We start from the raw sequence: 57,184 nt of genomic DNA, 5'->3' as shown, positions 1-57,184 counted from the left end.
TTCGGCGCTGTAGGCGCTGGTATTGATGGCGAACGCCAGGCAGGCGCAGAAGGTGGCATTGGACAGGTACGGCCACAGCACGCTCTCACGCACCGCCTCGAACTGGGCCAGGCCGTAGTAGATCAGGAACAGTTGCACCAGCATCGGCGTGCCGCGAATCACGTAGGTGTACAGCCAGGCCGGGCCGTTGACCCACGGCGAGCGCGAGGTGCGCATCAGCGCCAGAGGCACGGCGAGCAGCAGGCCGAAGAACAGCGCGATGGCCAGCAGCTTGAGGGTGACCAGTACGCCGCCGAAATACAGCGGCAGGCTGTCCCAGATGACGGTGTAATCGAAGATCATCGTTCGCCCCTCACAGTTCGGCGGCCTTGGTGCCGACCGAGTAGCGCTTTTCCAGATAACGCAGGGCCAGCAGGGAGACACTGGTGATCAGCAGATACAGGCCGGCCACCGCCAGGTAGAAGGTGAAGGGCTCACGCGTGGCATCGGCGGCGCTCTTGGCCTTGAACATCATGTCCTGCAGACCGACCACCGAGATCAGCGCCGTGGCCTTGGTCAGCACCAGCCAGTTGTTGGTGAACCCGGGAATGGCGAAACGGATCATCTGCGGCACCAGAATGCGCAGGAACACCTGCAGGCTGCTCATGCCATAGGCCGCCCCCGCCTCCGCCTGCCCCTTGGGAATGGCCATGAAGGCACCGCGGAAGGTTTCCGACAGGTAGGCGCCGAAAATGAAGCCCATGGTGAACACGCCGGCGACGAAAGGATTGATATCGATGTACTCGTCATAGCCGAGCATCGGCATCACCCGGTTCACCAGATCCTGTCCGCCATAGAAGATCAGCAGGATCAGCACCAGATCGGGAATGCCGCGGATCACTGTCGAATAGGTCTCACCGAGTACCGCCAGCCAGCGCACTGGCGACAGCCGAAACGCAGCGCCAACCAGGCCGAGCACGATGGCCACCGCCATCGACGTCAGCGCCAGGATCAGGGTGAGCCAGGCGCCATCGAGAATGGACGAGCCGTAGCCGTTGAGCATCCGCTTACCTCATGGGTGCGCCATCGGGCGCCGGAAATGCAACGCAAAAGTGGCACACGCCAAGAACAGTCGGCGTGTGCCACCCTTCGACAAGAAGCCACGATCTGCGAACTACGACCGTGCGCGCGTGTTTCAACGCCGCATGGCCCAAGCGCAGCAGATCGAGGCCTTACTTGCCGTAGACGTCGAAGCTGAAGTACTTGTCCTGGACGGCCTTGTACTTGCCGTTTTCGCGGATGGCCAGGATCGCGGCGCTGATCTTCTCGGCCAGCGCCTTGTCACCCTTGCGCACGGCGATGCCCTGGCCTTCGCCGAAGTATTTCTCTTCGGTGAAATCCGGGCCCACGAAGGCGAAGCCCTTGCCAGCGTCGGTCTTGAGGAAGCCGTCTTCGATGTTCACCGAGTCGGCGATGGTGCCATCCAGGCGGCCAGCGCTGAGGTCCAGGAACACTTCGTTCTGCGAGCTGTAACGCACGATCTCGGCACCGGCCGGGCCGAAAACGTCGGTGGCGTAACGGTCATACACGGAGGAACGCTGTACGCCGATCTTCTTGCCCTTGAGGTCGGTGGCCACGTCGTTCATCACCGCCCCGCTCTTCATCGCCAGCTTGGCCGGCGTGGCGTAGTACTTGCCGGTGAAGTCCACGGCGCGCTTGCGCTCTTCGGTGATGGACATCGACGACAGCACCGCGTCGAACTTGCGGACCTTGAGTGCCGGGATCAGGCCGTCGAACTCCTGCTCGATCCACTTGCACTCGACTTTCATCTCTTCGCACAGGGCGACACCGATGTCGTAGTCGAAGCCGGTGATGTTGCCGTCGGGAGTCTTGTAGGCGAACGGCGGGTAAGCCGCTTCGATACCGATACGCAGCGCCTTGGCCTCCTGGGCCATGGTCAGCGGCGACAGCAGGGATAGTGCCAGCGCGCCGAGCAGTGCGATCTTTTTCATGAAGGAAACTCCTGACAGGGATAGGGTTTCGCTGGCCCTGGGCGGGTTACCCGGGCCATGGAGTAGTGACGTCGCCAGCGTAGCGCAGGGCTGCGGGCGTCGCACGGAAGTGCGGCATTCTAGCGATAGCGCGGCAGGCGATATTTCCCAGATGCGACAACTAATTACAGATGAGAGAGAGCACCGACAAGAGCATCTTGACAGAATGAAAATAGGCGAGATCGGATTCCTGGCGACAGTGGCCCGAGAGCAGGCCTGCAATCCCGCTGTGGAAGCAACTCGCACGTCGCCATCGACAGTGAACGGCAGCCCCACGCAAAACGCCCCACGCGGCAGTGCCAGCGCGGGGCGTTTGCGTTCAGCGCGGGATCAGATCAGGCGCAGGCGGTCTGCATCGACTTGTGGGTGTCGATCAGGTGTTGCACCACGCCCGGATCGGCCAGCGTGGAGATGTCGCCGAGAGCGTCGTATTCGGCCGTGGCGATCTTGCGCAGGATGCGCCGCATGATCTTGCCCGAGCGAGTCTTCGGCAGCCCCGGCGCCCACTGGATCACGTCCGGGGTGGCGATCGGACCGATTTCCTTGCGCACCCAGGCCTTGAGCTCCTGGCGCAACTGCTCGGACGGCTCCTGCCCCTGATTCAGGGTCACGTAGACATAGATACCCTGTCCCTTGATGTCGTGCGGCACGCCAACCACGGCAGCCTCGGCGACTTTCGGGTGGGCGACCATGGCGCTTTCCACTTCCGCGGTGCCCATGCGGTGGCCGGACACGTTGAGCACATCGTCGACGCGACCGGTGATCCACCAGTAGCCGTCTTCGTCGCGGCGTGCGCCGTCACCGGTGAAGTACATGCCCTTGAAGGTCTTGAAGTAGGTATCGACGAAACGGTCGTGGTCACCGTACAGGCTGCGCGACTGGCCCGGCCAGGAATCGAGGATCACCAGGTTGCCTTCGGCAGCGCCCTCGATGATGTTGCCCAGATTGTCCACCAGTGCCGGTACCACGCCGAAGAACGGACGGGTTGCCGAGCCCGGCTTGAGTGCCGTCGCGCCCGGCAGCGGGGTGATCATGAAACCACCGGTTTCGGTCTGCCACCAGGTGTCGACGATCGGGCAGCGCGACTGGCCGACCTTCTCGTAGTACCAGTTCCAGGCTTCCGGGTTGATCGGCTCGCCCACCGAACCGAGCAGACGCAGGCTGGAGCCATCGGCACCTTCGACGGCGGCGGTGCCCTGGGCCATCATGGCGCGGATCGCGGTCGGCGCGGTGTAGAGGATGTTGACCTTGTGCTTGTCGATGATCTTCGACACGCGGGTCACGTCCGGGTAATTGGGGATGCCTTCGAACAGCAGCGTGGTCGCGCCGTTGGCCAGCGGGCCATAGACGATGTAGCTATGGCCGGTGACCCAGCCCACGTCGGCGGTGCACCAGTAGATCTCGCCCGGCTTGTAATCGAACACGCGCTCGTGGGTCAGCGCGGCATACAGCAGGTAACCGCCGGTGGTGTGCAACACGCCCTTGGGCTTGCCGGTGGAGCCGGAGGTGTAAAGGATGAACAGCGCTTCTTCGGCGCCCATTTCCTTCGGCGCGCAAACGCTGCCGGCCACCTTCATCAGGTCCTCGAACCAGATGTCGCGGTGCTGGTTCCACTTGATCTCGGAACCCGTGCGCTTGACCACGATGACCTTCTGGATGCTGCGCGTTTCAGGGTTGGTCAGGGCGTCGTCGACGTTGGCTTTCAGCGGAATCTTCTTGCCGCCGCGCAGGCCTTCGTCAGCGGTGATCACCACCTTGGAGGAGCAGTCGATGATGCGCCCGGCCAGGGCCTCCGGCGAGAAGCCACCGAACACCACGGAGTGGATGGCACCAATGCGGGCGCACGCCAGCATGGCGACCACGGCTTCCGGGATCATCGGCATGTAGATGGTCACCACGTCACCGCGGTGCACGTCCTGGCCGCGCAGGGCGTTGGCGAACTTGCACACCTGCTCGTGCAGTTGGCGGTAGGTGATTTCCTTGTGCTCGGACGGGTCGTCGCCTTCCCAGATGATCGCGATCTGATCGCCGCGCTCCGCCAGGTGGCGATCAAGGCAGTTGTAGGAAACGTTGAGCGTGCCGTCGGCGAACCATTTGATATCGACGTGGTGGTCGTCGAACGAGGTCTGCTTGACCTTGGTGAAAGGCTTGATCCAGTCGAGGCGCTGAGCCTGCTCGCGCCAGAAGCCATCCGGGTTGACCACGGACTGCTGGTACATGGCTTTGTAGGTGGCTTCGTCGGTCAACGAATTGGCCGCCACCTCGGGGCTCACGGGATACAGGGACGCAGCACTCATTGAATCACCTCGGTTATTGATGTTGTTCTTCTATGAGTACATTTGTAACCATCCCCCCTGCTTACAACCATTCGACCATGGTCTTACCGCCGCTAGACCTTGGTCGCAGCCGCTCCGCCCGGCCAGCGAAAGATCCTCGGCACGCCGTTCGGCCGCGCGCTGCAGACGATTCGAGACGCAGCGGACATTCTTGCCGTACAGCTTTCGCTAAGCTGATTACAGCCATCCGGACCAAGGACCCTCATGCCCTTCTCCACTCTTCGCTCCCGCGGACGCGCTCGGCGCCTGAGCACCTCATTGGGTGTCGCGGCACTGCCGCTGCTGCTGGGCATACCGCTGATGTACTGGCAGGCCGCGACGCTGCTGACCAATCGCGCGGAAAAGAGCGCGCTGGATGCCCAGGCCCAGCTGGAAGTGGTACTCGACAATGCCGCTCAGGCTGCCGATGCAGTGATCGAGCTATCGGGCCGCGCCTGTGCGGAAGTGGAGCCACAACTTCGTCGCCAGGCTACCGCCAGCCCCTTCGCGCGCTCGGTCAATCTGGTGCATGACGGCATCATCTATTGCACATCGCTGATGGGGCCGTACAGCATCGCCGAAGAACCTGCCGCCTACAGCGAGGGTCGCCTGCGCCTGATGGCCGGCAACCCGGTCACGCCGGAACGTGCACTGCTGGTGTACCGCCAGAGCGACACCAATGGAAGCGTGCTCATCGGCATCGACGGCCAGCACCTCAACAACCTGCTGCAGGTCAATGGCCAGGAGGTTCCCCTGCAACTGACGGTGGGAGAGAACTGGATGACCGCCGACGGCATCGTCAGTCAGAGCGCGGCCACGCAATACACCGACTATCCCTACAGCACCGCATCGTCGCGCTATCCGTTCAGGGTCCTGGCCAGCTACCCGAGCGGCGTCTCGCTGCAGTACATGCGTGAACACTATCTGCCGCAGCTCCTGCTGTTCCTGATGCTCGGTGCACTGGCTGGCACCGTGACCTATCGCTTCAGCCTGCGCTCGGCCTCGCCCAGCGGCGAGCTGCAGCGCGCCCTGGAGGCGGGTGAGTTCATCCCCTACTACCAACCTCTGGTGGACGCTCGCAATGGCACTTGGGATGGCGTGGAGGTGCTGATGCGCTGGCAGCACCCCCGAGAAGGCCTGGTGCCCCCCGATCAGTTCATCCCGCTGGCCGAACGTGGCGGCCTGATCGTGCCCATGACCAGCGCCCTGATGAACCAGGTACGCGAAGATTTCGCCAGCCGAGCGCACGATCTGCCGCCGGGTTTTCATATCGGCATCAACGTCACGGCAGCGCACTGTCAGAACCTGCACCTGCTGGAAGAGTGCCGCGACTTTCTGGCGGCCTTCCCTGCCCGGCGCATCAACCTCGTGCTGGAGCTCACCGAGCGCCAGATGATCACGCCCACCGCGGTGACTGACCGGCTGTTCACCGAACTGCGCGAGCTGGGTGTGCGCATCGCCATCGACGACTTCGGCACCGGCCACTCGAGCCTCGCCTACCTGCGTGAATTTCGCGTCGACTACCTGAAGATCGATCGCAGCTTCGTCTCCATGATCGGCTCCGACGCCCTGTCCCGGCATATCCTCGACAACATCCTCGACCTGGCGGTGCGCCTGGAGCTCGGTCTGGTCGCAGAAGGCGTGGAAACCGCTGAGCAGAGTGAATACCTGAGCCAGCGCGGCGTGCAGTTCCTGCAGGGCTACCTGTTCGCCAGGCCGATGCCTGCACCCGCGTTGTTCAAGGCTCTGGAAACGCCACCGCAGGTTGTTTGAGCCATAAAAAACCCGGCGCAGAGGCCGGGACGAGGAAAGTGGCCAGGCGCCTCCTGCCGAGCAGGAAGCGCCTTGCTCAGTCGGTGATCAGTTCATGCCCAGCCAGTTCGGCAGCCCCAGCGAGATGAACGGCACGTAGGTCACCAGAATCAGGAACGCCAGCATCACCAGCAGCCATGGCGATACCGCGCGCACCACGCGAGTCAGCGGCATGCCGGTGACCGCCGAGGTGACGAACAGGTTCAGACCCGTGGGCGGCGTGATCAGGCCGATCTCCATGTTCACCACCATGATGATGCCCAGGTGGATCGGGTCGATGCCCAGCTGCATGGCGATCGGGAACAGGATCGGCGCCAGGATCAGGATGATCGCCGACGGCTCCATGAAGGTGCCGGCGATCAGCAGCACGATGTTCACCACGATCAGGAACTCGATCGGGCTGAAGCCCTGGTCGACGACCCAGGCGGTGATCGACTGCGGGATCTGCTCGGTGGTCAGCACGTGGGCGAACAGCATGGCGTTGGCGATGATGAACATCAGCACCACGCTCAGCTTGCCGGCCTCGACGAACACCTTCGGGCACTCGCGAACGGTCATGTCCTTGTAGATGAAGATCGCCACGAAGGCCGCGTACACCGCTGCCACCGCAGCGGCCTCGGTCGGCGTGAACATGCCCGAGTAGATGCCGCCGAGGATGATCACGATCAGCGCCAGCCCCCAGCCGGCCTTGCGCCCGGCAGTGAGGATCTCGCTCATCGACGCCCGCGGCAGCGACGGCATGTTCTTCACCCGGGCGATGATGTAGATGGTGATCATCAGGAACACGCCCAGCAGCAGCCCCGGCACCACGCCGGCCATGAACAGCTTGCCCACCGAGGTCTCGGTCGCGGTGGCGTAGACCACCATGACGATCGACGGCGGAATCAGGATGCCCAGGGTACCGGCGTTACAGACGATACCGGCGGCGAACTCCTTCTTGTAGCCCGAGCGCACCATGCCGGCGATGACGATCGAACCGACCGCCGCCACCGTGGCCGGCGACGAGCCGCTCAGCGCGGCGAACAGCATGCACGCCAGGATCGCGGCGATGGCCAGGCCACCCTTGATATGGCCGACGCAGGCGTTGGCGAAATCGATCAGCCGACGGGCCACGCCGCCGCTGGTCATGAACGCGCCCGACAGCAGGAAGAACGGAATCGCCAGCAGCGTGTAGTGCTCGCTGGTCTCGAACAGCTTGATCGCCAGCGAACGCACCGAGTCGTTGCTGAAGAACAGGATGGTCATGGCCCCGGACAAACCCAGGGAAATCGCCACCGGAATGCCGATGAACATCAGCGCGAACAGGGCGACGAACAGAAATGCGATGGTCATCGTTTAGCCTCCGTCTCTTCGGCGAGTTTGATGGCGTCTTCGACTTCGCCGTGACCACCAAAACCAATCTGCTTGTCCTGGATCACCCGCACCAATACCTGGGCGAAACGCAGGAACATGAGAGAGAAGCCAATCGGCACGATCATCACGATGTGCCACTGCTGGACGCCGAAGCGATCCAGATCCTCGGCACCGGTGCCGATGTTGAACAGCACCGCGACCCACTGCTCGCTGGAGTAGGCCATCAGCGCGCAATACGCCAGGCAGATGATCAGGGCGATGATCGCCACGGTTTTCTGCAGGGCAGGCTTGAACATGCGCACCAGCAGGTCGACGCCGATGTGCGCACCGATGCGCACGCCCCAGGCCAGACCGACGAAGATCAGCCAGCCGAACATGGCCTTGGTCAGGGCCACGCTCCAGGTCATTTCCTGGGCGACATAAAGGATGCCGTCGCCAATGCTGAACATCGCATCGTTGGCGAACGGCAGGGAATCACCCAGGGCGTAGAAAACGCCGTAGAGGTTGTTGAATACCACGTACGAGAAGGTGACCAGGGTCATCGCCGCGAGGAGAAACGCCACGGCGATTTCCTCCAGCTGATCCCACAGGCGCTGCAAAGCTGTCATCAGCGGTCTCCCAGAGAGAGTTGTTGTAATTGTTTTGGCAAGCCGACTCTAACCCCGCCGTCTGGCGGGCAGATATTCACGATTGGTAAACGCGGCCTTCGGCGTGGGCGAATAGCCTTTAGTGGCAAAGCACTGGAGGCATCCGTGCGGAAAAACCTAACGGCTAGAAAGTGGCGATAGCGGTCGGCCGCGGTTCTCGTGTAGGAGCCAGCTCGCTGGCGATCAGAGCCACCGCCGATACGGTGTTGTATCAACAATCGCATCGCCAGCAAGGGCTAGGCGCCCCCCAAGCCCCTACAGGTCATGCCATCGGCCGCTTCTACACGTTCCGCTGCCCGACCAACTCAGCTATCTCGATCAGGTTCAGGTCAGGGTCGCGCAGGTACACCGAACGGATCGGACCCGTGGCGCCGGTGCGCATCACCGGTCCTTCGATGATCGGCCAGCCGACTCGCTGCAGATGCGCGATCACCTCTTCCAGAGGCTGGCTGGCGATGAAGCACAGGTCCAGCGCACCCGGCACCGGCAGGTGAGCCTTGGGCTCGAACTCCTGGCCACGCACGTGCAGGTTGATCTTCTGATTACCGAAGCAGAACGCCTTGCGGCCATTGCCGAAGGTCTCCAGGCGCATGCCCAGCACCTCGACATAGAAGTGCGTGGTCGCATCGGCGTCGGTAGCGGTCAGTACCAGATGATCAAGATGGTCGAGCATGGCGGTCTCCGTTCTAGTTGGCGGCAGCATTGGCAGCCTGGGCCGCTTCGATCAGGTCGCTGCCGATCTTCCCTTCATAGTCTTTCCAGATCGGCCGCATGACTTCGCGCCATTGGGCCCGCTCCTCGTCGCTGAGGGTGATCAGCTCATGCTTGCCGCTGGCCAGGATCTGCTCCTTGTCCTTCTCGTTGAGCGCCAGCGCCTGGCGATTCACCTCGACGGTGACCTCGTCGATGATGGTTTTCAGCTCTCCGCGCACATCCTCTGGCAGGCCGTTCCAGAATGCCGCGTTAGTGATCAGCATGTAGTTGCCGACGGCATGGTTGGATTCGATCATGTACTGCTGCACTTCATAATGGCGCTGGCTGTAGATGTTCGACCAGGGGTTGTCGGAGGCGTTGATCACCCCGGTCTGCAGGCCCTGATAGATCTCCGCGAAGGCCATCTTGCGCGGCACCGCACGCAGCGCACTGATCTGCGCGGCCTGCAGGTCCGAAGGCTGCACGCGAAATTTCATGCCCCGGGCGTCGCTCGGCACATGTAGTGGCTTGTTGGCGGTGAACTGACGCATGCCGTTGAGCCAGTAGGCCAGGCCAAGAATGCCGTTGTTCTCCAGGCTGTGCAGCAACTCCTGGCCCTTGGCCGACTGCTCGAAACGCTGGGACGCAGCCGCGTTGTCGAACAGGAACATCAGATCGAAGATCTGCACCCGTGGCTGATACTTCTCCAGCTTCACCGGCGCAGGCGCCAGCAGTTGCACGTCACCGAGCAACAGCGCCTCCATCTCCTTGCCATCGCCGAACAACGAAGAGTTCGGGTACACCTCCACGCGCGCCTTGCCCGCCAGGCGTTCCTTGACCAGTTTCTGCAGCATGCGCGCGCCCTGCCCCTTGGGCGTCTGGTCGGAAGCGACGTGGGCGAACTTGATGACGATTTCTTCCGCCTGCGCGGCGCCGCCGAAGGCCATGGCGGTGGAAAGCAGCACGCAGGACAAGCTGCGCGAGAGTAGGCGGGACATGAGGCGATCTCCTGTTGTTGTTAGTGCGGCGGGTCAGTGCCCTGCCGGATGCCTTTGTTCGCGACGAACTCTACTGCAGCGCCGAGGGCGACTAAATTCTTGATTGGCCAAGCCTGCCTTCGCCATTGCCGAAGGCAGAGCCGCTAGCGAGATGATCGACCATCTGCCGAGCGATCAACGAGAGGTTGTCGTAGTGCCGTACGCAGATGTTCAACTCGCGGATCGCCCAGGCATCCTCGATCTCCACGGCACGTACCGCCATGCCCGGCAGATAGGTGCGCACCGCCTGCTCGGGGAGGATGCCGATCCCCATGCCGGTGTGGATCATTCGGCAGATCGCCTCGAAGCTGCGTACCTGGATGCGCACCCGCAAATGCGCGCCTACCTGCTGCGCGGCCTCGCTGATCAGGGCGTGCAGCGACGCCTCTTTCTGCAGGCCGATGAAGTCGTAGCCCACGGTCTCCAGCAGCGTCACTCGTTCACGCGTCGCCAGGGGATGCTCGCTCGGCACCACCAGCACCAGCCGATCGCGGCGGTAGGGAAAGACCTGCACGCCATCGGCCTGCACATGGCCGGCGAAGATGCCGATATCGGTCAGCCCCTCGCGCACGGCGTGGACGATCTCGCTGCTGACCCGCTCTTCCAGATCGATACGAATCTGCGGGTGCTGGGCGGTGAAGGCGCTGAGATCCTCGGGCAGAAAGGCGATCACCGCCGAGGTGTTGGCGTGGATGCGCACATGGCCGTTGATACCTTCGCTGAACTCGCTGAGGTCGGCCTGCATGTGCTGGATGTTGTCCAGCAGGTTGCGCGCGTGGTGCAGCAGCGCATCGCCCGCTGGCGTCAAGGCTACGCCCTTTGGCTGGCGATACAGCAACGGCGTGCGCAGGTGCGCTTCGAGGTCGCTGATGCGCTTGCTCACCGCGGCCAGCGCCAGGTGCTCGCGCTCGGCGGCCCGGGTCAGGCTGCGCTCATCGGCAATGGCCACGAACAGCTTGAGGGTCAGAAAATCCACGCGCATGGCAAGCTCCGCTTCGTGATTGGCGAAAGGCTCACCGCAGCGGCTGGCGCCGGGCAGGAGCGGCAACACCATAAGCCTTCGCGAGATACGAAGCCAGACTTGACGATTGACTGATTGCGGCCAGGCCCGCCGTGGGCGATGCTCGCCGCCATCGACCCAAGTCATCGGGAATTCGCACATGTCTGTCGACTCAACCGTTACACCCATGGCCCTGGCCGGGCTCAAGGTCATCGAAATGGGCCAGCTGATTGCCGGCCCGTTCGCCAGCAAGATGCTCGGCGAGTTCGGTGCCGAGGTGATCAAGATCGAACCGCCAGGTATCGGCGACCCGCTGCGCAAATGGCGCAAGATCAAGGACGGCACCTCGCTCTGGTGGCACGTGCAGTCACGCAACAAGCAGTCGCTGACCCTCAACCTCAAGGAAGCCGAAGGCCAGGACATCGTCCGCCGCCTGGTCGCCGAAGCCGACATCCTGGTGGAGAACTTCCGCCCCGGCACGTTGGAGGAATGGGGCCTGGGCTGGGACGAACTGTCACGCATCAACCCGCGGCTGATCATGCTGCGCATCTCCGGCTATGGGCAGACCGGCCCCTACCGCGACCTACCAGGCTTCGGCGTGATCGGCGAAGCCATGGGCGGCCTGCGCCACCTGTCCGGCTACCCCGGCCAGGCGCCGGTGCGGGTCGGGGTGAGCATCGGCGACTCGCTGTCATCGCTGTATGGGGTGATCGGCGTACTGCTCGCCCTGCAGGAGCGCAACCACAGCGGCCAGGGCCAGCAGATCGACGTCGCCCTGTACGAATCGGTGTTCGCGATGATGGAAAGCCTGGTGCCCGAATACGATGCCTTCGGTTACGTGCGGGAACCGGCCGGCAGCGCCTTGCCCGGTATCACGCCCTCCAACTCCTACCCGTGCAACGACGGCAGCTACGTGCTGATCGCCGGCAATGGCGACAGCATCTACAAGCGTCTGATGAACCTGATCGGCCGCACCGATCTGGCCGACGATCCGCGCCTGGCGCAGAACGACGGGCGCAGCCAGCACGCCGAGATGATCGATGCCGCCATTGGCGAATGGACTGCCCAGCGCGGCCGCGATGAGGTGATCGACGCGCTCAAGGGCGCGCGGGTGCCGGCGGGCTATCCCTACACCGCCGCCGATATCGTCAGCGACCCCCATTACCTGGCCCGGCAGATGATCGAGACGGTAAGCACCAGCGCCGGCCCGCTGAAAGTGCCGGGCGTGCTGCCGAAACTCAGCCGCACGCCAGGCCGCATCGGCGAAGGTGGCCCGCAGCTCGGCGAACACACCGATGACGTCTTGGCCGGCTTGGGCCTGAGCGACGAGCAGGTCAAGGGCCTGCGCGAGCGCGGGATTATCTGAGAAATCCCGACATGCCCTGTAACGGTGGATGGATAAAACGCCATCCACCCTACGCCACAACGGATTCGTAGGGTGGACAACGCGGAGCTTGTCCACCAAATGTGCCGCAGAGCGAAGGAAGCTTGGCCAGCCTCTTACATGCAATCGCTGTGGTGGACGGATGAAGCATCAGCTACGTGCCCCGATCCACCCTACGAGCCGCAGCCCGTAGCCTGGGTTGAGCGCGGCGATACCCATGCTACGCACCGACATAATCAGGATCTCACCATGACCAAACGCCTCTATATCCAGGACGTCGCCACCCGTGACGGCTTCCAGATCGAAGCGGCCTTCGTGCCGAGCGAAGCCAAGATCGCCCTCATCGACAAACTGTCGCAGACCGGCCTGGCGAAGATCGAAGTCACCTCGTTCACCTCGCCCAAGGCGATCCCCAACCTGCGCGACGCCGAAGAAGTGATGCGCGGCATCCAGCGTGTCGACGGGGTGGAATACACCGTGCTGGTACCCAACGTGCGCGGCTGCGAGCGGGCGCTTTCGTGCCAGGTGGACGAGATCAACCTGGTGATGTCGGCCAGCGACACCCACGGCCTGGCCAACCTGCGCATGACACCGGAACAGTCCCTGACGCAGTTTCGCGAGATCATCGAGGTCACTCGCGGCAGCGCGGTGTTCATCAACGCCTCGCTGTCGACCACCTTTGGCTGCCCCTTCGAGGGCGCGGTGCCCGAGGTGCGCGTCCATGAGCTGACCCAGCGCCTGCTCGATCTCGGCGTGCAGGGCGTGACCCTCTGCGACACCACCGGCATGGCCGATCCCGCCCAGGTCGAACGCATCTGTCGCGAGTCGCTGCAGCGCTGGCCCGAGGCGGTGTTCACCGCGCATTTTCACAATACCCGTGGCATGGGCCTGGCCAACGCCCTGGCAGCGCTGAACGCCGGTATCGACCGCTTCGACGCATCGCTCGGCGGGCTCGGCGGCTGCCCCTATGCGCCGGGCGCCAGCGGCAATATCTGCACGGAAGATCTGGTGCACATGTTCCAGCGCATGGGCCTGGATACCGGTGTGAATCTGGATGCCCTGCTGGCCGCCGCTGCCACCCTGCCCGACCTGATCGGCCACGACGTGCCGGGTGCGATCCTCAAGGCCGGCACATCAGAACGCCGTTATCCGAAACCGAAATGGATGAGCGAGGCGAGCGCCTGATCGCGGATGTGGCTGTTATTCCACCACCATTCACGGGTATCGCTGCGCTCAACGCCGGGCTACATGCCGGATGTAGGAGCCTGCTTGCGGGCGAAGCGATTGCGGCCATTTAGCCCAAGCCGCATCACGGCCACCAATCGCCGGCAAGCCGGCTCCTACCGGCTCATTCATTAGCGCGTGAACGCGGCTTTCAATGCCCCCCGCCCGACTCCGCTGCGCCCTTGGCGGAGAACGGCGGCTTGGCCAGGTAGATGATCAGGATAAGGCCAAAGAACAGCCAGCCCATCAGCGTGAAGTAATCCACGGTCGAGAGCATGTAGGCCTGACTCTCCACCACCCGGTCGATCTGCAGGTAGGCCGATTGCGAGGCGCCGCCTAGCTGCTCCAGATACTGGTGGGTGGCCGGATCGTAGGGCGTGACGTGCTCGGTCAGTTGCGCGTGGTGATAGATCTCCCGGCGATGCCAGATCCAGGTGGTCAGCGACGACGCGAAGCTACCGCCCAGTACGCGCAGGAAGGTGGCCAGGCCGGAGCCGTCGGCGATGTCCTTCGGCGGCAGGCTGGAGAGCAGGATGCTGGTGGTGGGCATGAAGAACAGCGCGATTCCCAGGCCCATGAACACCTGCACCTCGGCGATATGCCGATAGTCCACCTCGGTGTTGAACGAGGCCCGCATGAAGCACGACGCGCCAATCACCAGGAACGATCCGCCGGCCAGCAGGCGCAGGTCGAACTTGTGCGCGTACTTGCCCACCAGCGGCGACAGGAACAGCGGCAGGATGCCGATCGGCGCTGCCGCGAGCCCGGCCCAGATCGGCGTGTAACCCAACTGGGTCTGCAGCCACTGCGGCAGCAGCAGGTTGATGCCGAAGAACCCGGAGTAACCGAGCACCAGCGCCAGGGTACCGAAGGTGAAGTTGCGGTACATGAACAGGCGCAGGTTGATGATCGGATGCTGATCGGTCAGTTCCCAGATCACCAGCGCCACCAGCGAGACCACCGACACGGCCGTACCGATCTGGATGAAGGTCGACTCGAACCAGTCCAGGTCGTTGCCCTTGTCGAGCACCACCTGCAGCATGCCGACCCCCAGCACCAGCAACGCCAGGCCAATGTAGTCGATGGGCTGGTGGACGATGGTTTCCGGCCGTTTGCGCAACTGCGCCCAGACCACGAAGGTGGCCAGAATGCCGATCGGTATGTTGATGAAGAAGATCCACGGCCAGCTGTAACTGTCGGTGATCCAGCCGCCGGCAATCGGCCCGATGATCGGCGCGACCACCGTGACCATCGCCAGCAGCGCCAGGGCCATGCCCCGCTTGGCGCTGGGGAAGATCGCCAATAGCAGGGTTTGCGCCATGGGATACAGCGGGCCGGCGACCAGCCCCTGCAGGGCGCGGAACACCACCAGTTCGGGCATCGAACGGGCGATCCCGCAGAGAAACGAGGTGATCACGAACAGCACCACCGCGGCGAGGAACAGCTTCACCTCGCCAAAGCGCCGCGCCAGCCAGCCGGTCAGCGGCAAGGCGATGGCGTTGCACACGGCGAACGAGGTAATGACCCAGGTGCCCTGCTCCGAACTGACCCCCAGATTGCCGGAAATGGTTGGCAAGGCGACGTTGGCGATGGTGGTGTCGAGCACCTGCATGAAGGTCGCCAGGGAGATGCCGATGGTGGCCAGCAGCATGCTGGCCGGGCGAAAGTTGGCGTCGCTCATGTCAGCCCCGAGCCGTTGAGGCCTGGGCCGGGCCATTGGCGTGGATGATGCGTTCGATCAGCGCATCGGCCTCGACCAGCGGCGCGTCGTAGACGGCGGTACTGAAGCGCGGCTCACTCGGCATCTGGGTGGACAGCTGGGCACCGCTCTGGTCGTGCAGGTCCACGGTTACCGCGGTGGACAGGCCGATGCGCAGCGGATGGCTCTGCAGCGCTTCTTCGTCCAGGCGGATGCGCACGGGCAGACGCTGCACGATCTTGATCCAGTTGCCGCTGGCGTTCTGCGCCGGCAGCAGGGAGAAGGCGCTGCCGGTACCTACGCCGAGGCTCTCGACGTGGCCCTGATAGGTCACTTCATCGCCATAAAGATCGGCCTCGACGGTCACCGGCTGGCCGATGCGCATCTCGCGCAGCTGGGTTTCCTTGAAGTTGGCGTCGATCCAGATTTCATGCAGCGGCACCACGGCCATCAGCGCGGTACCGGGCTGAATGCGGCTGCCGACCTGCACCGAACGGCGTGCCACGTAACCGCTGACCGGTGCCACCAGGGTGCTGCGGGCGTTGTTGAGAAAGGCCTGGCGCAATTGTGCGGCGGCACTTTTCACGTCCGGGTGGGAAGCGATAACGGTGTCATCGACCAGCGCCTGGTTGGTGTCCAACTGCTGCTGGGCGGAGGTCAGCGCACTCTGCGCGCTGCTCAGGGTGTCCTGGGCGTGGGCCAGTTCCTCACGGGAAATCGCGCCTTTGCTGGCCAGGGTCACGCGTCGCTGATAGTCGGCCTTGGCGCGCTGCACGTCGATCTTGCGCGAGGCCACCTGGGCCTTGTAGCTGTCGACGTTGCTGTACAACCCGCGCACCTGGCGCACCGTACGCGCCAGGTTGGCCTCGGCGCTCTGCTGGGCCACCTGGGTATCGGCCGGGTCCAGCCACACCAGCGGCTGACCGGCTTCGACATAGTCACCGTCATCCACGGCGATGCGCGTGACGGTGCCGGTGATCTGCGGGGTGATCTGCACCAGATTGCCGCCGACGTAGGCGTCGTCGGTCTCTTCGTAGAAACGGCCGTACAGCTCGTGGTAGGCGAAGATCGCCACGCTGCACAGCACGACGATGACGCCGAGGCCCAGCAGCAGGCGTTTGCGCTTGCCCGAATTAGGGGCGGCGGGAGTGGCTTGAGATTCGGTCATGGCGAGTACTCAGCGTGCGGAAGTGGATGACGGAGCGGCAGCCTCGAAGCCACCACCCAGGGCCTGCATCAGCAGCACCGACGCGTCGATACGCTCGGCACGCAGATTGGCCAGTTGACGTTCGCTCTGCAGCAGTTGCTGCTCGACGCTCAGCGCATCGAGGTAATTGCCGATGCCATCGGCATAGCGCTGCATGGCGATGTCGTAGGAACTGCGGGCGATGTCACGGGCCCGTTGCTGCTGCTCGATCTGCTGTTCGAGGGAACGAATGCGGCTGATGCCATCGCCGATATCGCCCAGCGCGCCAACCAGGGTCTGGTTGTACTGCGCCACGGCCACGTCGTAATCGGCGTTGCGCCCAGCCAGCGCGGCGCGCCGAGCGCCACCGTCGAAGATCGGCAGGCTGAGAGCCGGGCCAACGCTGAAGAAGCGGCTGGCACCACCGAACATGGCATCGCCGAGCAGCGACTTGCTGCCAGCGGCAACACTCAGGTTGAGGTTGGGATAGAAATCGGCCTTGCTGGCATCGATGTCGCGGGTGGCGGCCTCGACACGCCAGCGCGCGGCGACCAGATCAGGGCGACGACCGAGCAGTTCGGCCGGCACGTTGGCCGGCAAGCTGACCGCCGTGGGGGCGATCAGCTGCGGACGGGGCAGCGTGGCGCCGCGATCCGGGCCCTGGCCGAGCATCACGGCCAGGCGAATGCGCGCACTGTCCACCTGCTGGGTGGCGGCGGTCAGGCTGGCTTCGGCGGCGGCTTCCAGGCTCTGGGTCTGTTGCAACTGGTATTCGCTGTCGAGGCCGGCATCGACCCGGCTGCGGGCCAGGTCGAGCATGTCGCGGCTGCGTTTGAGGTCCTGCTCGGCAAGATCCTGAGTGGCGTAGGCCAGGCCGAGGTCGTTGTAGGCACGGGTGACGTCGGCGGCCAGGGTCAGGCGCGCGCCCTGGCGATCCACTTCACTGGCACGGGCACGGCCCAGCGCTGCTTCCCAGGCGGCACGCTCGCCACCCCACAGATCGAAGCGGTAGCCACCCTCCAGCGACAGACTGCGCAAAGTGCCGTAACGGCCGCCCTGCCCGCTGGGGTCATCGACCCGGGCGGATCGAGATCGGGTGACGTTGGCGTTGGCGTCCAGGGTCGGCTGGCGCTGCGCATCGGCGGCCAGTACGGCAGCGTTGGCCTGGCGGGCACGGGCATCGGCTACCTGCAGGTCCGGGTTGCTGCGCAGGGCTTCTTCGATCAGCCCGCTCAACTGCGAATCACCCAGGCGATTCCACCAGTCGCTCGCCGGCCAGGCAGCCGGAGACAGGTTGGCGGTAAAGGTCTGCCCCTGCAGGCTGGCGGCATCCAGGGTATGACCTTCGGTGTGCAGGCCCTCCTGCGAGGCACAGGCGGCCAGCAGCAAAGCGCTGAAAATCAGGGTCAGTGGGGTACGCAACGGCATGGTGTTCATCATTCTCCTGGCACGTGCGGCAACGCATCGGCGGCCATCAGCATTTTTTTCAACAGGCGTTGGAATTCGTCGAGTTCGGTGCGGCTCAGGCAGCCGGTCAGCTCATTGGTGGCATCCGCGGCGATCTGCGGCACGCGCACGCCGAGGGCATTGCCCGCCTCGGTGAGCGTGAGGCGCACCTGGCGGCGATCCTCCGAGCTGCGCTCGCGAGTCAGCAGGCCCTTCTGCTCCAGGCGATCGAGCATGCGGGTCATCGCCCCGCTGTCGAGGCTGAGCAAACGGACCAGATCGGCGGGCGTGCTGGCGCGGCTCTGGCTGATCAGCAGCACCACCTTGAACTGCGCGGCAGTCACGCCGTGATCCACCAGATGGCGTTCCAGCATGCGGTCCTTGAGCTGATTGATCAGCGCAATGAGGTGGCCGGGTGAGTGCTGCAGCGAGAACCGTTCGCGGTCGAAATGTGGCATCGAAAATTACCTGCCCAGGCAGTGAATGCCATGCAGATTACTGCCCAGGCAGCGAATAGCCCAATTACATTTCGTAATACTTGTTATCAATTTCAGAAATACTTTGAAATATTTGGTGGTTTTGAAAGGACTGCCTGGGGGTTCGATGGGTTCAGGGGATTTGGCGGGGACGACTGTTACGGGGGTGATGGAGGGAACTGGAACGGAAGCGATTGCCCTGGGTGTCGCAGGCTCGACCCTGGCTGCGATCGGGTAGCCGGCGTCGAGCGTGGCGACACCCAGGGATTGGTTCAGACCCAGCCATTCCCTGGTCGCTCCGCCCTGCTCATTCCACGAAGGTGCAGAACGCCTCCAGGGGCAAGCGTTCGCTGACCAGTCGATTGACCGGCGCGTCGGGGTCGCCATAGCCCACGGCGATGGCGCAGTGCAGCATGTGCTCGGCGGGTATCTGCAGGAAACGCTCGACGCTCAGGTGGTATCGCGCCCAGCAAGCCTGCGGGCAGCTGTCCAGGCCGTGCTCCTCGAGCAACAACATCAGGCTCTGCTGATACATGCCCAGATCGGCCCACTGCCCCGGCCCCATGCAGCGGTCGACGGAAAAGAACAGCGCACAGGGCGCCTCGAAAAAGCGGAAGTTACGGGCGAACCAGGCCAGGCGCGCAGCCTTGTCTTCACGGCCAATGCCGAGCAGCGCGTACATCTGCTCGCCTACTTCGAACCGTGAGGTGCGATAGGGCTCCTGCAGCGGCTGCGGGTACACAGGGTAATCCGCAGGATCGGGCTGCGGATCGTCCTGCAGCCGCAAGGCGATGTGCTGGCGGAAACGCTCCAGCGCCTCGCCCTGCAGCACATGGATGCGCCAGGGCTGCAGGTTGCCGCTGGAAGGCGCGCGGGCTGCCTGCTCGAGCAATCCGCGCAGCAGTTCAGTCGCCACCGGGCGATCCAGAAAGGCCCGTGTGCTGCGCCGCTCACGTAGTGCCTGGCTGACGTTCATCCGCTCTCCTCGCTGGTGATGAATAGCCCATCAAAACAAAGGCCGCCTCCTGATGGAAGCGGCCTGCGGTGCTGCACGAACGGTAGTCGATCACTGCGCCTGGTTGGACGCCTCGGCAGCCTTGATCAGGTCGGCACCGATATCGCTTTCGAATTTCTTCCATACCGGGCGCATGGCTTCGCGCCACTGTTCGCGTTGCTCTGGGGTCAGTTGGATGATCTCGCTGGTGCCCGCCTTGACGATGGCGGCACGAGCTTCCTTGTTGAGCTCGTCGGCCTGCCGGTTAACCTCGGCAGTCACCTCGACCATGATCGTGTCCAGCTCGCTGCGTACATCCTCCGGCAGGCTGTTCCAGAACTTGGTATTGGTGATCACCATGTAATCGATCAGGCCATGGTTGGATTCGGTGAAGAACGGCTGCACCTCATGCACCTTCTGGCTGAAGTAGTTCGACCAGGTGTTCTCGGTACCGTTGACCACCCCGGTCTGCAGGCCCTGATAGACCTCGGCGAAGCTCATCTTGCGTGGCGCGGCACGCAGCACCTTGAACTGCTCGTCGAGCACCGCGGAAGCCTGTACGCGGAATTTCAGGCCACGAGCATCCTTGGGCTCGTGCATCGCCTTGTTGGACGACAATTGCTTCAAGCCGTTGTGCCAATAGGCCAGGCCGGTGATGCCCTTGCCTTCCATGCTGGTCAGCAGTGCCTTGCCCTGCTCGCTGGCCTGAAAGCGGTCGACCGCCTCCATGTTGTCGAACAGGAACGGCAGGTCATAGATCTGAATCGGCTTGGCGTAGTGCTCGAACTTGGCCAGCGAAGGCGCCAGCAGTTGCACGTCACCGAGCAGCAGCGCTTCCATTTCCTTGCCATCACCGAACAGCGAGGAGTTCGGATAGACCTCCACCTTGACCCGGCCGGGCAGGCGCTCCTCGGCCAGCTTCTTGAACAGCAGCGCGCCCTGGCCCTTGGGCGTGTGCTCGGCAACCACGTGGGCGAACTTGATGCTTATGGGATCAGCAGCGTGCAACGCGCCAACCACGGAAAGCGACACAGCGCAGACCAGCGCCTTGAGGGATAGCTTGAGCATGGGTGTACCTCATCTTGTTTTTGTAGTTGGGCAGTCGTTCGAGCCACTGATTACTGTTTACAACGTTGCGATCCCTGCACGGAATTCACCATTGTGCAAAGGCGCGTTCAGCATCTCCGAACGCCGCCTAGTCCGCTGCCCCGGCACGCTCGGCGATGCGTCTGGCGCGGCCGACCACCGGTGCATCGACCATCTGTCCGTCGACCACGAAAACACCGTCGCCCCCCTCGCCGGCCTGCAGCACCCGGCGCGCCCAGGCCAGTTCCTCGGCCGAAGGCGCCAACGCCCGGTGTACCACGGCGACCTGGCTAGGGTGGATGCACAGCAGCCCACCGAACCCCATGTCGCGAGCATCGCGGCTGGCGCGGTCGAGGCCGGCCTGATCCTGGATCGCCGGGAACACGCTATCCAGCGGAGCGGCCAGATTGGCCAGACGGCTGTGCAGCAGGATCGCGTAGCGCGCCTGATCGAGCATGCGCTCGGCCGCTGGCGTACCGCTGTTCAGGCCGAGGTCGAGGCCCAGATCCAGACCGCCGAACGACAATCGCTCCACACCTGCCGCACTGGCGATGGCTGGCAGGTCATGCAGACCACGGGCGCTTTCGATGATCGGCCAGACCGGCTTGCCAGTTGCGGCAGCGCGCTCGCTCTGCGCCGCGCTTTCCACCTTGGGCAGCAGCACGCCGATGACGCCCGCATGGGCGGCGCAGAAGTCAAGATCGGCCTCATGCTCGGCATGCTCGGGCGAGTTGACCCGCACTCTCAGGCGCGCTTCTGGGTTGGCTGCCAGGAACACCCCGAGGTTTTCACGGGCCTGGCGTTTGAGCGGTTCTTCGACAGCATCTTCGAAATCGACGATGACCGTGTCGGCACCGCTGGCCAGTGCCTTGGCGAAGCGATCAGGCCGGCTACCCGGTACGAACAAGGCGCTACGGATGGTTTGTCTGGTCATGGAATCTGCTTCCTGGCGTAAGACTTATTGTTTGGTGATACGGCCAATTGGTGGGCTGAAGCCCACCCTACCCGTATGCCTTTCGTAGGGCGGGCTTCAGCCCACAAAACCGAGCGTCCACGGCCGCCTCGAACTAGGCTTCAAATCGCGCCGCTGACCTTCAGGCCCGCTATCGCGGAATCGCTATATCCCAGCTCGGCCAACAAGGCTTCGGTGTGCTCGCCCAGCGCGGGCACCGCATCCATCCGCGGCGTGAAGGCGCTGTTGCTGCCAGGCGGCAGCAGCGCGGGCAGGCTGCCTGCCGGGCTGTTCACCTGGCGCCAGCGGTCACGGGCCTTGAGCTGCGGATGCGCCCAGACGCCAGCCATGTCATTGACATGGGCGTTGGCGATCTGTGCCTGTTCCAGCCGTTCGATCACCTGTTCGGCACTCAGCGCGGCGAAGGTCTCGACGATGATCGAGCGCAGCGCTTCCCGATTGGCCGAACGTTTGAAGTTGGCCGAAAAGCGCTCGTCTGCGGCCAGCTCCGGCTGCAACAGCACTCGCTCGCAGAAAGCCTGCCATTCGCGCTCGTTCTGCAGGCCGAGCATCACCGTGCCGCCGTCGCCAGCGGGAAACGGGCCGTAGGGATAGATGGTCGAGTGGGCGGCCCCGGCACGCGGCGGCGGCGTGGCGCCGTCGTACGCGTAATACAGGGGATACCCCATCCACTCGACCAGGCTCTCGAGCATGCTCACATCGATGCGGCTGCCCAGACCGGTCCTGCCGCGCAGCAGCAGGGCCGAAAGAATGTTGCTGTAGGCATACATGCCAGCGGCGATATCGGCGATGGAGCACCCGGCCTTGGCCAGTTGGTCGTCGCCTGCCCCGCCAGTGACCGACAGGAAGCCCCCCTCGCTCTGGATCAGCAGGTCGTAGGCCTTCTTCTTCTCGTAGCTGCCGCCTTCGCCGTAGCCGGAAATGTCGCAGACGATCAGCCTCGGGAAGCGCTCATGCAGCGCCTCGAACGACAGGCCCATGCGCGCCGCCGCGCCGGGTGCGAGGTTCTGCACCAGTACGTCGGCCTTTGCCAGCAGGCTGTCGAGCACCTCACCGGCATCGTCCTGCTTGAGGTCGAGGGTCAGGCTCTCCTTGGAACGGTTGGTCCACACGAAGTGCGACGCCAGGCCATTGACCCGCTCGTCGTAACCGCGGGCGAAATCACCACTGCCGGGGCGCTCGACCTTGATCACCCGGGCGCCCATGTCGGCGAGCTGACGGGTGCAGAACGGCGCCGCGATGGCGTGCTCCAGGCTGACCACGGTGATGCCGTCCAATGGCCGGGGCTGCGTATTGTTGTTATTCATGGCGGTTTTCCCGTTTCAATCGTCCAGATCCGTCGGCTGGATCGCGCGTCAGCGATCCAGCGCATTCTTCGGCGCAGTCAGGCCAGGTCGCTCAGGTCGGCGGTTCGCCGCAGGCGCCAGACCCTGGCGATCAGCTCGCCGGCCTGGTCACTGCTGCGCTTGCCGGCGAACGCCAGCAGGCGGCGGAACTTGTCTTCCAGCTCGGCGCGGCTGAGGGTATTGCCCGGGTCGCCCTTGGGCTCGTCGATGGCGCCGCGCAAGGTGCGGCCGTCGGTGGTGAGCACTTCGACCCGACCCAGCCAGCGCGCCGGATAGGCGCCATCCACCTCGGGGTCGAGGCGCATGCTGACCTTGTCCCTGAATTCGCTGACGTCAGCGTCAATGAGCGACAGGTTCTCGAACTCGGTGAGCTGCGCCTTGCCATGCACGGCGATCAGGCCCAGCACGGTGCCCATGGAAAACTTGGCCTGATGCACGGTCTGCGGCACCACCACACGCCCCAGCACATCGATAGCGCCCTGATGCACGTGGGTGACCACCTGGGCGATGTCGCCATGCCGCAGGCCCTCGCGCTGCATCAGGCCCAGCAGGGCATCGGCGGCCGGGTGGGTATGCCGGCAGGAAGCATGGAACTTGAACGAGGTCTCCGCCAGCGCCCAGCGGCTGCCGAGGCGATCCGACAGCTTGCTCGGGTTGGCATCGCTGGACATCCCGGCGGCCATCCCCTGCTCGCCCTCGAGAATGTTCTGTGCACCGGTCAGGCCCTGCTCGGTGAAGTACGCGGCCAGCAGCCCATCGGCGGCGGCCTTGGCGGTGTGCAGTTGCTTGGAGTCGGCGGCGTCGCGCAGGAACTCCCAGAGCCCGGCTGCCTGGGTGCCAGCATTGCCGAGCAGGTGAATGAACTGCTGTTTGTCGAAGTTCAGCAGCTTGCCCACCGCCACGGCAGCGGCCAGGGTGCCGACCGTGGCCGTGGTGTGGAAGATGCGGTAATGGGAGCGACCGAGGAATTCACCGATACGAATGCCCGCCTCGTAGCCGGCCACCGAGGCCAGCAACAGCTCGCGGCCTGTCTTGCCCAGGTCCTGCGCGGCTGCCAGAGCCGCCGGGAATACCACGGTGGCCGGGTGCAGCACCGAGCTGTTGTGCAGGTCATCCTGCTCGACCAGATGGGACGAAGCGCCGTTGACCAGGGCCGCGAAGTACGCCGAGGTGCCGCGACCGTTGACCAGAATGCGCGCCGGGCCATCGGTCGGGCCCATCTTCTGCGCATAGGCTTCGAACAGCGGAATCGGCCGCGCGCCTTCACTGGCCAGGGCCGAACCGAGCCAGTCGAGGAACAGGTCTTCGGTGCGATCGAGCACGTAGTCAGGCAGATCGTCGTAACGCAACTCGGCGAGGAACACGGCGAGCTGTTGAGTATTTGTACTCATAAGCCGCTCCCAGGAGTCTGCTTATGAACTCGCGAGCTAGAGCCAGGCAAGGCGTAAGCGGGCGAGGAAGCGGAGTTTACGAGTTGTAAATGAGCATTCCGAGCCCGATTACAACGCAGCATGGCCGACGCGCAGCAGTTCATAAGTAGGCTCCTCAGAAACTACGCGGCAGCTCGAGCAGATGCTCGGCCACGTAGGACATGATCAGGTTGGTGGAGATCGGCGCCACCTGGTACAGGCGGGTCTCGCGGAACTTGCGCTCGACGTCGTATTCATTGGCGAAGCCGAAGCCGCCATGGGTCTGCAGGCAGGCGTTGGCCGCCGCCCAGGAGGCCTCCGCCGCCAGGTACTTGGCCATGTTGGCGCTGGCCCCGGCGTTCTCGCCACGGTCGTACTGTTCGCAGGCGCGCCAGCGCATCAGGTCGGCGGCTTCGACCTCGATATGAGCCTTGGCGATAGGGAACTGCACGCCCTGGTTCTGACCAATCGGGCGGCCGAACACCACGCGATCACGGGCGTAGGCACTGGCCTTCTCGATGAACCAGCGACCATCGCCGATGCACTCGGCAGCGATCAGCGTGCGCTCGGCATTCAGGCCGTCGAGGATGTAGCGGAAGCCCTTGCCCTCCTCGCCGATCAAACTGCTGGCAGGGATTTCCAGGTTGTCGAAGAACAGCTCGTTGGTCTCGTGGTTGACCATGTTGGCGATCGGCTGCACGGTCAGGCCGTTGCCGATGGCCTCACGCAGGTCGACCAGGAAGATCGACATGCCTTCGGATTTCTTCTGCACCTCGGCGAGCGGCGTGGTGCGCGCCAGCAGAATCATCAGGTCGGAATGCTGGATGCGCGAGATCCACACCTTCTGGCCGTTGATCACGTACTTGTCGCCCTGGCGCACGGCGGTGGTCTTGATCTTGGTGGTGTCGGTGCCCGTGGTGGGCTCGGTCACGCCCATGGACTGCAGGCGCAGCTCGCCGCTGGCCAGCTTCGGCAGGTAATAGCTTTTCTGTTCGTCGCTGCCGTTACGCAGCAGGGTGAACATGTTGTACATCTGCCCGTGGATGGTGCCGGAGTTGCCGCCGCAGCGGTTCACCTCCTCGAGGATCACCGAGGCTTCGGCCAGGCCCAGGCCGGAGCCGCCGTATTGTTCCGGGATCATCGCCGACAGCCAGCCGGCTTCGGTCATGGCCGCCACGAAGGCCTCCGGGAAGCCCTTCTCTTCATCGATCTTGCGCCAGTATTCGGCAGGAAATTCGGCACACAGGCCGCGTACGCCTTCACGGATGAAATTCAGTTCTTCGTTCTGTTCCGGGGTCATCTCGATTCCTCGATTCTTCTTGTTGTGTTTCAGCCTAAGAGCCTCTCAACGATCGCAAGCTGCGTAGGGTGGACAACGCTCTTTTTGTCCACCATTGCGATTGCAGAACGGTGGACGGATCGCGCCACGCAGGTGAAGCGCCGTCCGCCCTACCCGGCATCCGTCAGTCGAATTCCACGTCGGCCTGCTGGGCCATGCCGGCTTCATTACCGGCCCACAGCTGCGCCTTGCCCGGCGCACTGATGCGCCCGGCCACTTCGAAGGGCTCCGGCGCAACCAGCGGGCGCAGGCCGCGATAGGCGAAACGACGCAAACGGGCCTGCGGGTTGGCGCGGCAGAACGCGCGCAGGTTCAGGGTGGCGATCAGCGGGCCGTGCACCACCAGCCCGGCATAGCCTTCGGTGTCGGTGACATAGGGCCAGTCGTAATGAATGCGATGGCCGTTGAAGGTCACCGCGCTGTAGCGGAACAGCAGTGTCGGGCTGGGTACCACGCCCTCGCGCCAGTCACCGCTCGGCAGCGCCTCGCCGGCACCGCTCTTGGGCGGGCTGGGCTCGCGGTAGACGATGTCCTGCTCCTCGCGGATCGCCAGCTCGCCATCCTGCAAGTAGTCATGCTGCACGGTGACGAACAGCAGCGCGCCCGTGCGGCCATGTTTCTCTTCGATGTGCTTGATGGTCGATACGCGGGTGGCTTCCCCGCCGACCCGCAGCGCGGCGATGAACTCGACGCGACCGCCGGCCCACATGCGGTTGCGGTTGTCGGCCGGGGGCAGGAAGCCACCGCGTGCCGGATGACCGTCGCCCCCCAGGCCGCTTTCGGCAATGGGGTCCTGAAAGAATGCCCAGTGCCAGAGTGGCGGCAGCGCCTCGCCATGAGCGGGCGTGTCTTCGCCCAGGGTCGCGGCGATGCGCTTGACCAGGTTGCGGCTCAGTTGATCGTGGGATTCTTCGGTGCGGCCGATCCAGGCGGAAAAAGCAGAGTCGCTCATGGTGGGTTCCAGCTGTCTTGTTATGTGCCGCCAGCATGCAATCCGCTTATCGTTCTGTGAATTTGCATTTGCATAAACCGGCGTTCGGTTATGCTGAACACCGCTACCGCTGCCTGAACAGGACTGCCATGCACTTCGATCTGCCGGATTTGCGCCTTTTCATCCATATCGCCGAATCGCCAAGCCTGACTCAGGGCGCACGCCGTGCGTCGCTGTCGCCCGCCGCAGCCAGCGCGCGCATCAAGGCGCTGGAAGGCCAGCTCGACACCCGCCTGCTGTACCGCGACAGCCGTGGCGTGGAGCTGACACCCTCCGGTCAGCGACTGCTGCAGCATGCGCGGTTGATCATGCGCCAGGTCGATTACCTGAAAAGCGAGTTCACCGAATACGGCAGCGATTCGGCCGGGCATATCCGCATTTTCGCCAACACCACGGCAGTGACCGAGTTCCTGCCCGAAGTACTGGCCGGCTTCCTCGCCGAGCGCCCCGGCGTGACGGTGGATCTGCAGGAGCGCCTGAGCCGCGATATCGTCCGCGGCGTGCTCGACGGCGGTGCCGACCTGGGCATCATCGCCGGGCCGGTGGAGGCCGCTGGCCTGCAAGTGCTGCATTTCAGCACCGACCGCCTGGTGCTGGTAGTGCCGGACAACCACCCCCTGGCGGGCCGTGATCAGGTCAGCCTGCGCGACACCCTGCAGTACCAGCATATCGGCCTGCACGACGGCAGCACGCTGCTGACCTTCTTGCGTGAACACGTGGAAACCCTCGGCGGCACGCTGTCGCTGCGCATCCAGATGTCCAGCTTCGAAGCTATCTGCCGCATGGTCGAAGCCAACGTCGGCATCGGCATCATCCCCGAGTCCGCCGCCAGCCGACACCGCCGTACCATGAAGCTGCACACCATCGAGTTGAACGAGGCCTGGGCCGTACGCGAACGCAGCATGCTGGTACGCGACCTCGAAGCCCTGCCGGGCAGCGTGCGGGCGTTGATCGCCACGTTGCTGCCGGAATCCTCCACGCCGTAGGCCAAGGCGGGATTGCCGGCACCATCGCACTTCAATAAGATGCGAACACTTCGCATATGTGATTGATTTCGATGTCTACCCTGGACGACTCCTACGCACGCCAGGTGGAGGGCTACTACAGCGCCCACCACGGCTGGATTCACGCCTGGCTGAGCAGGCGCCTGGGCAACGTCAGCGATGCGGCGGACCTGGCTCACGACGTGTTTCTGCGCCTGCTCAGCAAACCTCGCCAGTTCGACAGCGACAGCCACGCCCGCGCCTACCTGCACGCCATGTCGCGGCATGTGTGCGTCGACTTCTGGCGCCGTCGCGAGGTCGAGCAGGCCTGGCTCGATGTGCTGGCAAGCCGTCCCGAGGTCTGCGCGCCCTCAGAAGAACATCGAGCCATGGTGCTCGAAGCACTGCAGCAGGTTCACAGCATGCTTGCCCGCCTGCCGGAGCGGGTCGCCGAGGCCTTTCTGCTGGCTCAGTTGCAAGGCCTTACCTACCGCCAAATCGCCGCGCAGTTGGGCGTATCCGAACGCACCGTGACCAAGTACTTGGCCCAGGCCATGTACCAGTGCCTGCTGCTGGAGATGGAGCTGGATGAAGCGCTCGTCTGAGGCCCCGGATCACACCGTGCTCAAACAGGCTGCGTACTGGTACGCGCAACTGCAGGGCGACGCCGATGCAGTGCTGCGCGCCGAGTGGCAGAGCTGGTACGCCCAGCACGACAGTCATCGCCGCGCCTGGCAGTACGTAGAGCGTATCGGCACGCGCTTCTCGCCTTTGCAGGATGACCGCGATACCGCCCAGCACACCCTGAGCGCTGCCAGACAACTCAAACACTCCAGGCGCAAGGTGCTGCTGGGCCTGGCCATGTTTGGCAGCGGCGCCCTGCTCGCGCGTCTCGGTTGGGCGCCGGCGCAGCAGAGTCTGTTGGCCTGGCGTGCTGACCAGCGCACCGCCGTCGGTGAAATCCGCTCGCTTAGCCTGGAAGACGGTACACGCCTCTGGCTGAACAGCAGCAGCGCGCTGAACATTGCCTACACGGCGCAACGACGCGTGTTGCGCCTGATTCAGGGCGAAGTGCTGATCGAGACCGCCAGGGATAGTCGACCTTTTCTCGTCGAAACCGCTCAAGGCAGCCTGCAGCCGCTGGGTACCCGCTTCAGTATTGGTCAGCAGGCAGACCAGACGAGACTCGACGTGTTCGAGGGCCAGGTTGCCATTCGCTTGGGCGATCAGAGCGAGGTAGCCACGGTGGTACCCGCTGGCCGCCAGCGCCGTTTCGATGCCGCGCAGCTGAACACGGAGGAAGCGGCCAGTAACGGACGGCAGAGCTGGTCGCGAGGGATTCTGCAGGCCGATGAACGACCGCTGGGCGACGTGATCACCGAGCTGGCCCGCCATCACCATGGCCATATCGGTGTCGCACCGGAAATCGCCGATCTGCGGGTGATGGGTACCTTCCCGCTGAACGATCTGCAACAGAGCCTGAGCATGCTGCAAAGCGTGCTGCCGATCCGCATCGAACGGCCACTGCCGTGGTGGATCAGCCTCGAAGCCAGGCGGTAGCCGCTCGATCAAACGCTGTGGCGGACATTCGATCTGGTGGGCTGAAGCCCAGCTCCTCGGCAGATACCGTCTTGCCATCCAACCTACAGGGCTGCGCACATCCAGCTGTAGGGTGGGCTTTAGCCCACCAATTGGTGTCTCCGTAATGAATGACCACTATCGCCACCACAGCGCTTTTCAAAGAAAACAAGAAATCCATTTGAAAATTATTTTCATTTCCGCGTTCCGGTTTTCCCGTCTCATCCGAATTAGCTGATGACACTGCCATACCATCAGCCAAGGAACACCCATGTCCCCTCGCCCCTCGGTTTCTCTACGCCCCCTGAGCCTGGCCATCGCCCTGGCCCTGTTCGCACCACTGGCCAGCGCCGCCGAACACTACCAACTCGAATCCGGCCCGCTGGCCACGCAACTCAACCGCCTCGCCGCTCAAGCCGGCATTTTCCTGGCCGGCGATGCCAGCCTGACCAGCGGCCAGCACAGTCGCGCTCTGGACGGCAGCTACAGCATCGAACAGGCGCTGGCGATCCTGCTTGAGGGCAGCGGCCTGGAAGCGGTGAAAACCGGCGAGAATCGTTATGAGCTACAGCCGCTACCAATCAGCGGTGGCATGGAGCTTTCGGCCCTGAGCATTTCCGGCAAGGCGCCTGGCTCGACCACCGAAGGCACCGGCTCTTACACGACTTGGTCGACGAGCAGTTCCACGCGCCTCAATTTGTCGCCCAAGGAAACACCACAGTCGATTGCGGTGATAACCCGACAACGCATGGATGACCAACGCCTGACCAACTTGAGTGACGTGCTGGAGGCCACCCCCGGAGTTACCGTCAAACCGCTGGGCATGGGAGCTGACGCCCCGCAAATCTGGGCGCGCGGCTCTTCCATCAAAAGCTTCCAGATCGATGGCGTGCCGACCTCGTCATCACTGAGCAACTACCTGCAAAGCACGGCAATCTTCGACCGCATCGAGATCGTGCGTGGCGCTACCGGCATGATGAGCGGGCTGGGAACACCATCCGCAACGATCAACATGATCCGCAAACGCCCAACCTACGAGCCGCAAGTCATCCTGAATGCCGAAGCAGGCAACTGGCAACGATATGGAACAGGAGTGGACGTCTCAGGCCCCCTGACGGAGAACGGTAATATCCGTGCTCGGGCAGTGGTCGATTACAAGCAGCAGGGAGCCTGGACAGACAATTACCAGCAGGACTACTTCACGCTCTATGGCATTACCGAAGTGGACCTGAATGACAGCACCCTGCTCACGCTCGGCTTCAGCCATATCACCCGGGACACCGACTCCCCGGTGAGGCCCAGCCTGCTGTTCTACAGCAACGGGCAGCGCATCCGATTCGATGCAGAAGATAACGACACGCCCAAGTGGCAGTACTACGACCACGAACTGAGCAGCGTCTTTACATCGATCGAGCACAGCTTCGAGTCAGGCTGGAATGCCAAGGCAGAGCTCACCCACACCGAGTACAGCTACGACACCATCACTGGAAACCTGACAGGCAATATCGACCAGGCAACCGGAACAGGTGGCATCGTGCGCCCGGTTCATTGGGCAAGCGATGTCGGTCAGGACAGCCTGGACGCCTATGTGACAGGCCCCTTCTCGCTGTTCGGGCAGGAGCATGAATTGATCGGGGGCGTCACGCTGTCGCAACTGCAGTCGAGCAGTCCTGGCTATGCGCTGCGATCCGCCCTCACCGTTGCGGATGCATCAGATTGGGTCGATGCGACACCAAGGCCTGACTTCAACCGCAGCGGGAAATCGACTTCTCACGAGTATCAGTATGGTGTGTACCTCAGCACCCGCCTGCACCTGTCTGAGGATACAAGTCTGCTACTGGGTGGCCGGGTAACCGACTGGAAGCAGAACAAGGACTCCACGTCTTACACAACTGGCCTCAAGAGCAAAGAAAACAGCCGTGAAAGCGGGATATTCGTGCCCTACGCGGGCCTCGTTCACACGCTGAATGACACGTGGTCGGTGTACGCCAGTTACACGCAGATATTCCAGCCGCAAGACTCCTTCGTCCAGGACTACGTCGAGTCGCCAGCGCCGGAAGAAGGCACCAGTTATGAAGCCGGCATCAAGGGCAGCTTCAATGATGGTCACCTCAACTCCAACTTTTCCGTGTTCAGGACCGAGCAGGACAACCTGGCCGTCTGGAGCAGCGCCGAGCGCACTTACGACCTCTACAACGATACGACCACTGAGGGCGTGGAGCTCGAGCTCAATGGCGAACTCGCAGAGGGCTGGAACTTCACTAGCGGCTACGTTTACAGCGTTACCCGCAACAAGGACGACGAGCGCATCCTGACCCGGGCGCCTCGACACAGCGTCAAGACCTTCACCACCTATCGTCTCCCAGGTGCCCTGAATAAATTGACGATTGGTGGCGGGATCAACTGGGAAAGCAAGACCGGCGACAACCTGCATCTCTACACGCAAAGCAGCTATGCCCTCGCCAACCTGATGGCTCGCTATGACATCAGCGAAAACCTGACCGCCTCGCTCAACGTCAACAACCTGTTCGACAAGGAGTACTTCATGGGGTCGGCGGGTAATGGCATCTACGGCCCGCCGCGCAATTTCATGACCGCCCTGAAGTACACCTACTGACCGGAGTGTCGGGGCAATGCTCGCAGCACCGTTGCCAAGGTGCTGCGAGATGCCTGCCGAGCGGCTCTGCGCTCGGCAGCACCTTGCCTCGGAAGACTGCCACCGCCCTGCGGGCTTCTCAGGCAACGCTTTACCAACCCCATCACATCGATGACCGGCAACGCTGGCAATGCGTGGCGATGATCATTAAAATCGCCTGCGCAGGAAGCACGTACACCCGTACCTCGGATTTAACGTCATGGACAGACTTCGGCAGTCTCCCTCGCGCAGCACCCAGCGCGACAGTTACCCCCATGCATTAGCGCCTTGTGAACGTGTTCGGCAGCTTCCTGTCCGTTACAGGCTTTGCCCTGCCCACTTTTTCACGAGACTCGTATGAACAAGATCATCACCGCCATCCTTGCAGGCATGCTCGTGCTGCTGGCCGGTTGCGCCACCGAAAGCTCGCGCACCCTGGAAGTCGCCAAGGTCACTACCGCAGCGAGCCATTACAACGGTCCGCGCAGCCCGATCGCCGTCGGCAAGTTCGATAACCGTTCCAGCTATCTGCGCGGCATTTTCAGCGACAGCGTCGACCGCCTTGGCGGGCAGGCCAAAACCATCCTGATCACCCACCTGCAGCAGTCGAACCGCTTCAATGTGCTCGACCGCGACAACCTGGCAGAGCTGCAGCAGGAGTCGGGCTTCTCCAAACAGGCCCAGCAGGTGAAAGGCGCCAACTTCGTAGTCACCGGTGACGTCACCGAGTTCGGCCGCAAGGAAGTTGGCGATCACCAGCTGTTCGGCATTCTCGGCCGCGGCAAACAGCAGATCGCCTACGCCAAGGTGAATCTCAATATCGTCGACGTCAGCACGTCCGAAGTGGTCTATTCCACCCAGGGCGCCGGCGAGTACAGCCTGTCGAACCGCGAAGTGATCGGCTTCGGCGGCACCGCCAGTTACGACTCGACGCTCAATGGCAAGGTGCTCGACCTGGCGATTCGCGAAGCCGTGAACAACCTGGTCAGCGGTGTCGACAGCGGCGCCTGGCGCCCGGCCAAGTGAGCGCGGAGAACTCGACCATGACATTCGCCCGTACTCCCCTTCTGCTGGCAGCCCTGCTCGCTGCCGCAACGCTCGGCGGCTGCGCCCAGCAGCCCAAATCGCTGTACTACTGGGATGGTTATCAGCAGCAGGTCTACCAACGCTTCGAGAACACCACCGGCACCGAAGAGCAGATTGCCGCCCTTGAAGCCAGTGCACAGAAAGCCCGCGCCGCGGACCGTACCCTGCCGCCAGGTTTCCATGCCCACCTCGGCATGCTGTACGCGGAGATCGGCAAACCCGATCAGGTGCGCCAGCAATTCGAAACCGAGAAGGCCCTGTTCCCCGAGTCCGCTCAGTACATGGACTTCCTGATGCGCAATATGGCCAAGTGACCGACATGCCTCTACTGACCTCTCTCAAAACACTCGCGGCCCTGGCCGCCATCGCCCTGCTCGCCGGTTGCGCCACCCAGCAGCCCTACGACTACAGCGCCTTCAAGGAAAGCAGCCCGGCCTCCATTCTGGTGCTGCCACCGATCAACAAATCCCCGGACATCAAGGCCACCTTCAGCATGTATTCGCTGATCACCGCGCCCCTGAGCGAGGCCGGCTACTACGTGCTCCCGGTGGCGGTGGTCAACGAGACCTTCAAGCAGAACGGCATGCTCAACGCCGAGGAAATCCGCGAAGTCCCGCCGCAGAAGCTCTACGAGATCTTCGGTGCCGACACCGTGCTGTACATCGACGTGACCGAGTACGGCAGCAGCTACAAGGTGATCAGCAGCGAGGTAGCGGTGGCCGCCAGTGCCACGCTGGTCGACCTGCGCACCGGCAAGGAACTGTGGAAAGGCATCGCCCGGGCCAGCAGCGCCGAACAGCAGCAGAACAGCGGCGGCGGCCTGGCCGGCATCCTGATCACCGCGCTGGTCAATCAGGTGATGAACACGCTGAACGATCGCGGCCACGAGATCGCCGGCATCACCAGTGCCCGCCTGCTGAGCAGCAACCCGGTCAACGGCATTCTGCCCGGCCCGCGCGCGCGGCCCGTCAGCGCTCGCTGACACCCGCCAGACGAGCCCGGATCACCGGGCTCGTTTCCTTCTACTCCTTGCCAACCCCATGCTCGCGCAACTTGTTGGCGATGGTGGTGTGGGACACGCCCAGCCGCTTGCCGAGCAAGCGGCTACTGGGAAATTCCCCGTGCAGGCGCTCCAATACGGCCTTCTCGAAACGCCCGACGATGGCGTCCAGCCCGCCTTCCAGCGAGAAGTCGCCCAGCGGCTGCGCCGCACCGTAGCCCGGCAGGCGAATGTGCTCGGGCTTCACCACTGCGCCGTCGCACAGCGACACCGCCTGGAACAGCACGTTCTCCAGCTGCCGCACGTTGCCCGGCCAATGGTAACGGCCCAGCTTGTCCAGCGCGGCGGGCGCCAGACCCGGTAGCGGGCAGCCGATCTGTCGGCTGGCGCGGTCGAGAAAATGCTCGGCCAGCGGCTGCAGGCCATCCAGGCATTCACGCAGCGGCGGGATGTGCAGGCTCAGCACGTTGAGCCGGTGGTACAGGTCTTCGCGAAACTCGCCACGGGCGCACAGCTCGGAGAGGTCGAGCTGGGTGGCGCAGGTCACCCGCACATCCAGGTACACCTCCTCGTCACTGCCGACCCGACGGAAGCAACCGTCCTGCAGAAAGCGCAACAGCTTGGCCTGCAGGCGCGGGCTCATTTCACCGACACCATCGAGAAACAGAGTGCCGCCTGCGGTCAGCTCCAGCAGGCCCAGCTTGCCCTCGGCACGGGCCCCCTCGAAGGCACCGGGGCCGTAACCGAACAGTTCGGTCTCGGCCATCGACTCCGGCAGGCCGGCACAGTTGAGTGCCATGAACGGCGACTGGCCCCGCGGACTGGCCAGGTGGCAGGCGCGGGCCAGCAGTTCCTTGCCGGTGCCGGTTTCGCCCTCGATCAACAGCGGTGCATCCAGCGGCGCCATGCGCCGCGCCTCACGCACCACGGCCGCCATCACTCGGGAACTCTGGAAGATGCTGTCGAAACCACGCAGTTCCTGCTTGCGCACCTGGTAAATGCGCTCGCCGACACGGTCGGCACGGTGCAGGGTCAGCACCGCACCGGCCATGGCCTCGCTGTCGTCGTGCTCGCTTTGCAGCGGTGCGATATCGGCGAGAAACACGTCGCCACAGACCTTCACCCGCAGGCCATTGATGCGCGAGCGATTGGCGCGGACCAGCTCCGGCAGATCGAAATCCTCGACGTAGCGCGACAGCGCGATGCCCGGTACTTCGTCCACCCGTACCCCAAGCAGACCGGCAGCGGCCCGGTTGGCGGCGACGATACTGCCACCCATGTCGATGGACAGCACCGGGAATTCCAGCGCACCGAGCAAGGCGTTGAGCTCCAGATGGCGACGCTCACTGGGCATCAGGCCCACGCGCTTGACGCCGAACACGCCGGTGATGGCTTCGAACTTGGCGCGCAGCGCCTGGAACTGCAGATTGATCAGGTTGGGGCAATGCAGGTAAATGGCGTTGCCCTGCTCGCCGCCGACCTCGCCGCGTGCGACGTTGATGCCATAGTCGACCAGCAGTTCGAGGATATCGCGCAGGATGCCAACACGGTTCTGGCAGTGGATCTTGATACGCATGACGGCCGCTCTTGTTATTTTCGTCAAGGTTTCTTGCCAGTCTAGTGGATGCGACCTGGCTCAGGACAAGGTTTCGCACAAGACGTAATCCTTTCTTTACGAAAATCCCGTCCAAGGCGCTGGAACGGATCGCGCAGGCGCTCCCCGAGATCTCCAGCCTGGGCCATGCTGCAGGCCATGGAAAGGGTTGTCGACGCCAGCTGCAGCGGCCTTGATGCGTCGCGCACCCGCCCCTCGATAGCCCGTAAACCGAGCCGTGACAGACCAGGGAGATCGCCCGATGAAAGCCAGCCAGTACGTCGCCAGGCAGCCTGAGGCGAGCGGCTTTATCCACTATGACGAGGTCGAGCATCGCACCTGGCAGACGCTGATCGAGCGCCAGCTCGCGGTGATCGAGTCACGGGCCTGCCAACCCTATCTCGATGGCCTGGACGAGCTCGCCCTGCCCCATGACCGGATTCCCCAGTTGCCGGACATCAACCGCGTGCTGCGCGCCGCCACCGGCTGGCAAGTCGCGCAGGTACCGGCGCTGATTCCCTTTCAACGCTTCTTCGAACTGCTCGCCAATCGGCAGTTTCCGGTGGCCACCTTCATCCGCAGCGAAGCGGAGCTGGATTACCTGCAGGAGCCGGACATCTTCCACGAGATATTCGGTCACTGCCCGTTGCTTACCAACCCCTGGTTCGCCGGGTTCACCCACACCTACGGCCGCCTGGGTCTGGCCGCCACGCCTCAGGAGCGGGTGTTTCTCGCTCGCCTGTACTGGATGACCATCGAGTTCGGGCTGGTAGATACCCCGGCGGGCAAGCGCATCTACGGCGGCGGAATTCTCTCCTCACCCAAGGAGGCGCTGTACTGCCTGTCCGCAGAGCCCGAACACCTGCCGTTCGATCCTGTCGAAACCATGCGTACGCCCTACCGCATCGACATCCTGCAGCCGCTGTATTTCGTGCTGCCGGATCTGCAACGGCTGTACGCCCTGGCCCAGGAAGACATCATGGGCCACGTTCAGGAGGCGATGCGCCTGGGCCTGCACGAGCCGAAGTTTCCGCCCAGGGCGGCTTGATGGAACAGATAACAATCTGGATCGTAGGAGCCCGCTTGCGGGCGATGATTGGCGGTAGAGCGATCTTCCACAAGCGGGCTCCTACACGATGTTCAATTCGCATAGTCCTGACCACTTACCAGCGGAGCCATCTATGACTGATCTCACCAAAGCCACTTGCGAGGCCTGCAACGCCGACGCCCCCAAAGTCAGCGAAACCGAGCTGGCGGAGCTGCTGCGGCAGATTCCCGACTGGAACATCGAGGTTCGCGACGGCGTGATGCAGCTCGAAAGGACCTACGCTTTTCGCACCTTCAAACATGCGCTGGCCTTCACCAACGCGGTGGGCGAGATCGCCGAAACGGAGAACCATCACCCCGCTCTGCTCACCGAATGGGGCAAGGTCACGGTGACCTGGTGGAGCCACTCGATCAAGGGCCTGCATCGCAACGATTTCATCATGGCGGCACGCACCGACGAGTTGGCCAAGGGTGCCGATGGGCGCAAATGATCTGCCCCGTAAACGGGAAAAAGTCGCTCCTTCACGCACTGCGCTGGTGCCTTTCACTCCCCGAAAAAACGCAAAGACCGTTCGTCGGCAAAAATTAATCTTAATTATCAATAACCTAGACAACCATCGCAAAGATCACTGGCGCGCTTTCTGCTTGCCATCATCGGCATAGTCCCCTAGGGTTGTTCGCCATGTGGTCCTTGATTGCCCCTATCAGCTCGTTGCTGGGTGGGGTTGCGTTACTCCTCCTCGGCAACGGTCTGCTCAACACTCTACTGACCCTGCGTGGCGTCGCCGAAGGCTACTCCACCGGGATGCTCGGACTGATCATGTCCGGGTACTTCGTCGGTTTTCTTCTCGGCACCTGGCTGGCTATTCCGCTGGTTCGTCGCGTTGGGCATATTCGTGCGTTCTCCTTTTGCGCCGCCCTCGCCGCGATCACCGCGCTGCTCCATGTGCTGATCGTCGACCCCTGGGTCTGGCTGGGCTTGCGGGTGCTCTATGGCCTGGCGCTGGTCAGCCTGTATATGGTCATCGAGAGCTGGCTCAACGCTCAGGTCCCCAACGACAAGCGCGGACAGATGTTCGCGGTGTACATGGCGGTGAATCTGGGTGCTCTGGCTGCCGCGCAGCAATTGCTGAACCTGGCAGATCCTGGCGAATTCCTGCTCTTCGCCCTGGCGGCGATGCTGATCAGTGCGGCACTGATGCCCATCACCCTGACCCGCCAGCCGCAGCCGAGCGTGCCGGATACACTGCATACCAACCTGCGCGCCATCGCCGGCATCGCGCCACTGTCGATTGCTGCAGCGGGCCTGTCTGGCCTGGCACTCGGTGCGTTCTGGGGCATGGCGCCGGTGTATGCCAGCCTCAATGGCTTCGATGCCGCCGGAGTCGGCCTGATGATGAGCGCGACGATTCTCGGCGGCGCTCTGCTGCAGTGGCCGATCGGGCGCTTTTCCGACACCCATGATCGACGCTGGGTGCTGTTCTGGGTGGTCAGCGCTGCGGTGCTCGTCGCCCTGTTGATGAGCCTGCTGCCGGCCGGCCGGCCGCTACTGGCCCTGATGTTCCTGTTTGGCGGACTGTCGTTCGCCATCTATCCCGTCGCCGTGGCGCAGCTCATCGACCAGTTGCACAGCGACGAGATCCTTGCCGGCTCCAGCAGCCTGCTGATGGTCAATGGCATCGGCTCCGTCTGCGGGCCGCTGCTCGCCGGGCTACTGATGCAGTACACCGGCGCCGCCGCCCTGCCGCTGTACTTCGCGGCCACCCTGGGGTTGCTGGCGGCCTACACCTTCTATCGTCTGCGTCACGTCAGCGATCTGGTCTCGGGTGAACAGGCGCATTTCGTGCCGATGCTACGCACCAGTCACACCGTGCTGGAGCTGATGCCCGACGCGCCGCCCTCGGACGATGAAAACGACACGGACAACGATAACCAGGGTGACGAGCGGGAGCCCGTCACCGCTTCATCGTAGGCACGACGCCTACAGAACAGAGGTGCCTAAAGGCACCCGCTTTGCTCGTCGGCTGATGTCGGCGCGTCACTGCACCACTCATGGACAGGGAGACAGCGCATGCTACTTGCAACCGATCTTGATGGAACCTTTCTCGCTGGCGATCCCGAGGATCGTCTCAGCCTTTACCAGACCATCGCCGCCCACCCGGAAATTCAGCTGGCCTACGTCACCGGCCGCAGCCTCGAAGCGGTATTGCCGCTGCTGGCCGACCCGACCTTGCCACAACCGGACTTCATCATCGCCGACGTCGGCGCCACCTTCGTGCATGGCGACACCCTGCAACCGATCCAACTGCTGCAGAGCCAGGTCGATGCTCGCTGGCCGGGTGAAAGCCAGGTAGCCCAGGCCGTGGAAGGCTTCGGCCTGGAGCGCCAGGACGTCCCCCAGGCACGCCGTTGCTCCTATTTCTGCACGCCCGAACAGGCTGCCGACCCGGTCCTGGCCAAGGTCGCAGAAACGCTAGGTTGCGATCTGCTCTACTCCGCGGATCGCTACCTCGACTTTCTGCCCAAGGGCATCAACAAGGGCACCAGCCTCAAGGCGTTGGTCGACTGGCTGGGAATCGACGCCGGTCAGGTGCTGGCCTGTGGCGATACCCTCAATGACCTGAACATGCTCGACGGTACCTACAAGGGCGTCTGCGTTGGCGAGTCCGAGCCGAACCTGATCAAGGCGACCGAGCACCAGTCGTGGATCCTGCAGGCCGATCGCCCTGGCTGCGGCGGTATCTTGCAGGCCTTCGTGCATTTCGGCTTTCTCGGTGAACATGGCATAGCCGCGGAGAAGCGCACGGCGACCAAGCCGGGCCGTGCCGAGCTGGTGATGGTCTATCACCGCCTGCCCTACGAAGAACACCGCGTGGACGGCAAGGTGCAGCGCCGTCGCCCAACCTCGCCCAACGGCATCATTCCGACCCTGATGAGTTTCTTCGGTGATTCGCGCCCTGGCTCATGGGTCGCCTGGGCGGTCGACGAGAAAGGCGACGAGCCATTCGAAACCCATACCACCGTGGATGCCGAGCGCTACCCGAAACTCACCGCCGCGCGGGTGGCACTGAGCAAGGAAGAAGTCGACATCTTCTACAAGCGCTTCTCCAAGGAAGCCTTCTGGCCGACCCTGCACACCTTCTGGGAGCGCGCACGCTTCGACGAGGATGACTGGCAGGTGTTTCTCAAGGTCAACCGTGCCTTCGCCGAGCGCACCGCCAAGGAAGCCGCGGAAGGCGCCATCGTCTGGCTGCACGACTACAACCTGTGGATGGTGCCGGGCTACCTGCGCGAACTGCGCCCGGACCTGCGCATCGCTTTCTTTCACCACACCTACTTCCCATCGGCCGACGTATTCAACGTACTGCCGTGGCGCCGGCAGATCATCGGCAGCCTTCTGCAATGCGACTACATCGGTTTCCATATCCCGCGTCAGGTGGAGAACTTCGTCGACGTGGCCCGTGGCGTCACGCCGCTGCAAACCGTCAGTCGACAGAACTGCGCACCGCGTTTCGTCACCTATGGCTGCGCCGTGGGCCTGGAGCGCATGACCACCGCCGTGGACACCGGCAGCCGCGTGGTCAAGCTTGGTGCCCATCCGGTTGGCCTCGATATCGACCGCGTGCGCAACGCCCTTGCCCAGGACAAGACCCGCGAGCAGATGAGCCAACTGCGTGACGAGCTGCGCGGTATCAGGCTGATTCTCTCGGTGGAACGCCTTGACTACACCAAGGGCATCCTCGAAAAACTTCAGGCTTACGAGCGCCTGCTGGCCGACAACCCGGAGCTGCACAAGAAAATCACCCTGGTCAGCATCTGCGTGCCGGCGGCCCGCGAAATGACCATCTACGACGAGCTGCAATCGCAGATCGAACAAGCCGTGGGGCGCATCAACGGTCGCTTCGCCCGCATTGGCTGGACGCCCGTGCAGTTCTTCTTCCGCAGCTTTCCGTTCGACGAAGTGGTGGCCTGGTACGCCATGGCCGATGTCATGTGGATCACGCCGCTGCGCGACGGCCTCAACCTGGTGGCCAAGGAGTTCGTCGCCACCCAGGGCCTGCTCGAAGGCCAGGGCGTGCTGGCGCTTTCGGAATTCGCGGGTGCTGCAGCGGAGCTCAAGGGCGCGCTGCTGACCAACCCCCACGATACCGCTGACCTGGCGCACACCTGCTACCTGGCGTTGAACATGCCCAAGTCCGAAGCCCGTGCACGGATGCGCGAGCTGTTCGATATCGTCAACTACAACGATATTCGCCGCTGGGGTGACGAGTTCCTGGCCGGCGTCGCCGAGCCGGAGGAAGAGACGGTACTGAAGCTGGCGGCAGGCTGAGCCAAGTTAATAGATCTGTGGGAGCGGGCCATGCCCGCGACAGCTTCGTGGGCATGGACTGAGCGTCCCCGCCCGCTCCCACAAGTGGTGTTCTACCCTGCTCTGCGGTCTGCAACTGATATGCTGCGCGTCATTGCAAGTACGAGACGCGCAGCATGAAAGACATCCTGATCATCGGCATCGGCGCCGGTGACCCTGACTACCTCACCACGCAAGCGATCAAGGCGCTCAATCGTGCCGACGTGTTCTTCATCCTCGACAAGGGTGAAGCCAAGGACAAACTGATCGCCCTGCGCCGCTTGATCCTCGATCGCTATATCGAGCCTGGTCGCAATTATCGAATCCTCGAAGCGACCAATCCGGAACGCGAACGCGATGTAGCCAACTATGAAGCCAGCATCGACAGTCTCAATCGCGACAAGCAGGCCGTGTTCGAGCAATTGCTCGAGCAGTTGCAGGAGGGCGAAACCGGTGCCTTTCTAGTCTGGGGCGACCCGTCACTGTACGACAGCACCATACGCATTCTCGACGGCGTTATCGCCAGTGGCATGCCGCTCGACTATGAGGTGATCCCCGGTATCACCAGCGTCCAGGCGCTTACCGCGCGCCACCGCATTGCGCTGAACCAGATCGGCCGTGCCGTGCAGATCACCACCGGCCGCCGCCTGCGCGAAGGCTGGCCAGAGGGCGTGGACAGCGTGGTGGTGATGCTCGATGCGCAGGACAGCTATCGCCATGTGGTGGGCGAAGATCTGCATATCTACTGGGGCGCCTACGTCGGCACGCCGGACGAGATTCTTATCTCAGGAAAGCTGGCCGAAGTGGCCGAGCAAATCGTCACGACCCGCGCTGCCGCACGCCAGGCCAATGGCTGGATCATGGACAGCTACTTACTGCGCCGCGGTGGCCGCGAGGCCTGAGCCAGACTCACGGACTCCGACCGCGGCCCATTCATGACCTGCCGTGCATTACCTGAGCGTTCGACTGCAAGCGCCTGACGATTCATTGTGGGAACGGGCCATGCCCGTGATCTTTCGCGGGCATGGCCCGCTCTCACAGGCAGTGGCCTTACGATCGCTTACGTCACATAGCGGGCCCGTGACTCGAGCTAACGGATCGTAATGTCGCCTCAGCAGCGCTCGCGAAACAGCGCCTGATGTTCGCGACACTGCTCGGCCGACAACATGAACACGCCGTGGCCACCGCGGGCGAAATCCAGCCAGGCGAAATCCACTTCGGGATACAACGCCTCGACGTGCACCTGGCTGTTGCCCACCTCGACGATCAGCAGACCTTTGTCAGTCAGGTGATCGGCCGCTTCGGCCAGCATGCGGCGCACCAGATCCAGCCCATCATCGCCGCAGGCCAGGCCCATTTCCGGCTCGTGCTGATACTCGGCGGGCATGTCGGCGAAATCTTCGGCATCCACATAGGGCGGGTTGGAAACGATCAGATCGAAGCGCTGCCCTGGCAGACCAGCGAAACCGTCACCCTGCACGGTATACACCCGCTCATCGAGGCCATGGCGCTCGATATTGCGGTTGGCCACTTCCAATGCCTCGTAGGACAGGTCACCGAGCACCACTTCGGCGTCGAGGAATTCATAAGCGCAAGCAATGCCGATGCAGCCCGAACCGGTGCACAGGTCGAGAATCCGCGCCGGCTCTGCGGACAGCCAGGGGCTGAAACGCTGCTCGATCAGCTCGGCGATCGGCGAGCGCGGCACCAGCACACGCTCGTCGACGATGAAGGGCAAACCGCAGAACCACGCCTCGCCGAGCAGGTAGGCGGTGGGTACACGGTCAGCGATGCGGCGCTGCAGCAAGGCGTGCAGATGTTGCTGCTCGTCTTCTTCAAGGCGGCAATCGAGATAGCTGTCGGCGATTTCCCAGGGCAGATGCAGGGCGCCGAGCACCAGTTGCCGTGCCTCGTCCCAGGCGTTGTCGGTGCCATGGCCGAAGAACAGCTCCTCTGCCTGAAAGCGGCTCACGGCCCAGCGGATGTAATCGCGCAAGGTGCGCAGGCGGGTGTTCAGGGCTGGGCGGGCATCGGTCACAACTTGGCTCCGGGCAAAAGGCGTTAGTTTAGCAGGCCTACCCCGGCAATCCAGCGCTGCCAGCCACCTGTTGGGTGGGCCAGCGCCTAACGGAGCCCGCAAGCTGAAACGATTCACTTGGGCTACCGAGACCGCTACGCTGCAATACAACCAACAGAGAGGTTCACAGCAGCGCCATAGAGGCGGACAATATGCACCGTTAACCGCGCCAGCAAGGAGTCGTACATGTCGTCCCACCCGCAAACGTTCTATCAGCTCACTGGTCGTGGCCACGCGCCTGCCAACCTGAGCAATGCGACTCTGCTGGTCATCGATGCCCAGGAAGAATATCGCAGTGGTGTGGTGCAGTTGCCTGGCCTGGATGCAGCCCTGGCGGAAATCGCCAAGCTGCTGGATGCCGTTCGCGCCCAGGGTGGCGCCATCGTTCACGTCAAGCACCTGGGTATCCCTGGCGGCCTGCTCGACCCCCGCGGCCCACGTGGCGAGCACCTCCCGGAAGTGGCACCACTGCCGGGCGAAATCGTCGTAGAGAAACGCATGCCGAACGCCTTTTCCGGTACCGACCTGCACGAGAAGCTGCAGTCTCTGGGGCACCTCGACCTGATCGTCTGCGGGTTCATGACTCACTCCAGTATCAGCACCACCATTCGCGCTACCAAGGATTACGGCTATCGCTGTACCGTGGTCGACGCCGCCTGTGCCACCCGCGATCTGCCAACGCCGGATGGCAAGGTGATCAGCGCCGCCGAGATGCACCGCTTCGAGATGATCGCCCTGGCAGACAACTTCGCGGCCTGGGTTCCGGACGCCAGCGCGCTGCTGTAACTCCGCTGCCAATGCGGCGCCAGGCGCCGCATTGGTTTGAACCCGCTTCGTTCCTGCCAGTCATAGCGAAAAGATCCTTCGAGGAAATGTCGCCCCATGAAGCAATCAGACGGTTTCGATGCCCGACGCCTACGCCCGAGAGGATCGGGCCACTGGCGACTGCGCGTTGCCGCCGCCCTGGCGGCGCTGTTCGCGACATTCGGTATTCTGCTGGCCATGGCGGGTACTGCAACGTTATTGGGCAGACCACCTGCACTTGGCAATCTGAACGATTCCACCAGCGATGCGGGCGTTCTGCTGATGCTTGGTCTGGTACTGCTTTGCGGGGGCGTGGTGGGCTGGCGCAAATGCCGACGTCGCATGCGCCAGCGCAGGGCCGACCTGGCCATGTCTCCGCACCTGATGAAGAAACGCGACTGACCCGCCCTTCTCCGCTTGGTAAACTTGTCGCCCCCTGCGGAGGCTCCAATGCAAGACGATGACCTTTCCCTGTTCAAGGCACAGCTGCAAGGCGTGAAGCCGATCAAGCATGATCGTGCCGACACCGGCAAGCCGAAGAGCGACCGTGCTCGCCTGGCTACCCTGCGCCAGGCTGCCACATTGCGCACCGACACCATCAAGGTCGACGGCCTCTCCGATCAGTTCGTCATCGACGTCGGCGCCGAAGACGCCCTGTATTGGGTCGGCAATGGCGTGCAGGACGGCCAGATGCGCAAGCTCAAGCTCGGCCAGATCCCCTTCGACGGCAGCCTCGACCTGCACGGCATGAACGTGGAAAAGGCCCGCGACACCCTCTGGGAGTTCCTCGCCGAGGCCACCAGGCTGGAAGTTCGCTGCGTGCGCGTGACACACGGCAAGGCGGTACGCACCGACGGCCGCAAACCGATGATCAAGAGCCACGTGAACACCTGGCTGCGCCAGCACCCGCAGGTGCTTGGCTTTACCTCATGCGTCGCCAAACACGGCGGCACCGGTGCGGTTTACGTGATACTCAAACGCACCATGATGGACGGCCGCGACGAGTGATCCGCCGCGCTCGGCAGCCCGACGCGCACTCCCCTTGAATCACAGATGTAAAAAACCCGGCTCGAAGGCCGGGTTTTCAACACACAGCTAACCTGACGATCAGACCGGCGCCTTGGCGCGGGACTTGTATTCGCCGGTGCGGGTGTCGATCTCGATCCAGTCACCGATTTCGCAGAAATCAGCCACTTTCACTTCGGTACCGTTGTTCAGTTTGGCAGGCTTCATCACCTTGCCGGAGGTGTCGCCACGGGCGGAACCTTCGGTGTAGGCCAACTGACGCACGATGGTGGTCGGCAGGTCGACGGAGATGACCTTGCCTTCGAAGAACACGGCTTCACAGACGTCGTTCATGCCTTCTTCGATGAATGGCAGAACGCTTTCCAGATCTTCGGCACGCAGCTCGTAGGAGTTGTATTCCGGATCCATGAAAACGTAGTCGTCGCCACTGATGTAAGACAGGTTCACTTCCTTGCGCTCAAGGATGACCGGTTCCATCTTGTCGTCGGCTTTGTAGACGGTTTCGGTCTTCGAGCCGTTCATCAGGTTCTTCAGCTTCATCTTCACGATGGCGCTGTTACGACCGGACTTGGTGAACTCGGCCTTCTGGATCAGCCATGGCTGGCCATCGATCAGGGCCACGCTGTTAGGCTTCATTTCTTGTGCGGTTTTCATACGAATATCCGGATCTGAATGGATTTACAAAATTCGAGGCCGCGTATCATAGCCAATTTCGGTAAAACTGCACCAGCGCTGCGGCAAGATCTGCACGTACCGCCTGGCGCTTCGCCCAGGCCTGGGCATGGGCAGTCAGCTCATCGCGGCACTGCAGCCATGCGCTCCAGCCCTGCGCCATGGGCTCGCTGCCATTCCAGGCGCGCCACAGGCCCTGCAGCGCCGCGCTGGCCTCGGCTGAAAGGTCTTGGCAGTACAACGTCATGAACGCCTCCAGTTTGTCCCAGTGCGCGCCCTCCTGCTGGGGGTAGATGTGCCAGACCAGCGGCCGCCCGGCCCACTGCGCGCGCACGAAGGAATCCTCGCCGCGCACCAGATTCAGGTCGCAGCACCAGAGCAGCGCGTCGTACTGATCCTGCTGCATGAAGGGCAGCACCTGCACGCTCAGTACTCCCCGCTCGGCCAGCGTGCCTGCTTCGATGGGCTGACCCAGCCAGTGCTGCAGGTCAACGAGAATCCGCCCCTCGGGCACCAGCAAATGGCTGGGCGAGGCATCGCTCGCCAGGGCATCCAGCCAGCCGGATAGTGCAGCGTTTTCGTAGGCGAACAGGGAGATCAGACGCGCACCAGCAGCGGGTCGCACGCCCATCGACTCGAGCAGACGCTGACGGGCGTCAGCGTCCTCCTGCAGCGCGTCACGGGCGCCCAGCAGATCGCCTTCACGCAGCAACCCACCGGTGCCCGCGGTGAAACCGGGGAAGAAGAAGAATTTCTGCAAGCCATTGCCTTGCATCGAAGGCAGCCCGTGGCAACCCTCGACCCAGTTTTCGGCGCTCAGGTATTCCAGGTTCAGCCAGAGGATGGCAGTGGGGCTTGCCGCCATCGCCGCGACGTAATCGGCCGGCAACTCGCAGGCGAACGCCTCGATCACCACATCGGCTGGCTCGATCGACTGCCAGGCCAGCGCCCAGTGACATACCTCGACGCCACTCAGGCGCTGCACCGCCAACTCGGCATCCGCCTCTGGGCAGATCCGCGTCAGCGCCACCAGATCATCGACCCACAGACGTACCTCGGCGCCGTGCTCGGCCACCAGTTGCCGCGCCAGTCGCCAGGTCACGCCGATATCGCCATAGTTATCGACGACGCGGCAGAAAATGTCCCACTTCATCGCAGCACTTCCTTCATTGGGCCTCGATCATTTCAGGCCTGAAGCCCACCACCGCTGCGTACCTGATCGCCCTGGGATGGATCGCCCACGGGCTCGGCGACCTCGACACCGGGTACCACGTCGGAGAGATCCTCCATGCGCTCGTGTTCGAGCGCGCCCTGCACCAGGTCTTCGGTCACCCGCAGCTCGGCCCCCACCATCGAGGCAGGGGTCGCCGGCTCGAATGGTGCCACAGGCTGTGGCGCCGGACGCAATTTGCGACGCCAGAAGAACAGCACCACCAGGCAACCATTGAGCAGGCTGAATGCCATGAACAGCCCGGCATCGCCATCACGCTCCATCAGGGGTGAAATCATTAGCGGGCTGATCGCCGAACCGAGCGAGTTGATCAACAGCAAGCCCTGGACCATGCGCACCAGAGCACCGGCAGGTGCCCGATCCGCTGCGTGGCTGACCGCCACCGGATAGACGGCGAACACCCCACCGCCGAGCAGGAAGAGCAGAACCATCAGCAACAGCGGCGAGGATGGCAACACCATGATGGCCACGGAGATCGCCAGGCAGAAGATGCTCAACGCGATCAGCACCACCTGACGATCGTACTGGTCCGACCAGCGCCCCACCGGGTACTGCAGCAGCATGGCGCCGAGAATCACGCTGGCCATCATCTGGCCGACTTCGCTGACGCTCATGCCCACGCGTTGCAGATACAGCGGCAGCAGTGAATACACGGCGGCGATGGCGATACCCGAGCCGAAGCAGCCGATCACCCCGGTCGGTGTCATGCGGATCAGTTGCTGCGGCAACAGCGGCTCGACCTTCTCGACCAGCGGGGTCACCCGAGGAATGATGCCCATCGGCAATACCGACAACGAGGCCAGCAACCCCGCCACCATAAAGGGAGCGGTCTCCCCCCAGGCGTCGATGGCACCGAGCTGCAACTGCCCGAGCATGCCCGAGCCGTACAACGCCATCATGTACAACGCCAGCAGGCGGCCGCGCACCTTCTGATCGCCAGCCAGAAGCATCCAGCTCTCCACCACCAGAAATACGCCGAGAATCGACCAACCGGCGATCAGCCGGAAGACGAACCAGGCCCAGGGATCGAAGAACAAACCCTGCAGAAGCACGCTGACTGCGGTCAGCGACGCGAAGCTGCTGTAGGCACGGATATGACCGATGCGCAGGATCAAACGGTCGTTGAACAGCGCGCCCAGGGTCAGGCCGATGAAGTACGACGCGGACACGATGCCGATCACCGTCGCCGACACCCCGGCCGCATCCAGACGCAGCGTGGTCAGTGAGGAAATAAAGCCATTACCGATACTGATGATGAATAAACCGAGCAAGGGCCCCAGCGCCATGCCAAGCAGTTGCGACATAAAAACCTCAGAAACGATGATAGGAGTCCGCCCCCGCCATGGGCAGGTGACTGAAACTGGAAGTGCCGTGCCGTTGCACAGGCAGCAATCGAAACCTGAAGCGCAGAGGCGCAGACTCTCGCCTGCGAGCTGTGCTCGGCTGAGTGCTGGATGCTCGGAGAGGGTTGGCGCCGCAGAAAGCCGGACACCAGAAGCCCAAAGCCAGCGAAAACCGGTCGGTTTTCGGCTTTTTTGGTGTTGTTCGAAAGTGGCTGTGAAGACGGGGCTCGAACGCCGCCCCGCTCTTTCAGCTTGCCACAGGCCGCATCATGGCAGGGCGCGGACGATACAGCAGCGCCCTGAAACGGACAAGATCGTCCTGGCCATTGGCGTATTTCCCTTTACCCAGTCGCCCGCGCAGTTACCAACGGTCGGCTGTATGAAAGCCCAGCTATCCAGACTAGTCACGTTGGTAGTAGCTTATTGCCATAACACCAGCCAAGGAACGGCCATGCTTCGGCTATTGCTCGCTTCATCCCGCCTGCTCACACCCGCCATCGACGCACACGGCAAAGGCTGCCGCAGCAGCCGACCATGCGCCACCCCTGCATTTCCTGGAACAAAACTTGCTGCATCCGGGAAGGCAGTAGCTTTAGCAGCTATTCTCCAAAAAGCAGCACGACTGAGCTCGCTCCAATTCTGCGGCGAACCGCTCGTCGCAGCTAACCATGGCTGTTGCCTGCGTACGAGCTCGCGAGGGTCGATACACGCCAATCTATTTGAAGCGCCAGCAATCCTGCTCTAGCCTGAGTGCTCAAACATCAACGTAAGGATGCGGATCATGATGTATCACACGATCAAACACGGCATTTTCGCAGACGAATTCGCCCGGGTTCTGCGCCTAGCCATGAACAAGAATGACGACGTGCTGGTGGCGGTTCCTGGCAACATCGATAACCTCACCGTGCCCATTGCAAGACTGCTTGGTGCGGCGCTTGCCAAACGGCTGCTCGAAGAGCGTGAAGTGACGGTGACCACACCTGGCGCGCCGGAAAAAACCCTCTATCTCGCTTCGATCAACGGCTGCACCTCTTTCAAAAAGGGTTCAGTCGTATTGCCCTGGACTCCGCTCGATACGGTTTCCAAGGCAGCGGCAAAGCATTCTTCATCGGACACGTTCTTCATCGCCAATGACGGCCCGGGCACGCCTTACCGCGAGCCAGGCAAAGACGAACTGACGCGCTACCAGAAGAGCTACCCCAGGTCGAAAGTGGTATGAGGCCTTAGGAAGCTGAAGAAAACGCCAAGGAGCCTTCTGCTGCAGCTTGAAGGGCAGGACTGAAGCCTTGCTGGACGAGTGCGGCGTCTCCTCCCCTCCCGCTCCCCCTTACGAAAAGCTCGCAGAGGACCTGAACGGCGCATGCTCGCGGCGCAGCAACGTCCAGCACCGCCTCGCCTACCAGGTGCCGCAGGATGAGCACGTGATCAAGGTGCTGCGGCTCTGGACTCACTGCGAATAGAGCGCTTTCGACACTGCTTTGACGGTTACCTGACCCAGAATGCAAAAAGCCCCGAAAACGGTGACGTTTTCAGGGCTTCAGGTATTTCGAAAGTGGCGGTGAAGAAGGGATTCGAACCCTTGATACGATTTCTCGTATACACACTTTCCAGGCGTGCTCCTTCAACCGCTCGGACACTTCACCGGATCTCGCCAGACATGCTGTCTGTCGAGGCGCGCTAATGTAATCGAAGGTTTTCCCAAAGGCAAACTTTTTTCAGAAGATTCATGCATTTAAGCCATGGCGAGGTATAGCGGCCGCCCGCCTGGGCACGCGCGACGGACTCCTGCCGAATCAGCCAGCCGTAGTAGCGGGCACGCTGGGGAGTGACGGCAATGCCAATCCGTCCGATCCCTCATCGGCGCCACGCTGGGACGGAGTCCTGCATTCGCCAAGGCTGAAGCCTGACTCTACAGTCACCCTTCGTGCTTTACCTGACCTCGTCCGATGGGTAACGTCAGCCGCATATCCAGAACAAGGAGTCGACCATGAGCGACCTGATCAGCTACCAACTCGATGACGGCATCGCCACCCTGACCCTGAACAACGGCAAGGTGAATGCCATTTCCCCTGCGGTGATCGAGGCGTTCAATGAGGCCCTGGATCGCGCTACCCAGGACAAGGCCATCGTGATCCTGACCGGACAGCCGGGGATTCTCTCCGGCGGTTATGACCTCAAGGTGATGACCTCCGGCCCGCAGAATGCCATCGACCTGGTAGCCGCGGGTTCGACCCTGGCGCGGCGCATGCTCGCTCACCCCTACCCGATCATCGTCGCCTGCCCGGGCCATGCGGTGGCCAAGGGTGCGTTTCTGCTGCTCTCCAGCGATTACCGCATCGGTGTCGAGGGGTCCTTCAGCATTGGCCTCAATGAAGTGCAGATCGGCATGACCATGCACCACGTGGGCATCGAACTGGCCCGCGACCGCCTGCGCAAGTCGGCCTTTCACCGCTCGGTGATCAATGGCGAGATGTTCGATCCGCAAAGCGCAGTAGATGCGGGCTTCCTCGACAAGGTGGTACCGGCCGACCAACTAGTGGTCACTGCACTGGCCGTCGCTGCGCAGTTCAAGAAGATCAACATGAATGCCCACCGCAAGACCAAGCTCAAGGTCCGCGCTGCGCTGCTGGAAACCCTCGACCAGTCCATCGAACTGGACAAGCAGCACGCCCTGTAAGGCTTCAGGCATGCTTTCGCCCGATCAACTGCATGCCTGAACGTCGGCAATCACTGGTAATGGCCTGGCAATTGCCCAAAAACCGGGCCACCCCTACACTGCGCGACCTTTTTCGAGTGGGTCGCAACCATGCTCTTCGTACTGCGCATGCTGATGATGGGCGTGCATTTCATCGGCGCAGGCATTCTTGGGCTGTTGCTGGGCCTGTGTCGCCCATTCCACCCTGACAACAGCCGCCTGTGCGCGCGCTTGTATTCATTGCCGGCGCTGCGCCTGCTGCGCATCAAGGTCCAGACCGATACGCGCAATCTGGCCGAACATGACCGCCCCTGCGTGATCATCGCCAACCACCAGTCCAACTACGACCTTTATGTCATCGGCTGCGTGGTGCCCCGACGCACGGTAAGCATCGGCAAGAAGAGCCTCAAATGGGTGCCCCTGTTCGGCCAGCTGTACTGGCTGGCCGGCAATGTACTGATCGACCGCGGCAACGCACGCAAGGCCAAGCGCTCGATGCTGGCGACCACCCATACGCTGCAACATGAGAACACTTCCATCTGGGTCTTCCCGGAAGGTACCCGCAATGGTGGTGGCGAGATGTTGCCGTTCAAGAAAGGCGCCTTCCAGATGGCCGTTGCCGCCGGTGTTCCGATCATCCCGGTGTGTGCCAGCAGCTACGTACGCAGTCTGCGCCTCAATGCCTGGAACAGCGGCCGGGTGATGATCCGCTCACTGCCGGAGATCCCCACCGCCGGCCTGAGCATGGATGACCTGCCGCAACTGATCGAAACGTGCCGCTCGCGCATGCAGACCTGCATCGATGCGATGGATGCCGAATTGGCGAGCACGTCGACGCCGGCGTAAAGGGGCTGAGCGACGCGAGATAAGCAGGTAAGCTGCCGCGAACAGGTAACGCACGGGGCACACCATGGGCGAAGTCGTCGCAGCAGCCGTTTACAGCAAGGGCCACAAGGTCAGCGATATCAATCTCGACGAGGGACGCGACTGGGCCAACAAACCCGAGCACTTCGTGTGGATAGGCCTGCACGATCCCGGTAGCGAAGAGCTCGGCAACCTGCAGCGGCAGTTCAACCTCCATGAGCTGGCCCTGGAGGACGCGCTGCAACGGCACACTCGGCCCAAGCTCGAAACCTTCGGTGATGCGCTGTTTCTGGTGCTCTATTCACCGGTGCAGGTCGGCGATGAACTGACCTTCGTGGAAACCCAGTTGTTCGCCGGCAAGGGCTACGTGATCAGCGCTCGCTATGGCGAGTCCGCGACCTACTCCCGGGTGCGCCAGCGCTGCGAGGCACGGCCGCTGCTGCTCGAGCACGGCGAAGACTTCGTACTCTACGCCCTGCTCAGCTTCATCATCGAAAATTACCGACCGCTGATGGACATCTACTACGCCGAACTGGAGCAGCTCGAGCAGGCCGTGCTGGAATGCGCCATGAGCCACGCCGAGGTGGTGCGCATTCAGCATCTGCGCCGCAACCTGCTGCGCCTGCGCCGCAACATCGGTCCGCTGGCGGAGATATGCCAGGAACTGCAGCGCCTGGACTTCCCGTTCATCGACAAGAACATGCGCCCGTACTTCCGTGACGTCGCCATCCACGTCAATCGCCTGCTCGAAGACCTCACCAACCTGCGCGAGATGGCCGACCACGCCATCGAGATCGGCCTGCTGCTGGAGTCATCCCGACAGAGCGTGGTACAGCGCAAGTTTGCCGCCTGGGCAGCCATACTGGCCTTTCCCACGGCCGTGGCCGGCATCTACGGCATGAACTTCCACAACATGCCCGAGCTTACCTGGCAGTACGGCTATTTCGCGGTCCTGGGCGTGATCGGCGCAGGCTGCGTCGGCCTGTACGCCAGCTTCCGCCATTACGGCTGGCTGTAGATGGCCCCTGCAGCCAACCCCGCAGGAGCCGACATGCCGGAGAATGGCGGCCACGGTTTGACGTTGCGGCATAACCGCCATCCATCGCCCGCAAGCGGGCTCCTACGGAATGGGTGGCATCGCTGTCGCGTAGGAGCCGGCTTGCCGGCGATTCCCGGGCCTGACGCGTTGCTGAGTCATGGCCGCCAGCGCATCGCCCGCAAGCGGGCTCCTACAGAATTGCTGGCATCGCTGTCGCGTAGGAGCCGGCTTGCCGGCGATTCCCGGGCCTGACGCGTTGCTGAGTCATGGCCGCCAGCGCATCGCCCGCAAGCGGGCTCCTACAGAATGGGTGGCATCGCTGTCGCGTAGGAGCCGGCTTGCCGGCGATTCCCGTGCCTGACGCGTTGCTGAGTCATGGCCGCCAGCGCATCGCCCGCAAGCGGGCTCCTACAGAATGGGTGGCAGCGCTGCTGCGTAGGAGCCGGCTTGCCGGCGATTTTCGGGCCTGACGCCAAGCAAGGGGCCCGACGACATGCTCACTGCCGCATGCCGCGCCCACTGACCAGCAAACGGACGCACAGCACGTAGAGCACTGCCGTGGCGACCAGCATGAAGCCGATTGCCGTGCCTATACGGATGTCCGATACGCCGAGAATGCCGTAGCGGAAGGCGTTGACCATGTGCAGCACCGGGTTGGCCATCGACACGGTCTGCCAGAACGGCGGCAGCAGGCTGATCGAGTAGAACACGCCGCCCAGGTAGGTCAGTGGCGTCAGCACGAAGGTCGGGATGATCGAGATGTCGTCGAAGTTGCGCGCGAACACCGCGTTGACGAAGCCACCCAAGGAGAAGATGGTCGCCGTCAGCAACACCACCAGCACCGTCAGCCCAAGGTGATGCACCTGCAGATGGGTGAAGAACAGCGACAGTATCGTCACGATCACGCCCACGGCCAGGCCGCGCAGCACGCCGCCGGTGACGTAGCCGATCAGGATGGTGTGCGGCGATACCGGGGAGACCATCAACTCCTCCACCGAGCGCTGGAACTTGCTACCGAAGAAACTCGACACCACGTTGCCATAGGCGTTGGTGATCACCGACATCATGATCAGCCCCGGCACGATGTACTCCATGTAGGTGAAGCCATCCATGTCGCCGATCTGCCGACCGATCAGGTTCCCGAAGATCACGAAGTACAGGACCATGGTGATCGCTGGCGGCAGCAGGGTCTGCGGCCAGATACGCATGAAGCGGCGAACTTCGCGGTAGACGATGGTACGCAATGCCACCATGTTGGCGCTGAATTCGGACTGCTCGCGATTCATACGGCCACCTTCGACAGGTTCTTCTCGACCAGTGACACGAACAGCTCCTCCAGACGGTTGCTCTTGTTACGCAGGCTCAGCACCTCGATGTTGTGTGCCGACAATTGGCGGAACAGCTCGGTGACGCCCTGGCTTTTATCCACTTGCACTTCGAGCGTGTGACGATCGACCAGCTTGGCCGGATAGCCGACAAGCTGGGGCACGGCAGTCAGGTCGTGCTTCAGGTCCAGCAGGAAGGTCTCGACATGCAGCTTGCCCAGCAGCGCTTTCATGCTGGTGTTCTCGACGATCCGCCCGTGGTCGATGATGCCGATGTTGCGGCACAACTGCTCGGCCTCTTCCAGGTAGTGAGTCGTGAGGATGATGGTGATGCCCTGTTCGTTGAGATCGGTGAGGAAGCTCCACATCGAGCGGCGCAGTTCGATATCGACACCGGCGGTCGGCTCGTCGAGGATCAGCAGCCGCGGCTGATGTACCAGCGCGCGGGCGATCATCAGCCGGCGCTTCATGCCACCGGACAACTCCCGCGAGGCCACGTCACGCTTGTCCCACAGCCCCAGCTGGTTGAGGTATTGCTCGGCACGTTCCTTGGCAAGGCGCGCCGGAATGCCGTAGTAGCCAGCCTGGGTCACGACGATGTCGAAGACCTTCTCGAACTGGTTGAAGTTGAATTCCTGAGGCACCACGCCGATGCAGCGCTTGAGCGCGGCAGGCTGGGCGTCCAGGTCATGGCCGAACACGTTGACCGTGCCGCTGGACTTGTTCACCAGCGTCGAGAGGATACCGATGGTGGTGGATTTGCCAGCGCCATTAGGGCCAAGCAAGGCGAAGAAATCCCCTTCGGCCACATCGAGATCGAGGCCGTGCAAGGCCTGGAAGCCGTTGCCATAGGTTTTGGTCAGCTGTCGGATCGACAGAGCAGTACTCATAAAGGATACGCACGCATGAAAAGTGACAGGGTTTAGATGGGGGTGAAGCACCTGCATTGCAACGACATTGTGCAATCAGGTCAGGGCGGTCATCACCGCACTCTGGTAGGCGGGTCGCTCGCGCAGCCGCGCATACCAGGCTTGCAGATTGGGCTGTGGCGGTCGCTCGATGGGCATCTCGAACCAGGCATAGATGAAGCTGCCGAGCGGGATGTCGCCCATGCCGAAGGCCTCGCCGGACAAGTAGTCATGCTCGCCCAGTGCCCGCTCGGGCAACGCCAGAAGCGCGATGCAGCGTTGCCGGGCAGCGTCGATCGCCGCCACGTCGCGCTGCTCCACAGGGGTACGCAGGGTGCCCCAGAACAAATCGCGGAATTCACCGGCAAAGGTGGACGTGGTCCAGTCCATCCACTTGTCGCCCTGCGCCCGGCTGGCTGGATCTTCACGATAGAGGCTGCCCGGCGCATACGCCGCGGCCAGGTAACGCACGATGCTGTTGGACTCCCAGAGCACCAGGTCACCGTCCTCGAGCACAGGCACCCGCCCATTCGGGTTGCGCGCCAGAAACTCCGCTTGATCGACCACGCCGAACGCCCCACCGGCATCCAGCCGCTGGTAGCCGACACCGGCCTCTTCAGCACACCACAGCACCTTGCGCACGTTGCTGGAGTTCTTGCGGCCCCATATTTTCAGCATGCCAATCGTCCTTATCAGAATCCCGCCAGCCGAGACGCTGACAACCCTACCACTCTGCCCGCAAGAAGAAAGCCAGACATACTGATGTTGGATATCGACCCCGTTCATGTAGCCCGAGTACGGGCCATTCATGACCTGACCAACAGGTCATCCGCAGACGCAATTTGTTAGCCGAACTACGCGGCCTCGGTAGGGGTCACTATCGTGAACGCGGCAGGTCGTGACCACCCGGAAGTGATCTGTAACGCCCCTGTCGGCAGCCTTTGCGCTTGCCGACTACGATTATGGCGTCGGTAGTCGTTCTGCCATCGCCATCATGGAGGATTCTGCATGCTCGCTGTCTGGTTGCTCGTTCTGGTCATCGGTACGGCCTATCTGGCCCACCGCCGCACGGCGCCCCTACCCGCCCTGGCAATCGTTGCTGCCTACCTGCTCGTGATGGGCGCCTACAGCCATGCGCCTGGCTGGCTGCTGGTGATCTTCTGGCTGCTCTGGCTGGCTGTCGCCATCCCCCTGGCGCTACCGGAGCTGCGCCGCAAGCATTTCACCGCGCCGCTGTTCGCCTGGTTCCAGAAGGTGCTGCCGCCGATGTCGGCCACCGAAAAGGACGCCATCGAAGCAGGCACCGTATGGTGGGACGGCGAGCTGTTCAGCGGCCGCCCCGACTGGGACAAGCTGCTGGCCTACCCGAAAGCCAGGCTGACCGCAGAGGAGCAGGCCTTCATCGACGGCCCGACCGAAGAATTGTGCGCGATGGTCAGCGAATGGGAAATCGGCCAGCGCATGGATCTGCCGCCAGAAGCCTGGGCGCACATCAAGCAACATGGCTTCTTCGCCCTGATCATTCCCAAGGAATACGGCGGCAAGGGTTTTTCCGCCTACGCCCACTCCCAGGTGGCGATGAAGCTGGCCACCCGTAGCGGTGACCTCGCCTCCACGGTGATGGTACCCAACTCCCTCGGCCCGGCCGAACTGCTGCTGCATTACGGCACCGAAGAGCAGCGCAACCATTACCTGCCGCGCCTGGCGCGTGGCGACGATATCCCCTGCTTCGCCCTGACCGGCCCACTGGCTGGCTCCGACGCCGGCGCCATGCCCGATAGCGGTGTGATCTGCAAAGGCCAGTGGAACGGCGAGGAAGTCGTCGGCCTGCGCTTGAACTGGGAAAAGCGCTACATCACCCTCGGCCCGGTTGCGACACTGCTTGGCGTGGCCTTCAAGGCCTATGACCCGGATCATCTGCTCGGCGACAAGGAGGAACTGGGCATCAGCCTGGCACTGATTCCCACCGATACCCCTGGCGTGGAAATCGGCCGCCGCCACCTGCCATTGGGCGCTGCCTTCATGAACGGCCCCAATTCCGGCAAGGATGTATTCGTGCCGTTGGAATACCTCATCGGCGGGCCGGACTACCTCGGCAAGGGCTGGATGATGCTGATGAACTGCCTGTCGGTAGGTCGCTCCATCTCCCTGCCCGCCGTCGGTACCGGCGCCGCCAAGTACACCAGCCTGGTCACCGGCCAGTACAGCCAGGTACGCGAGCAGTTCAACGTGCCGCTGTCGGCCTTCGAAGGCATTCAGGAGGCCCTGGCACGCATCGGCGGCAACGCCTGGCTGATGGACAGTGCACGCATCCTCACCGCCAATGCGGTGGACCTGGGCGAGAAGCCGTCGGTACTTTCAGCCATCCTCAAGTACCACCTGACCGAGCGTGGCCGCGAGTGCATCACCCATGCCATGGACGTGCACGGCGGCAAGGGCATCATCATGGGCCCGAGCAACTACCTGGGCCGCTCCTGGCAAGGGGCGCC

51 protein-coding genes and 1 tRNA gene (2 of these 52 only partly in view) are annotated in these 57,184 nt (G+C 63.0%); 23 read left to right on the top strand and 29 right to left on the bottom strand.

Translation table 11 applies throughout. The features are described 5' to 3' along the window. The 4 genes from FHR27_RS05255 to acs all read right to left on the bottom strand — a co-directional run. Positions 1–342: the 5' portion of an ABC transporter permease gene (locus FHR27_RS05255; protein WP_042553201.1), read on the bottom strand. Its footprint begins 357 nt before the window's first position; the window shows 342 of its 699 coding nt (coding positions 1–342); its start codon is at positions 340–342; the stop codon falls past the left edge of the window. A gap of 10 nt (positions 343–352) precedes the next feature. Next, entirely contained in the window at positions 353–1,042 is a 690-nt protein-coding gene (locus FHR27_RS05250; RefSeq protein ID WP_179538003.1) for an ABC transporter permease, read from the bottom strand. A gap of 169 nt (positions 1,043–1,211) precedes the next feature. After that, complete coding sequence (locus tag FHR27_RS05245) at positions 1,212–1,991, bottom strand: ABC transporter substrate-binding protein (RefSeq protein WP_042556019.1); 780 nt, start codon at positions 1,989–1,991, stop codon at positions 1,212–1,214. Positions 1,992–2,365: 374 nt separating this feature from the next. Beyond that, positions 2,366–4,327, bottom strand: coding sequence for an acetate--CoA ligase (gene acs / locus FHR27_RS05240; protein WP_042556018.1), 1,962 nt, complete (start codon positions 4,325–4,327; stop codon positions 2,366–2,368). 243 nt (positions 4,328–4,570) lie between these two features. Between acs and FHR27_RS05235 the strand changes: the two genes are divergently transcribed. After that, positions 4,571–6,118: an EAL domain-containing protein gene (locus tag FHR27_RS05235; RefSeq protein ID WP_042556017.1), complete on the top strand. Its 1,548-nt coding sequence runs from the start codon at positions 4,571–4,573 to the stop codon at positions 6,116–6,118. A gap of 87 nt (positions 6,119–6,205) precedes the next feature. Here the strand turns inward: FHR27_RS05235 and dctM are convergent, their stop codons facing one another. The 5 genes from dctM to FHR27_RS05210 form a co-directional block, all read right to left on the bottom strand. Further along, positions 6,206–7,489, bottom strand: a complete 1,284-nt coding sequence (dctM, locus tag FHR27_RS05230) for a C4-dicarboxylate TRAP transporter large permease protein DctM (protein WP_042555999.1) — start codon at positions 7,487–7,489, stop codon at positions 6,206–6,208. Then, a complete protein-coding gene (locus tag FHR27_RS05225) occupies positions 7,486–8,118 on the bottom strand; it encodes a TRAP transporter small permease (protein ID WP_179538002.1) in 633 nt (210 codons plus the stop codon). The genes dctM and FHR27_RS05225 overlap by 4 nt, the downstream gene beginning before the upstream one ends. 319 nt (positions 8,119–8,437) lie before the next feature. After that, positions 8,438–8,830 carry a VOC family protein gene (locus FHR27_RS05220; RefSeq protein ID WP_042556093.1) on the bottom strand — a complete coding sequence of 131 codons (393 nt, stop codon included), beginning with the start codon at positions 8,828–8,830 and terminating at the stop codon, positions 8,438–8,440. 13 nt (positions 8,831–8,843) lie between these two features. Then, positions 8,844–9,848 carry a DctP family TRAP transporter solute-binding subunit gene (locus tag FHR27_RS05215; RefSeq protein ID WP_042556094.1) on the bottom strand — a complete coding sequence of 335 codons (1,005 nt, stop codon included), beginning with the start codon at positions 9,846–9,848 and terminating at the stop codon, positions 8,844–8,846. Between the two features lie 91 nt (positions 9,849–9,939). Continuing rightward, positions 9,940–10,869, bottom strand: a complete 930-nt coding sequence (locus tag FHR27_RS05210; protein WP_042556131.1) for a LysR family transcriptional regulator — start codon at positions 10,867–10,869, stop codon at positions 9,940–9,942. A 178-nt stretch (positions 10,870–11,047) separates the two neighbouring features. Here FHR27_RS05210 and FHR27_RS05205 point away from each other — a divergent pair, with 178 nt between their 5' ends. Together FHR27_RS05205 and FHR27_RS05200 are read left to right on the top strand one after the other, a co-directional pair. Further along, positions 11,048–12,253, top strand: coding sequence for a CaiB/BaiF CoA transferase family protein (locus FHR27_RS05205; protein WP_042556095.1), 1,206 nt, complete (start codon positions 11,048–11,050; stop codon positions 12,251–12,253). A 267-nt stretch (positions 12,254–12,520) separates the two neighbouring features. Then, positions 12,521–13,456 (top strand): hydroxymethylglutaryl-CoA lyase, encoded by a 936-nt coding sequence (locus tag FHR27_RS05200; protein WP_179538001.1) that lies wholly within the window; start codon positions 12,521–12,523, stop codon positions 13,454–13,456. A gap of 190 nt (positions 13,457–13,646) precedes the next feature. Here the strand turns inward: FHR27_RS05200 and FHR27_RS05195 are convergent, their stop codons facing one another. From FHR27_RS05195 to FHR27_RS05145, 11 genes are all read right to left on the bottom strand, one after another. Continuing rightward, complete coding sequence (locus FHR27_RS05195; RefSeq protein ID WP_042556097.1) at positions 13,647–15,176, bottom strand: DHA2 family efflux MFS transporter permease subunit; 1,530 nt, start codon at positions 15,174–15,176, stop codon at positions 13,647–13,649. A gap of 1 nt (position 15,177) precedes the next feature. Further along, positions 15,178–16,362, bottom strand: a complete 1,185-nt coding sequence (locus FHR27_RS05190) for an efflux RND transporter periplasmic adaptor subunit (RefSeq protein WP_042556098.1) — start codon at positions 16,360–16,362, stop codon at positions 15,178–15,180. 9 nt (positions 16,363–16,371) lie between these two features. Continuing rightward, entirely contained in the window at positions 16,372–17,817 is a 1,446-nt protein-coding gene (locus FHR27_RS05185; RefSeq protein WP_179538000.1) for an efflux transporter outer membrane subunit, read from the bottom strand. Further along, positions 17,817–18,284: a MarR family winged helix-turn-helix transcriptional regulator gene (locus FHR27_RS05180; protein ID WP_179537999.1), complete on the bottom strand. Its 468-nt coding sequence runs from the start codon at positions 18,282–18,284 to the stop codon at positions 17,817–17,819. Before FHR27_RS05180 ends, FHR27_RS05185 begins: the two co-directional genes overlap by 1 nt. Positions 18,285–18,609: 325 nt before the next feature. Then, positions 18,610–19,278 (bottom strand): nitroreductase, encoded by a 669-nt coding sequence (locus FHR27_RS05175; RefSeq protein WP_179537998.1) that lies wholly within the window; start codon positions 19,276–19,278, stop codon positions 18,610–18,612. Positions 19,279–19,368: 90 nt separating this feature from the next. After that, positions 19,369–20,364, bottom strand: coding sequence for a TRAP transporter substrate-binding protein (locus FHR27_RS05170; protein ID WP_042556101.1), 996 nt, complete (start codon positions 20,362–20,364; stop codon positions 19,369–19,371). A gap of 127 nt (positions 20,365–20,491) precedes the next feature. Continuing rightward, on the bottom strand, positions 20,492–21,316 hold the full coding sequence (locus FHR27_RS05165; RefSeq protein ID WP_179537997.1) for an HpcH/HpaI aldolase/citrate lyase family protein: 825 nt from the start codon (positions 21,314–21,316) through the stop codon (positions 20,492–20,494). Positions 21,317–21,456: 140 nt separating this feature from the next. Next, positions 21,457–22,662, bottom strand: coding sequence for a CaiB/BaiF CoA transferase family protein (locus FHR27_RS05160; protein WP_179537996.1), 1,206 nt, complete (start codon positions 22,660–22,662; stop codon positions 21,457–21,459). A gap of 77 nt (positions 22,663–22,739) precedes the next feature. Then, a complete protein-coding gene (locus tag FHR27_RS05155; RefSeq protein ID WP_179537995.1) occupies positions 22,740–24,092 on the bottom strand; it encodes an MmgE/PrpD family protein in 1,353 nt (450 codons plus the stop codon). A gap of 154 nt (positions 24,093–24,246) precedes the next feature. Next, the gene (locus FHR27_RS05150) at positions 24,247–25,410 is read right to left on the bottom strand and encodes an acyl-CoA dehydrogenase family protein (RefSeq protein ID WP_179537994.1); all 1,164 of its coding nucleotides are present in this window, start codon (positions 25,408–25,410) and stop codon (positions 24,247–24,249) included. Between the two features lie 163 nt (positions 25,411–25,573). Next, a complete protein-coding gene (locus tag FHR27_RS05145) occupies positions 25,574–26,401 on the bottom strand; it encodes an FAS1-like dehydratase domain-containing protein (RefSeq protein ID WP_179537993.1) in 828 nt (275 codons plus the stop codon). A 128-nt stretch (positions 26,402–26,529) separates the two neighbouring features. Here FHR27_RS05145 and FHR27_RS05140 point away from each other — a divergent pair, with 128 nt between their 5' ends. The 7 genes from FHR27_RS05140 (at position 26,530) to FHR27_RS05110 (ending at position 33,704) form a co-directional block, all read left to right on the top strand. Beyond that, entirely contained in the window at positions 26,530–27,426 is an 897-nt protein-coding gene (locus FHR27_RS05140; protein WP_042556107.1) for a LysR substrate-binding domain-containing protein, read from the top strand. Positions 27,427–27,497: 71 nt separating this feature from the next. Then, complete coding sequence (locus FHR27_RS05135) at positions 27,498–28,028, top strand: sigma-70 family RNA polymerase sigma factor (protein WP_179537992.1); 531 nt, start codon at positions 27,498–27,500, stop codon at positions 28,026–28,028. Beyond that, positions 28,012–28,983, top strand: a complete 972-nt coding sequence (locus FHR27_RS05130) for a FecR domain-containing protein (protein WP_179537991.1) — start codon at positions 28,012–28,014, stop codon at positions 28,981–28,983. The genes FHR27_RS05135 and FHR27_RS05130 overlap by 17 nt, the downstream gene beginning before the upstream one ends. Positions 28,984–29,272: 289 nt before the next feature. After that, complete coding sequence (locus FHR27_RS05125) at positions 29,273–31,618, top strand: TonB-dependent siderophore receptor (protein WP_179537990.1); 2,346 nt, start codon at positions 29,273–29,275, stop codon at positions 31,616–31,618. A gap of 375 nt (positions 31,619–31,993) precedes the next feature. Then, positions 31,994–32,662 (top strand): CsgG/HfaB family protein, encoded by a 669-nt coding sequence (locus tag FHR27_RS05120; RefSeq protein ID WP_179537989.1) that lies wholly within the window; start codon positions 31,994–31,996, stop codon positions 32,660–32,662. Between the two features lie 17 nt (positions 32,663–32,679). Continuing rightward, positions 32,680–33,036: a DUF4810 domain-containing protein gene (locus FHR27_RS05115; protein WP_179537988.1), complete on the top strand. Its 357-nt coding sequence runs from the start codon at positions 32,680–32,682 to the stop codon at positions 33,034–33,036. 5 nt (positions 33,037–33,041) lie between these two features. After that, a complete protein-coding gene (locus tag FHR27_RS05110) occupies positions 33,042–33,704 on the top strand; it encodes a DUF799 domain-containing protein (protein WP_042556113.1) in 663 nt (220 codons plus the stop codon). Positions 33,705–33,744: 40 nt separating this feature from the next. Here the strand turns inward: FHR27_RS05110 and FHR27_RS05105 are convergent, their stop codons facing one another. Next, on the bottom strand, positions 33,745–35,298 hold the full coding sequence (locus FHR27_RS05105; RefSeq protein ID WP_179537987.1) for a sigma-54-dependent transcriptional regulator: 1,554 nt from the start codon (positions 35,296–35,298) through the stop codon (positions 33,745–33,747). 280 nt (positions 35,299–35,578) lie between these two features. Here FHR27_RS05105 and phhA point away from each other — a divergent pair, with 280 nt between their 5' ends. The 5 genes from phhA to cobF all read left to right on the top strand — a co-directional run bounded on the left by phhA (position 35,579) and on the right by cobF (position 41,613). Further along, positions 35,579–36,364, top strand: coding sequence for a phenylalanine 4-monooxygenase (gene phhA, locus FHR27_RS05100; protein ID WP_179537986.1), 786 nt, complete (start codon positions 35,579–35,581; stop codon positions 36,362–36,364). A 133-nt stretch (positions 36,365–36,497) separates the two neighbouring features. Continuing rightward, complete coding sequence (locus FHR27_RS05095; protein ID WP_179537985.1) at positions 36,498–36,854, top strand: 4a-hydroxytetrahydrobiopterin dehydratase; 357 nt, start codon at positions 36,498–36,500, stop codon at positions 36,852–36,854. A 191-nt stretch (positions 36,855–37,045) separates the two neighbouring features. Then, positions 37,046–38,335, top strand: coding sequence for an MFS transporter (locus FHR27_RS05090; protein WP_042556117.1), 1,290 nt, complete (start codon positions 37,046–37,048; stop codon positions 38,333–38,335). A 99-nt stretch (positions 38,336–38,434) separates the two neighbouring features. Next, positions 38,435–40,693, top strand: a complete 2,259-nt coding sequence (gene ggpS / locus FHR27_RS05085; RefSeq protein WP_179537984.1) for a glucosylglycerol-phosphate synthase — start codon at positions 38,435–38,437, stop codon at positions 40,691–40,693. Positions 40,694–40,848: 155 nt separating this feature from the next. Next, the gene (gene cobF, locus FHR27_RS05080; protein ID WP_042556119.1) at positions 40,849–41,613 is read left to right on the top strand and encodes a precorrin-6A synthase (deacetylating); all 765 of its coding nucleotides are present in this window, start codon (positions 40,849–40,851) and stop codon (positions 41,611–41,613) included. Positions 41,614–41,822: 209 nt separating this feature from the next. Here cobF and prmB read toward each other — a convergent pair whose 3' ends face one another. After that, positions 41,823–42,749 carry a 50S ribosomal protein L3 N(5)-glutamine methyltransferase gene (prmB, locus tag FHR27_RS05075; protein ID WP_444964375.1) on the bottom strand — a complete coding sequence of 309 codons (927 nt, stop codon included), beginning with the start codon at positions 42,747–42,749 and terminating at the stop codon, positions 41,823–41,825. A 225-nt stretch (positions 42,750–42,974) separates the two neighbouring features. Here prmB and FHR27_RS05070 point away from each other — a divergent pair, with 225 nt between their 5' ends. The 3 genes from FHR27_RS05070 (at position 42,975) to FHR27_RS05060 (ending at position 44,600) form a co-directional block, all read left to right on the top strand. Then, a complete protein-coding gene (locus tag FHR27_RS05070) occupies positions 42,975–43,574 on the top strand; it encodes a cysteine hydrolase family protein (protein WP_179537983.1) in 600 nt (199 codons plus the stop codon). 96 nt (positions 43,575–43,670) lie between these two features. Beyond that, positions 43,671–43,994, top strand: a complete 324-nt coding sequence (locus tag FHR27_RS05065) for a hypothetical protein (protein ID WP_042556121.1) — start codon at positions 43,671–43,673, stop codon at positions 43,992–43,994. Between the two features lie 48 nt (positions 43,995–44,042). After that, entirely contained in the window at positions 44,043–44,600 is a 558-nt protein-coding gene (locus tag FHR27_RS05060; RefSeq protein WP_042556122.1) for a Smr/MutS family protein, read from the top strand. A 99-nt stretch (positions 44,601–44,699) separates the two neighbouring features. Here FHR27_RS05060 and efp read toward each other — a convergent pair whose 3' ends face one another. From efp to FHR27_RS05045, 3 genes are read right to left on the bottom strand one after another with little or no spacing between them, the layout of a single operon-like run. After that, positions 44,700–45,272, bottom strand: a complete 573-nt coding sequence (gene efp, locus FHR27_RS05055) for an elongation factor P (protein ID WP_042556123.1) — start codon at positions 45,270–45,272, stop codon at positions 44,700–44,702. A 46-nt stretch (positions 45,273–45,318) separates the two neighbouring features. Continuing rightward, positions 45,319–46,443, bottom strand: a complete 1,125-nt coding sequence (gene earP / locus FHR27_RS05050; RefSeq protein ID WP_042556124.1) for an elongation factor P maturation arginine rhamnosyltransferase EarP — start codon at positions 46,441–46,443, stop codon at positions 45,319–45,321. A gap of 32 nt (positions 46,444–46,475) precedes the next feature. Continuing rightward, positions 46,476–47,825 carry an MFS transporter gene (locus FHR27_RS05045; protein ID WP_042556125.1) on the bottom strand — a complete coding sequence of 450 codons (1,350 nt, stop codon included), beginning with the start codon at positions 47,823–47,825 and terminating at the stop codon, positions 46,476–46,478. Between the two features lie 820 nt (positions 47,826–48,645). Between FHR27_RS05045 and FHR27_RS05040 the strand changes: the two genes are divergently transcribed. After that, a complete protein-coding gene (locus tag FHR27_RS05040; protein WP_042556126.1) occupies positions 48,646–49,083 on the top strand; it encodes a hypothetical protein in 438 nt (145 codons plus the stop codon). A gap of 334 nt (positions 49,084–49,417) precedes the next feature. On the opposite strand, the gene FHR27_RS05030 is transcribed toward FHR27_RS05040, so the two are convergent. Continuing rightward, positions 49,418–49,507: transfer RNA gene (locus tag FHR27_RS05030), tRNA-Ser, on the bottom strand. A 344-nt stretch (positions 49,508–49,851) separates the two neighbouring features. Here FHR27_RS05030 and FHR27_RS05025 point away from each other — a divergent pair. The 3 genes from FHR27_RS05025 to FHR27_RS05015 all read left to right on the top strand — a co-directional run bounded on the left by FHR27_RS05025 (position 49,852) and on the right by FHR27_RS05015 (position 52,441). Beyond that, positions 49,852–50,541 (top strand): crotonase/enoyl-CoA hydratase family protein, encoded by a 690-nt coding sequence (locus tag FHR27_RS05025; protein WP_179537981.1) that lies wholly within the window; start codon positions 49,852–49,854, stop codon positions 50,539–50,541. Between the two features lie 129 nt (positions 50,542–50,670). Continuing rightward, positions 50,671–51,405, top strand: coding sequence for a lysophospholipid acyltransferase family protein (locus tag FHR27_RS05020; RefSeq protein ID WP_179537980.1), 735 nt, complete (start codon positions 50,671–50,673; stop codon positions 51,403–51,405). A 64-nt stretch (positions 51,406–51,469) separates the two neighbouring features. Then, positions 51,470–52,441, top strand: a complete 972-nt coding sequence (locus tag FHR27_RS05015) for a magnesium and cobalt transport protein CorA (RefSeq protein WP_179537979.1) — start codon at positions 51,470–51,472, stop codon at positions 52,439–52,441. Positions 52,442–52,959: 518 nt separating this feature from the next. Here the strand turns inward: FHR27_RS05015 and FHR27_RS05010 are convergent. From FHR27_RS05010 to FHR27_RS05000, 3 genes are all read right to left on the bottom strand, one after another. Continuing rightward, complete coding sequence (locus FHR27_RS05010) at positions 52,960–53,748, bottom strand: ABC transporter permease (protein WP_179537978.1); 789 nt, start codon at positions 53,746–53,748, stop codon at positions 52,960–52,962. Next, a complete protein-coding gene (locus FHR27_RS05005) occupies positions 53,745–54,677 on the bottom strand; it encodes an ABC transporter ATP-binding protein (protein WP_042556633.1) in 933 nt (310 codons plus the stop codon). The genes FHR27_RS05010 and FHR27_RS05005 overlap by 4 nt, the downstream gene beginning before the upstream one ends. 75 nt (positions 54,678–54,752) lie before the next feature. Then, positions 54,753–55,373 (bottom strand): glutathione S-transferase family protein, encoded by a 621-nt coding sequence (locus FHR27_RS05000; RefSeq protein WP_042556634.1) that lies wholly within the window; start codon positions 55,371–55,373, stop codon positions 54,753–54,755. Between the two features lie 330 nt (positions 55,374–55,703). Here FHR27_RS05000 and FHR27_RS04995 point away from each other — a divergent pair, with 330 nt between their 5' ends. Then, on the top strand, positions 55,704–57,184 hold the 5' portion of the coding sequence (locus tag FHR27_RS04995) for an acyl-CoA dehydrogenase (RefSeq protein WP_179537977.1). The gene runs 967 nt beyond the window's last position; the window shows 1,481 of its 2,448 coding nt (coding positions 1–1,481); it begins with the start codon at positions 55,704–55,706; its stop codon lies off the right edge, out of view.

It is taken from the genome of Pseudomonas flavescens (assembly GCF_013408425.1).
GTDB classification, from domain to species: Bacteria; Pseudomonadota; Gammaproteobacteria; order Pseudomonadales; family Pseudomonadaceae; genus Aquipseudomonas; species Aquipseudomonas fulva_A.
Note: the sequence above shows the minus strand (reverse complement) of the source record. Positions and strands in the feature narration are given on the sequence as shown.

Bases quoted from the DNA above. Each gene is read 5' to 3' on its own strand.
- FHR27_RS05250 (WP_179538003.1), bottom strand. From the start codon at position 1,042: ATGCTCAACGGCTACGGCTCGTCCATTCTCGATGGCGCCTGGCTCACC.
- FHR27_RS05245 (WP_042556019.1), bottom strand. From the start codon at position 1,991: ATGAAAAAGATCGCACTGCTCGGCGCGCTGGCACTATCCCTGCTGTCG.
- acs (WP_042556018.1), bottom strand. From the start codon at position 4,327: ATGAGTGCTGCGTCCCTGTATCCCGTGAGCCCCGAGGTGGCGGCCAAT.
- FHR27_RS05235 (WP_042556017.1), top strand. From the start codon at position 4,571: ATGCCCTTCTCCACTCTTCGCTCCCGCGGACGCGCTCGGCGCCTGAGC.
- dctM (WP_042555999.1), bottom strand. From the start codon at position 7,489: ATGACCATCGCATTTCTGTTCGTCGCCCTGTTCGCGCTGATGTTCATC.
- FHR27_RS05225 (WP_179538002.1), bottom strand. From the start codon at position 8,118: ATGACAGCTTTGCAGCGCCTGTGGGATCAGCTGGAGGAAATCGCCGTG.
- FHR27_RS05220 (WP_042556093.1), bottom strand. From the start codon at position 8,830: ATGCTCGACCATCTTGATCATCTGGTACTGACCGCTACCGACGCCGAT.
- FHR27_RS05215 (WP_042556094.1), bottom strand. From the start codon at position 9,848: ATGTCCCGCCTACTCTCGCGCAGCTTGTCCTGCGTGCTGCTTTCCACC.
- FHR27_RS05210 (WP_042556131.1), bottom strand. From the start codon at position 10,869: ATGCGCGTGGATTTTCTGACCCTCAAGCTGTTCGTGGCCATTGCCGAT.
- FHR27_RS05205 (WP_042556095.1), top strand. From the start codon at position 11,048: ATGTCTGTCGACTCAACCGTTACACCCATGGCCCTGGCCGGGCTCAAG.
- FHR27_RS05200 (WP_179538001.1), top strand. From the start codon at position 12,521: ATGACCAAACGCCTCTATATCCAGGACGTCGCCACCCGTGACGGCTTC.
- FHR27_RS05195 (WP_042556097.1), bottom strand. From the start codon at position 15,176: ATGAGCGACGCCAACTTTCGCCCGGCCAGCATGCTGCTGGCCACCATC.
- FHR27_RS05190 (WP_042556098.1), bottom strand. From the start codon at position 16,362: ATGACCGAATCTCAAGCCACTCCCGCCGCCCCTAATTCGGGCAAGCGC.
- FHR27_RS05185 (WP_179538000.1), bottom strand. From the start codon at position 17,817: ATGAACACCATGCCGTTGCGTACCCCACTGACCCTGATTTTCAGCGCT.
- FHR27_RS05180 (WP_179537999.1), bottom strand. From the start codon at position 18,284: ATGCCACATTTCGACCGCGAACGGTTCTCGCTGCAGCACTCACCCGGC.
- FHR27_RS05175 (WP_179537998.1), bottom strand. From the start codon at position 19,278: ATGAACGTCAGCCAGGCACTACGTGAGCGGCGCAGCACACGGGCCTTT.
- FHR27_RS05170 (WP_042556101.1), bottom strand. From the start codon at position 20,364: ATGCTCAAGCTATCCCTCAAGGCGCTGGTCTGCGCTGTGTCGCTTTCC.
- FHR27_RS05165 (WP_179537997.1), bottom strand. From the start codon at position 21,316: ATGACCAGACAAACCATCCGTAGCGCCTTGTTCGTACCGGGTAGCCGG.
- FHR27_RS05160 (WP_179537996.1), bottom strand. From the start codon at position 22,662: ATGAATAACAACAATACGCAGCCCCGGCCATTGGACGGCATCACCGTG.
- FHR27_RS05155 (WP_179537995.1), bottom strand. From the start codon at position 24,092: ATGAGTACAAATACTCAACAGCTCGCCGTGTTCCTCGCCGAGTTGCGT.
- FHR27_RS05150 (WP_179537994.1), bottom strand. From the start codon at position 25,410: ATGACCCCGGAACAGAACGAAGAACTGAATTTCATCCGTGAAGGCGTA.
- FHR27_RS05145 (WP_179537993.1), bottom strand. From the start codon at position 26,401: ATGAGCGACTCTGCTTTTTCCGCCTGGATCGGCCGCACCGAAGAATCC.
- FHR27_RS05140 (WP_042556107.1), top strand. From the start codon at position 26,530: ATGCACTTCGATCTGCCGGATTTGCGCCTTTTCATCCATATCGCCGAA.
- FHR27_RS05135 (WP_179537992.1), top strand. From the start codon at position 27,498: ATGTCTACCCTGGACGACTCCTACGCACGCCAGGTGGAGGGCTACTAC.
- FHR27_RS05130 (WP_179537991.1), top strand. From the start codon at position 28,012: ATGAAGCGCTCGTCTGAGGCCCCGGATCACACCGTGCTCAAACAGGCT.
- FHR27_RS05125 (WP_179537990.1), top strand. From the start codon at position 29,273: ATGTCCCCTCGCCCCTCGGTTTCTCTACGCCCCCTGAGCCTGGCCATC.
- FHR27_RS05120 (WP_179537989.1), top strand. From the start codon at position 31,994: ATGAACAAGATCATCACCGCCATCCTTGCAGGCATGCTCGTGCTGCTG.
- FHR27_RS05115 (WP_179537988.1), top strand. From the start codon at position 32,680: ATGACATTCGCCCGTACTCCCCTTCTGCTGGCAGCCCTGCTCGCTGCC.
- FHR27_RS05110 (WP_042556113.1), top strand. From the start codon at position 33,042: ATGCCTCTACTGACCTCTCTCAAAACACTCGCGGCCCTGGCCGCCATC.
- FHR27_RS05105 (WP_179537987.1), bottom strand. From the start codon at position 35,298: ATGCGTATCAAGATCCACTGCCAGAACCGTGTTGGCATCCTGCGCGAT.
- phhA (WP_179537986.1), top strand. From the start codon at position 35,579: ATGAAAGCCAGCCAGTACGTCGCCAGGCAGCCTGAGGCGAGCGGCTTT.
- FHR27_RS05095 (WP_179537985.1), top strand. From the start codon at position 36,498: ATGACTGATCTCACCAAAGCCACTTGCGAGGCCTGCAACGCCGACGCC.
- FHR27_RS05090 (WP_042556117.1), top strand. From the start codon at position 37,046: ATGTGGTCCTTGATTGCCCCTATCAGCTCGTTGCTGGGTGGGGTTGCG.
- ggpS (WP_179537984.1), top strand. From the start codon at position 38,435: ATGCTACTTGCAACCGATCTTGATGGAACCTTTCTCGCTGGCGATCCC.
- cobF (WP_042556119.1), top strand. From the start codon at position 40,849: ATGAAAGACATCCTGATCATCGGCATCGGCGCCGGTGACCCTGACTAC.
- FHR27_RS05070 (WP_179537983.1), top strand. From the start codon at position 42,975: ATGTCGTCCCACCCGCAAACGTTCTATCAGCTCACTGGTCGTGGCCAC.
- FHR27_RS05065 (WP_042556121.1), top strand. From the start codon at position 43,671: ATGAAGCAATCAGACGGTTTCGATGCCCGACGCCTACGCCCGAGAGGA.
- FHR27_RS05060 (WP_042556122.1), top strand. From the start codon at position 44,043: ATGCAAGACGATGACCTTTCCCTGTTCAAGGCACAGCTGCAAGGCGTG.
- efp (WP_042556123.1), bottom strand. From the start codon at position 45,272: ATGAAAACCGCACAAGAAATGAAGCCTAACAGCGTGGCCCTGATCGAT.
- earP (WP_042556124.1), bottom strand. From the start codon at position 46,443: ATGAAGTGGGACATTTTCTGCCGCGTCGTCGATAACTATGGCGATATC.
- FHR27_RS05045 (WP_042556125.1), bottom strand. From the start codon at position 47,825: ATGTCGCAACTGCTTGGCATGGCGCTGGGGCCCTTGCTCGGTTTATTC.
- FHR27_RS05040 (WP_042556126.1), top strand. From the start codon at position 48,646: ATGATGTATCACACGATCAAACACGGCATTTTCGCAGACGAATTCGCC.
- FHR27_RS05025 (WP_179537981.1), top strand. From the start codon at position 49,852: ATGAGCGACCTGATCAGCTACCAACTCGATGACGGCATCGCCACCCTG.
- FHR27_RS05020 (WP_179537980.1), top strand. From the start codon at position 50,671: ATGCTCTTCGTACTGCGCATGCTGATGATGGGCGTGCATTTCATCGGC.
- FHR27_RS05015 (WP_179537979.1), top strand. From the start codon at position 51,470: ATGGGCGAAGTCGTCGCAGCAGCCGTTTACAGCAAGGGCCACAAGGTC.
- FHR27_RS05010 (WP_179537978.1), bottom strand. From the start codon at position 53,748: ATGAATCGCGAGCAGTCCGAATTCAGCGCCAACATGGTGGCATTGCGT.
- FHR27_RS05005 (WP_042556633.1), bottom strand. From the start codon at position 54,677: ATGAGTACTGCTCTGTCGATCCGACAGCTGACCAAAACCTATGGCAAC.
- FHR27_RS05000 (WP_042556634.1), bottom strand. From the start codon at position 55,373: ATGCTGAAAATATGGGGCCGCAAGAACTCCAGCAACGTGCGCAAGGTG.